51 protein-coding genes, 1 tRNA gene and 1 other RNA gene (1 of these 53 only partly in view) are annotated in these 57,671 nt (G+C 44.8%); 30 read left to right on the top strand and 23 right to left on the bottom strand.

Going from position 1 to position 57,671, the window contains the following annotated elements:
* The 8 genes from PPO43_RS05800 to porN (PPO43_RS05765) form a co-directional block, all read left to right on the top strand.
* Positions 1–495 carry the 3' portion of a hypothetical protein gene (locus PPO43_RS05800; protein ID WP_272620869.1) on the top strand. The gene continues 78 nt to the left of window position 1, outside the view, so only the last 495 of its 573 coding nucleotides appear in the window; its start codon lies beyond the left edge, outside the window; the stop codon is at positions 493–495.
* 172 nt (positions 496–667) lie between these two features.
* The gene (locus PPO43_RS05795; RefSeq protein ID WP_272620868.1) at positions 668–1,714 is read left to right on the top strand and encodes a protein kinase domain-containing protein; all 1,047 of its coding nucleotides are present in this window, start codon (positions 668–670) and stop codon (positions 1,712–1,714) included.
* A gap of 274 nt (positions 1,715–1,988) precedes the next feature.
* Positions 1,989–2,984, top strand: a complete 996-nt coding sequence (locus PPO43_RS05790) for a PorP/SprF family type IX secretion system membrane protein (protein ID WP_272620867.1) — start codon at positions 1,989–1,991, stop codon at positions 2,982–2,984.
* A gap of 446 nt (positions 2,985–3,430) precedes the next feature.
* Positions 3,431–4,696, top strand: a complete 1,266-nt coding sequence (gene porK, locus PPO43_RS05785; protein WP_272620866.1) for a type IX secretion system lipoprotein PorK/GldK — start codon at positions 3,431–3,433, stop codon at positions 4,694–4,696.
* A 585-nt stretch (positions 4,697–5,281) separates the two neighbouring features.
* Complete coding sequence (porL, locus tag PPO43_RS05780) at positions 5,282–5,911, top strand: type IX secretion system motor protein PorL/GldL (RefSeq protein ID WP_272620865.1); 630 nt, start codon at positions 5,282–5,284, stop codon at positions 5,909–5,911.
* Positions 5,912–5,966: 55 nt separating this feature from the next.
* Positions 5,967–7,643: a type IX secretion system motor protein PorM/GldM gene (gene porM / locus PPO43_RS05775; protein ID WP_272620864.1), complete on the top strand. Its 1,677-nt coding sequence runs from the start codon at positions 5,967–5,969 to the stop codon at positions 7,641–7,643.
* 222 nt (positions 7,644–7,865) lie between these two features.
* Positions 7,866–8,765: a type IX secretion system ring protein PorN/GldN gene (porN, locus tag PPO43_RS05770; RefSeq protein WP_272620863.1), complete on the top strand. Its 900-nt coding sequence runs from the start codon at positions 7,866–7,868 to the stop codon at positions 8,763–8,765.
* 375 nt (positions 8,766–9,140) lie between these two features.
* Positions 9,141–9,959: a type IX secretion system ring protein PorN/GldN gene (gene porN / locus PPO43_RS05765; RefSeq protein ID WP_272620862.1), complete on the top strand. Its 819-nt coding sequence runs from the start codon at positions 9,141–9,143 to the stop codon at positions 9,957–9,959.
* A 39-nt stretch (positions 9,960–9,998) separates the two neighbouring features.
* Here the strand turns inward: porN (PPO43_RS05765) and PPO43_RS05760 are convergent, their stop codons facing one another.
* From PPO43_RS05760 to PPO43_RS05730, 7 genes are all read right to left on the bottom strand, one after another.
* Positions 9,999–10,439, bottom strand: coding sequence for a hypothetical protein (locus PPO43_RS05760; protein ID WP_272620861.1), 441 nt, complete (start codon positions 10,437–10,439; stop codon positions 9,999–10,001).
* 95 nt (positions 10,440–10,534) lie between these two features.
* Positions 10,535–11,056 (bottom strand): hypothetical protein, encoded by a 522-nt coding sequence (locus PPO43_RS05755; protein WP_272620860.1) that lies wholly within the window; start codon positions 11,054–11,056, stop codon positions 10,535–10,537.
* A gap of 183 nt (positions 11,057–11,239) precedes the next feature.
* Positions 11,240–12,688 (bottom strand): WG repeat-containing protein, encoded by a 1,449-nt coding sequence (locus PPO43_RS05750; RefSeq protein ID WP_272620859.1) that lies wholly within the window; start codon positions 12,686–12,688, stop codon positions 11,240–11,242.
* A 197-nt stretch (positions 12,689–12,885) separates the two neighbouring features.
* Positions 12,886–13,566 carry a formyltransferase family protein gene (locus PPO43_RS05745; protein ID WP_272620858.1) on the bottom strand — a complete coding sequence of 227 codons (681 nt, stop codon included), beginning with the start codon at positions 13,564–13,566 and terminating at the stop codon, positions 12,886–12,888.
* A complete protein-coding gene (locus PPO43_RS05740; protein ID WP_272620857.1) occupies positions 13,556–14,500 on the bottom strand; it encodes a glycosyltransferase family 2 protein in 945 nt (314 codons plus the stop codon). Before PPO43_RS05740 ends, PPO43_RS05745 begins: the two co-directional genes overlap by 11 nt.
* Positions 14,501–14,672: 172 nt before the next feature.
* Entirely contained in the window at positions 14,673–15,362 is a 690-nt protein-coding gene (locus tag PPO43_RS05735) for a WbqC family protein (protein WP_272620856.1), read from the bottom strand.
* Between the two features lie 2 nt (positions 15,363–15,364).
* Positions 15,365–15,661 (bottom strand): putative quinol monooxygenase, encoded by a 297-nt coding sequence (locus PPO43_RS05730; protein ID WP_272620855.1) that lies wholly within the window; start codon positions 15,659–15,661, stop codon positions 15,365–15,367.
* Positions 15,662–15,837: 176 nt separating this feature from the next.
* Between PPO43_RS05730 and recQ the strand changes: the two genes are divergently transcribed.
* Positions 15,838–18,051, top strand: coding sequence for a DNA helicase RecQ (gene recQ / locus PPO43_RS05725; protein ID WP_272620854.1), 2,214 nt, complete (start codon positions 15,838–15,840; stop codon positions 18,049–18,051).
* A gap of 473 nt (positions 18,052–18,524) precedes the next feature.
* Here recQ and PPO43_RS05720 read toward each other — a convergent pair whose 3' ends face one another.
* The 5 genes from PPO43_RS05720 to PPO43_RS05700 form a co-directional block, all read right to left on the bottom strand.
* On the bottom strand, positions 18,525–18,767 hold the full coding sequence (locus PPO43_RS05720; RefSeq protein WP_272620853.1) for a cytochrome b5 domain-containing protein: 243 nt from the start codon (positions 18,765–18,767) through the stop codon (positions 18,525–18,527).
* Complete coding sequence (locus PPO43_RS05715) at positions 18,767–19,966, bottom strand: THUMP domain-containing class I SAM-dependent RNA methyltransferase (protein ID WP_272620851.1); 1,200 nt, start codon at positions 19,964–19,966, stop codon at positions 18,767–18,769. Before PPO43_RS05715 ends, PPO43_RS05720 begins: the two co-directional genes overlap by 1 nt.
* A gap of 90 nt (positions 19,967–20,056) precedes the next feature.
* Entirely contained in the window at positions 20,057–20,308 is a 252-nt protein-coding gene (gene rpsT / locus PPO43_RS05710; RefSeq protein ID WP_272620850.1) for a 30S ribosomal protein S20, read from the bottom strand.
* Positions 20,309–20,436: 128 nt separating this feature from the next.
* Positions 20,437–20,813, bottom strand: an RNA gene (rnpB, locus tag PPO43_RS05705) — RNase P RNA component class A.
* 184 nt (positions 20,814–20,997) lie between these two features.
* The gene (locus PPO43_RS05700) at positions 20,998–21,498 is read right to left on the bottom strand and encodes a hypothetical protein (protein WP_272620849.1); all 501 of its coding nucleotides are present in this window, start codon (positions 21,496–21,498) and stop codon (positions 20,998–21,000) included.
* Between the two features lie 184 nt (positions 21,499–21,682).
* Between PPO43_RS05700 and PPO43_RS05695 the strand changes: the two genes are divergently transcribed.
* The 5 genes from PPO43_RS05695 (at position 21,683) to PPO43_RS05675 (ending at position 27,591) form a co-directional block, all read left to right on the top strand.
* Positions 21,683–22,627: a YeiH family protein gene (locus tag PPO43_RS05695; protein WP_442985441.1), complete on the top strand. Its 945-nt coding sequence runs from the start codon at positions 21,683–21,685 to the stop codon at positions 22,625–22,627.
* A gap of 367 nt (positions 22,628–22,994) precedes the next feature.
* Positions 22,995–23,981, top strand: coding sequence for a M23 family metallopeptidase (locus PPO43_RS05690; protein ID WP_272620847.1), 987 nt, complete (start codon positions 22,995–22,997; stop codon positions 23,979–23,981).
* 87 nt (positions 23,982–24,068) lie between these two features.
* Positions 24,069–25,403, top strand: a complete 1,335-nt coding sequence (locus PPO43_RS05685) for an APC family permease (RefSeq protein WP_272620846.1) — start codon at positions 24,069–24,071, stop codon at positions 25,401–25,403.
* 279 nt (positions 25,404–25,682) lie between these two features.
* On the top strand, positions 25,683–26,888 hold the full coding sequence (locus PPO43_RS05680) for a hypothetical protein (protein WP_272620845.1): 1,206 nt from the start codon (positions 25,683–25,685) through the stop codon (positions 26,886–26,888).
* 4 nt (positions 26,889–26,892) lie between these two features.
* A complete protein-coding gene (locus PPO43_RS05675) occupies positions 26,893–27,591 on the top strand; it encodes an SDR family oxidoreductase (RefSeq protein WP_272620844.1) in 699 nt (232 codons plus the stop codon).
* A 54-nt stretch (positions 27,592–27,645) separates the two neighbouring features.
* Here PPO43_RS05675 and PPO43_RS05670 read toward each other — a convergent pair whose 3' ends face one another.
* From PPO43_RS05670 to PPO43_RS05640, 7 genes are all read right to left on the bottom strand, one after another.
* A complete protein-coding gene (locus tag PPO43_RS05670; RefSeq protein WP_272620843.1) occupies positions 27,646–28,368 on the bottom strand; it encodes a thioredoxin family protein in 723 nt (240 codons plus the stop codon).
* A gap of 427 nt (positions 28,369–28,795) precedes the next feature.
* Positions 28,796–30,478: a gamma-glutamyltransferase gene (gene ggt, locus PPO43_RS05665; protein WP_272620842.1), complete on the bottom strand. Its 1,683-nt coding sequence runs from the start codon at positions 30,476–30,478 to the stop codon at positions 28,796–28,798.
* 5 nt (positions 30,479–30,483) lie between these two features.
* Positions 30,484–31,308: an SH3 domain-containing protein gene (locus PPO43_RS05660; protein WP_272620841.1), complete on the bottom strand. Its 825-nt coding sequence runs from the start codon at positions 31,306–31,308 to the stop codon at positions 30,484–30,486.
* A 490-nt stretch (positions 31,309–31,798) separates the two neighbouring features.
* Complete coding sequence (locus PPO43_RS05655; RefSeq protein WP_272620840.1) at positions 31,799–32,362, bottom strand: group 1 truncated hemoglobin; 564 nt, start codon at positions 32,360–32,362, stop codon at positions 31,799–31,801.
* A 213-nt stretch (positions 32,363–32,575) separates the two neighbouring features.
* Positions 32,576–33,010, bottom strand: coding sequence for a hypothetical protein (locus tag PPO43_RS05650; RefSeq protein WP_272620838.1), 435 nt, complete (start codon positions 33,008–33,010; stop codon positions 32,576–32,578).
* A gap of 158 nt (positions 33,011–33,168) precedes the next feature.
* A complete protein-coding gene (aat, locus tag PPO43_RS05645) occupies positions 33,169–33,876 on the bottom strand; it encodes a leucyl/phenylalanyl-tRNA--protein transferase (RefSeq protein WP_272620837.1) in 708 nt (235 codons plus the stop codon).
* A 91-nt stretch (positions 33,877–33,967) separates the two neighbouring features.
* Complete coding sequence (locus tag PPO43_RS05640; RefSeq protein ID WP_272620836.1) at positions 33,968–34,273, bottom strand: ATP-dependent Clp protease adaptor ClpS; 306 nt, start codon at positions 34,271–34,273, stop codon at positions 33,968–33,970.
* Positions 34,274–34,404: 131 nt separating this feature from the next.
* On the opposite strand from PPO43_RS05640, the gene PPO43_RS05635 reads away from it, so the two are divergent.
* The 13 genes from PPO43_RS05635 to PPO43_RS05575 all read left to right on the top strand — a co-directional run bounded on the left by PPO43_RS05635 (position 34,405) and on the right by PPO43_RS05575 (position 50,387).
* Complete coding sequence (locus tag PPO43_RS05635) at positions 34,405–35,049, top strand: O-methyltransferase (protein ID WP_272620835.1); 645 nt, start codon at positions 34,405–34,407, stop codon at positions 35,047–35,049.
* Positions 35,050–35,159: 110 nt separating this feature from the next.
* Positions 35,160–36,623 carry a lipopolysaccharide biosynthesis protein gene (locus PPO43_RS05630; protein WP_272620834.1) on the top strand — a complete coding sequence of 488 codons (1,464 nt, stop codon included), beginning with the start codon at positions 35,160–35,162 and terminating at the stop codon, positions 36,621–36,623.
* Between the two features lie 1,102 nt (positions 36,624–37,725).
* Positions 37,726–38,883 carry a DUF3419 family protein gene (locus tag PPO43_RS05625; RefSeq protein ID WP_272620833.1) on the top strand — a complete coding sequence of 386 codons (1,158 nt, stop codon included), beginning with the start codon at positions 37,726–37,728 and terminating at the stop codon, positions 38,881–38,883.
* A gap of 26 nt (positions 38,884–38,909) precedes the next feature.
* Positions 38,910–39,551, top strand: a complete 642-nt coding sequence (locus PPO43_RS05620) for a class I SAM-dependent methyltransferase (RefSeq protein ID WP_272620832.1) — start codon at positions 38,910–38,912, stop codon at positions 39,549–39,551.
* Positions 39,552–39,567: 16 nt separating this feature from the next.
* Entirely contained in the window at positions 39,568–40,413 is an 846-nt protein-coding gene (locus PPO43_RS05615; RefSeq protein ID WP_272620831.1) for a UDP-2,3-diacylglucosamine diphosphatase, read from the top strand.
* Between the two features lie 162 nt (positions 40,414–40,575).
* A complete protein-coding gene (locus PPO43_RS05610) occupies positions 40,576–41,523 on the top strand; it encodes a hypothetical protein (RefSeq protein WP_272620830.1) in 948 nt (315 codons plus the stop codon).
* A gap of 123 nt (positions 41,524–41,646) precedes the next feature.
* Entirely contained in the window at positions 41,647–42,609 is a 963-nt protein-coding gene (locus tag PPO43_RS05605) for a ribose-phosphate pyrophosphokinase (protein ID WP_272620829.1), read from the top strand.
* Positions 42,610–43,067: 458 nt separating this feature from the next.
* Complete coding sequence (locus PPO43_RS05600; RefSeq protein ID WP_272620828.1) at positions 43,068–44,606, top strand: sensor histidine kinase; 1,539 nt, start codon at positions 43,068–43,070, stop codon at positions 44,604–44,606.
* Between the two features lie 85 nt (positions 44,607–44,691).
* Entirely contained in the window at positions 44,692–45,417 is a 726-nt protein-coding gene (locus PPO43_RS05595; RefSeq protein ID WP_336298918.1) for a response regulator transcription factor, read from the top strand.
* Between the two features lie 161 nt (positions 45,418–45,578).
* Entirely contained in the window at positions 45,579–45,791 is a 213-nt protein-coding gene (locus PPO43_RS05590; RefSeq protein ID WP_272620826.1) for a hypothetical protein, read from the top strand.
* A gap of 834 nt (positions 45,792–46,625) precedes the next feature.
* Positions 46,626–48,695 (top strand): thioredoxin domain-containing protein, encoded by a 2,070-nt coding sequence (locus tag PPO43_RS05585; RefSeq protein WP_272620825.1) that lies wholly within the window; start codon positions 46,626–46,628, stop codon positions 48,693–48,695.
* 271 nt (positions 48,696–48,966) lie between these two features.
* The gene (locus PPO43_RS05580) at positions 48,967–49,821 is read left to right on the top strand and encodes a hypothetical protein (protein WP_272620824.1); all 855 of its coding nucleotides are present in this window, start codon (positions 48,967–48,969) and stop codon (positions 49,819–49,821) included.
* Positions 49,822–49,895: 74 nt separating this feature from the next.
* The gene (locus PPO43_RS05575; RefSeq protein ID WP_272620823.1) at positions 49,896–50,387 is read left to right on the top strand and encodes a hypothetical protein; all 492 of its coding nucleotides are present in this window, start codon (positions 49,896–49,898) and stop codon (positions 50,385–50,387) included.
* A 94-nt stretch (positions 50,388–50,481) separates the two neighbouring features.
* On the opposite strand, the gene PPO43_RS05570 is transcribed toward PPO43_RS05575, so the two are convergent.
* Entirely contained in the window at positions 50,482–50,787 is a 306-nt protein-coding gene (locus PPO43_RS05570) for a transposase (RefSeq protein ID WP_272620822.1), read from the bottom strand.
* Positions 50,788–51,107: 320 nt separating this feature from the next.
* Here PPO43_RS05570 and PPO43_RS05565 point away from each other — a divergent pair, with 320 nt between their 5' ends.
* Entirely contained in the window at positions 51,108–51,596 is a 489-nt protein-coding gene (locus PPO43_RS05565; protein WP_272620821.1) for a hypothetical protein, read from the top strand.
* A gap of 119 nt (positions 51,597–51,715) precedes the next feature.
* On the opposite strand, the gene PPO43_RS05560 is transcribed toward PPO43_RS05565, so the two are convergent.
* Positions 51,716–51,790: transfer RNA gene (locus PPO43_RS05560), tRNA-Val, on the bottom strand.
* Positions 51,791–51,880: 90 nt separating this feature from the next.
* Positions 51,881–53,731 (bottom strand): DNA topoisomerase IV subunit B, encoded by a 1,851-nt coding sequence (locus PPO43_RS05555; RefSeq protein WP_272620820.1) that lies wholly within the window; start codon positions 53,729–53,731, stop codon positions 51,881–51,883.
* A 659-nt stretch (positions 53,732–54,390) separates the two neighbouring features.
* Between PPO43_RS05555 and PPO43_RS05550 the strand changes: the two genes are divergently transcribed.
* Both PPO43_RS05550 and PPO43_RS05545 read left to right on the top strand, forming a co-directional pair.
* Entirely contained in the window at positions 54,391–55,182 is a 792-nt protein-coding gene (locus tag PPO43_RS05550; RefSeq protein ID WP_272620819.1) for a class I SAM-dependent methyltransferase, read from the top strand.
* Positions 55,155–55,895, top strand: coding sequence for a dolichyl-phosphate beta-glucosyltransferase (locus tag PPO43_RS05545; RefSeq protein ID WP_272620818.1), 741 nt, complete (start codon positions 55,155–55,157; stop codon positions 55,893–55,895). Before PPO43_RS05550 ends, PPO43_RS05545 begins: the two co-directional genes overlap by 28 nt.
* A 45-nt stretch (positions 55,896–55,940) precedes the next feature.
* Here the strand turns inward: PPO43_RS05545 and tsaD are convergent, their stop codons facing one another.
* On the bottom strand, positions 55,941–56,945 hold the full coding sequence (tsaD, locus tag PPO43_RS05540) for a tRNA (adenosine(37)-N6)-threonylcarbamoyltransferase complex transferase subunit TsaD (protein ID WP_272620817.1): 1,005 nt from the start codon (positions 56,943–56,945) through the stop codon (positions 55,941–55,943).
* Positions 56,946–57,671 lie beyond the last annotated feature (726 nt).

Raw genomic sequence — 57,671 nt, 5'->3', positions numbered from 1 at the left:
GCCAGTCCAAAAGCAAGTTTTGTCCCTAAGCAAAAAGGGACGGTCTGGACCTATCGCTATACCTTTCACAATCAAGAAAAAGAACCGATAGAACAAAAACTTGAGTTGCTCCAAACTGAACAAAAAGCCGATGGACTTTATTTAGACCTTAACCAGGCCAAATGGTTGCTCCGAAACGATACGCTTTTTGTCCGCTGCCAAGGCCGTGGGGGAGGGGAGTTTCAGGCGCCACTCTATTTGCCCACCGCCGATTCTTCTACCTACAATACCTGTAAGGGCGATGTTTTTATGCAGGTTTCGGCTAAGCGCCTACCTCCAAAAGAGATTTTGGGCAAGCGCTATGAAGATCGCTTTAGTTACCAAATTGGCCCTTATGAACGAGTAGAGTACGCTCTTGGCCTTGGTGTGACTTTACATCAATATTTTGGGATTGGCCAAAAGCTAGAAACCCAAATGGAATTGATCGATTTTCAGTTGGGAGTAGGGGAGGACTAGGGGCCTCCGCTGCGGCTTCGCCTTGCGGCGCTATGTTGCGGGGCTCGCAAGGCTGCTCGGCCCTGCGGCGGCTGCGCCGCCTGGGTCTGGCCCTTCGGGCCACCCCTCCACAGCGCTAGGCCCAGCGGGCTGCGCCCGCTGCTAGACGCGGGATCAAAATTGTTAAAGAAAGATGGAAAATATCGCTGAATTTAGCCAGCAGTACGAAATTGATTATGGCCAGCCTTTGCCAGCCAAAGGCTTGGGCTCTGTTTATCGGGCCAAGGACCAAAACGAGAAAATTTGGGCCTTAAAGGTTTTAGAGCTGCACCCCAATTTTGATAATGGGCTTTTTGGCCGTTTGTATGAGCGGGCCAAAAAACTAGAACATCCGAATTTATTGCCTTATGAGGCCATTCATGTTTTTCGGGAAGAGGATGTAGTGCAGTACTATATATTAATGGAGTATTGTATGGGGGGCGATTGGGCCAGCCGTAGCCAGCAGTTGAGCGAAGAGGAAAAACGTCAATTATTGCAAGAACTGCTTAAACTGCTGATTTACTTAGAAAAAGAAGGACATTGCCTACAAAACTTAAAGTTAGAACATCTGTTATTTAAGGAGGAAGAATCTTTAGATTGGCAATTGATAAATTATGGGGCCAAGGAGAGTCTACCGAATTACTTTCATTTGGATTATGCCTATTTGGCTCCAGAGCAATTGCAGGGGCAGGCTATGGGCTCCGCAGTTGATATTTGGGCTTTTGGAGTTTTGCTTACCGCTTTTTGGACGGGCCAATTGCCTTTTGGCCAAAAATCGCCACAGCAAACCAACGCAAAAATTAAAAATCGCATTTTGAAAGGGGAGTTGCCTAGGGAGTTGCTTAGACGTTTACCCCTTGATCTGCGTTATTTAGTAGAAGGCTGTCTGCAAAAAGAGTCTGCTCAGCGTTGGGCATCTTTTGAGGCTTTGGCAGCAGCTTGGGAACTTGGTCCCGCTGAAGATTATGCCCAAACTTGGCAGGCAGCGCCAGCCGCTGAAGTCTCTGTTTTGGAGACCTTAGCCTATATGGGCCAAGAAGCAGAAAAAGGGTCGAAAGAGGAAGAAGAGCAGTCAGAGAAGACGCCCTTTTTGCAAAGAAAATTTAAAAGGAAGAAAAGCAAGCCCATCACGATTTGGGAAGTACTGCTTTGGTTAGGAGGGGCTTTGGTCCTTGGGTATTGTATATCTAGCTGGACTTAGTGCGCATGAAATTTGAGGAGAGAAAGTTGCCTTGGCCTAGCGATGTGCAGCAGTGGCCCGAAGGGCCAGACCAAGGCGGCGCAGCCGCCGCAGGGCCGAGCGAATAGCGAGCTGCGGAACGTAGCGCCGCAAGGCGAAGCCGCAGCGGAGGCCCCAAAACAATAGCGAGCTGCGGAACGACAACAAGGTCTTTAGACCGCAGTTCGATGACCAAAGGGAATAACCGCCGCAAGGCGAAGCCGCAGCGGAGGCCCCAAACAAAAAAAGAAAAGCGATGAAAAAACAGTTACTCCTATTTTTTGCCCTCCTTTTGTTGGGGAATGCCTATGGGCAGCAGGCCGTGCAATATAGTTTGCAGCCTTGGAATCCTTATTATTATAATACGGCCTATGCGGGTTTGGATGAATCCTTGAGTTTGACGGGCCAATTTCGTAAGCAGTGGACCGGTTTTGCGGGTAGTCCTTTGAGTTTTAATTTTTCGGCGCATTTACCGATCAACTATATTAATAGTGGGGTAGGATTTATGGTCGAGCAAGATTATCGGGGCTTAAATGGGAATGCCTATACGAATACTAATTTTCGTTTTTCCTACAATTATTTTGTAGATGTGGCTGGGGGCAAGTTGTCAATAGGGGCAGCATTTCGTTATTTGCAGAAGCGAGTAGATGGGGGAGCATTTCGGGCGCCCGATGGGTCTTATAATACAGATAGTGGAATTTTTGATCACAATGATGGCGTAATTCCCGTTGGGGTAAGTCAGGCGCAGTCGGCTACGGCGGATTTTGGGGTATATTATAAAAACGAGCGTTTGCAATTGGGTTTATCGTCAAATTATTTGACCGAGCCTATATTGGCTTTGAATGATCAGGCGGTGGACCATGAACTGCGTAGTCGGAACTATTTTTTATCGGGTTCTTATACTTTTGATTTGGATGAGCGGGGCGATTGGAAATTGCAGCCGACAGTATTATTAAAAACGGATTTGACCAAATTTCAGCCAGAATTGGGTGTTTTGGCGCATTATCGGGACCAATTTTATGGTGGGCTTAATTTGCGGGGATATGATAGCAAAAGCTTGGATGCCGTTGTATTGGTTATGGGGTGGCGGTTGAATAAGCACTTAAAAATGGCCTATGCTTATGATTTGAGCATATCGGGTTTGCGCAACTTCAATGGGGGGGCGCATGAAATTATGCTAAATTATAATTTGCAGGAACCGATTGGTAGAGAATTACCGGCCAAGGTCATTTACAATCCCCGATTTTTATAAGGAGAAAGAGAAGAAAATAAAAAACAAAAGTAGCTCTGGACAAAGGAGCTACTTTTTTTATTCTATGGAGATAGTTTTTATCTTTGTGGGTCTTCGGCCCCAATGCCCTAAAAAATAGAAGGGAAAGGGGGCGAAACGAAGCCCTCTAAAAGAAAGTTGGCAAAAAAGCAATTTTTAATAAAATAATTGCTTTTGGTCCTCCGTTTCTATGATGACTTTGCAGCAACTAGCTCAAAAAAGCGGTAATTCTTGGAATAATTTTTTGTATTAGCTGCTAACTTTGGCTTAGTCTTGAGATGAACAATTAAGAAAAAAGAAAAAAAGGCCTACTTGCCAAAAGGGCCTATTGCCTTTATATACGGATCATACGCAACTCTAATCTTTAAGCCTTTAGGATTGAGGGGCATTATTAACGAAAAACAACGAAATTAAACTCGGGTGCGAACATGAAAAAACAGCAAATTCTAGCCGTCATTGCCAGCACGTTGCTCCTGTTCTCTTGCGCTCCGCGCGATAATGGACAACTTATAGGTGTTATGGACCGTCCCTCTTGGTCGCCTATCAATCCTTACGGAATGCAGTACGTGCCTTCGGGTGCCCTACATATCGGTCCCAGCGATCAGGATGTCAACCACTCTTTGGTAGCTCGACCTAAGCAGGTCTCGATCCAAGGATTTTTTATGGATGATACAGAAATTACCAACAATGAATACCGCCAGTTTGTACACTGGGTGCGCGACTCTATCGCTCACGTACAAATGGGGCACACTGTAGACCATCCCAATGGCGTTCAAGGCGTAGATTGGGAAGCTGAGCTCGACTGGGAGCCCGGTGGAGCACTAGACGGAATGTTCTATTCTGGTGCCGAACAATTGGGAGACCGTCGAAATATCGACATCCGTCAATTGGTCTATGATTATCAATGGTATGACTGGAAAAAGGCCGCTCAGGACTTTGACTGGAAAACAGACTTTAACCGCTTCTCTAAAGAGAAACACAATCGCGCCGATTATATCCGTAAAGATGCTATCCGCATTTACCCTGATACACTCTGCTGGATCCGTGACTTCACTTACTCTTATAATGAGCCCATGACACGGAACTACTTCTGGCACCCTGCCTTTGACGACTATCCCGTTGTTGGTGTGGCTTGGAAGCAAGCTATGGCGTTCTGTTACTGGAGAACTAACCTTTGGAATGCTTTCGAAGAAGTAAATACAGAGGATTTCCGCCTTCCTACAGAACACGAATGGGAATATGCTGCTCGTGGTGGCCGCGAATTGGCTCCTTACCCTTGGGGAGGATACTATGTGCGCAATGCCAAAGGCTGTTTGTTGGCTAACTTTAAGCCTGGCCGTGGTGATTATCCCGCAGATGGTGGTTTATACACGGTAAAAGGCGATGCTTATTTCCCCAATGATTACGGTCTTTACTGTATGGCTGGAAATGCTTCTGAATGGACCTCTTCTGCTTTCTACGAAAATGCATACGCATTTATCCATGATTTGCAGCCCGATATCCGCTTTGATGCTGAAGAAGATGATCCCAATACTTGGAAGCGTAAGGTAATCCGCGGTGGCTCTTGGAAAGATATCATGTACTATATCCAAACAGGAACTCGTCACTGGGAGTATCAAGATACAACTAAGTCTTACATCGGTTTCCGTTGTGTATTGACTTTCCTCGGTCGTTCAATCAATGACTTTAACTAAGCGCATCCTTAGTTCAATATATCAAAGGCTCTACATCTGTAGGGCCTTTTTTATTATTTTTTTGGGCCTGCCGCTTTCAGCGGCCGGGCCCTTACAGGGCTCGCAGGTCTGCTCGGCCCTGCGCGGGCTTCGCCCGCTAGGTCTGCGGCTTCGCCGCCCCCTTACAGGCCCCTAGGCCTGCGGGCGCTTCGCGCCCTGCAAAACCGCTAAAACTGCCTGAATTAGCGACTCAGGAAAAAAAAGTAAATTTTTTAAAAGAAGAACTGTAACTAATGTTGGGCAGCTGTATTAAGAGAGTAAAATAAGCACCCAAAAGGCAAAAATAGTAGCTAAAAAGCTCTTGGAAAAAGAAAAACATCCAAATAAAATTTGGACAAAATAGATAAAGAAAAACTGAAAAAGCCCATTAGAAGGGGCATTCAAAAAAAATGTTATAAAAAGTGTAACGATTTTAAGAAATTGTCTTATACTTACGAACCCTTAGCCTCAAGGAGGCCCTCGAGCTAGGGGCACACTATTATTACTTTCTTTATTATTGATTGAGAAAACCCTTTTCATTCACTAACCATTTAAAACTTTAGCGTCATGAGTTTTATTCATTCTAGTGGCTTCGCTTACATCAAAAACTTGATTATCGGTGTGGGTGCATCTGTTGTACTTGTAGGAGCCCTCTTTAAAATCCAATCTTGGCCTTACGCATCTGAAATGTTGACTGCTGGTCTTTTGACTGAGGCAGGCCTATTTATCATGATGGGTGTTCTTCCTCCCCACAAAGAGTACTACTGGGAAAAACTATACCCCGGACTAGATTCTCACGGTGGATCAATTGAACTAGGACAAGGTGGTGGATCTAGCTTTGACGGCGATGCACTTAACGTAACTATCGAGAAGTTGGGTAGCCAGATGGGTAACATCAAATTGGATACTACTGGAATCGAGAATCAGCAAAAAGCGATGATCGGTGAACTACAAACTATGGCTAAGAGCATGACTTCTTTGAAAGCCCTTCAAGAAGCTGACTTTGGCGAAATCAAAAAAGTAACTCAGGGTGCTGGTAAATTTGCCGCTGCTTTGGGTCAGGCCGTAGAAAGCATTAGCGAATCTCTAGAAGATACTCGCGTATACAAAGAGCAATTGACTCAATTGAACAAGAACCTCAAGTCAATGAACTCTGTCTACGGTAATGTTCTTTCTGCTATGGGCCAAAAAGCCTAATTTTAGCATAAAGTACAGAAACTGAATTTTGAATTCCAAAAAATCATTATAAGCTATGGCAATTCCAAAGGAGCCACGGGCGCTGATGATTAACCTGATGTACCTCGTACTGACGGCTATGTTGGCCTTGAACGTCTCGGCCGAAATCATCAATGCCTTTTTTATGCTCGATAAGGGTATTAAACACACAAATGAAATCGTTGGTGAAGGTATTAAGGAGTCTATTGAAGCTATGCAAAATACAGCTAAAGATAAGTCTCACTTACAACCTATCGCTGATGCTGCCAAAACAGTTCCAGCTCAAATTGAAGAGCTAATGGGCTACATCGATACACTTCGTGTAAATATTACTAACGGATCTGGTGGACTATACTCTACTGAAGACCACAAAGCAAAGTGGGAAGGCAAAGGGTTTCAGATCGGTAAAATCGTTACAGGCGAAGAAGAAAAACTCGATGGCAAGCCTAAGGGTAAGAAAAATAAAGATATTACCCAACGTCTTTTGGTAGATGAAGGTCAGGGAGCTAAATTAAAAGAGCTTCTAGACAAAACTCATGACAAGTTAATCAAAGTAGTAGATGATTTGGTTGCACAGGTAGAAAAGAACCCTATTGACGGGGTGAAGTTTGATCCTAACCAAATCAAAAAACTAAAGGAAAACCTTGTACTCGAGAAAACAGATGACAAAGTTTGGCAGGATGCTGGTAAGCCCTCTTGGGAGGCTCACGTATTCGGTTATATGCCTGTAGCTGCTTGTTATCCTCTTTTCCGTAAGTATCAGAATGATGCAAAGAATGCAGCTTCTCAGGTAATTAACTTCCTATCTGCAAACATGGGTACCAAGTCATTGGTTTATGATCAGTTTGCAGTATTTTCTTCTTCTAAAAAGCCTTATATCCTTTTGGGAGAGACTTATGAAGCAGAGATCGCATTGGGCGCTTACTCTAGCCAAGCAGAATTTTCTGTAAGCGTAAGTGGTCGTTCTCTTCCTGTAGAGAATGCGAAAGCGAAGTTTACTGCTAAGCCTTCTTCTGTGGGTACACAAAAGTACACAGCTACTATTACTGTAAAGAACCCCGCTACTGGTAAAACTGAAACCGTAACTGAGGAATTTGCTTATGAAGTAGGTGTACCTTCAGTAACTGTTGCTGCTGACAAGATGAACGTATTCTACATTGGTGTAGATAACCCCATCTCTGTTGCTGCTGCGGGTGTTTCTTCAAATGATATTGCTGTATCTGTTTCAGGTGCTGGTGGAGCTAAACTCAAGCCTGCTGGTAGAGGCAAGTACATTGTGAACGCTACTAAGATGACAAAAGCAAATGAGTTCTGTAACATCGTTGTAACCAACAAGAAAACAGGCAAAGCTTTGGGGTCTTATCCCTTCCGTGTGAAGCGTATTCCTGATCCTGTTGCTATGTTGACTAATATGAAAACAGACGGAACTTTGAGATCTGGAGAAATGAGTGTACAAAGAGGTCTTATTGCGGTTTTGCAAAACTTTGACTTTGATGCAAAGTGTAAAATCCAAAGCTTTACTATGTATTACACTCCTCCTCGTCAGGATCCTGTTCCTGCTAAGAACAATGGTGGTACATTCTCAGGTACAGTATTGAACTCTGTTAGAGCAGCTAAACCTGGTGGATCTTTCCAATTCGTTGATGTGAAAGGTCGTTGCCCTGGTGATGCTGTCGGTCGTAAACTAAACGGCTTGGCTTTCCAAATTCGCTAGAAGTTTTTGGTAGCTGAATAAAATAGAAGTTGGTTGTCTTTCGTTAATACAGGGAAGCAACCAACTTTCTTTATTAGTGATAGAGGCTCTACAACCAAAATCACTTCCTTCGCATTCGGTGAGTCTTTCACAAGCGAGAGAAAGATTACGCTTTTTTTCTTTCTTAACATTTAACTCACTCTGGGGCCCTAGCTAAGCCCCTCACTTAAATTGTTAAATTCAATGAATGCTACTGCCTTATTTCAGTCTGCCTTGGTATTTATGTTTCTGTTGGCTGCTAACCTAACAGTTTCGGCACAAAGGATGCCTATTGGCACTACCGAATCAAACAATCCAATTCAGGAAACACCTCGTGACGATATTTATGAGCGTCATATCAACTCTAAAAAGTTAGTAATTCCTTATGACTTCTTACATGAAAAAGATGTCTTTTGGGAGAAACGAGTTTGGCGTCTTATTGATGTACGTGAGAAGCAAAATCACCACTTTGCAGCTGTAGCTACTACTGGCCGTAAACCTTTTATCATGATTCTATTGGATCATGCCCGTAAAGATGATATTGCTGCATATTCTGTACAAGGTCTAGAAGGTGCAGATGGGGATAACTTTAGTAACCCTATTCCTAAAGAGGAAATGCAAACTCTAGGAACCAAAATTGACACAGTTGTTACTTTTGATCCTGAGACACTTGAAGAAATCATCGAGCCTGTTGTAAATCAATTTAACCCTGAAGATGTGCGTCAGTTTCGTCTTAAAGAGGTGTGGTTTTTTGATGAAGAAACTTCAGCTATGGATGTGCGTATACTTGGTATAGCGCCTATCCAAGATCGTTATGATGATAACGGGAACTTCATTAACTCAGGCCCCATGTTTTGGGTATATTATCCTGACATTCGTCCTGTTTTAGCTCAGCATGCTTGTTATAACCCTACCAATGACTTGAATACAATGAGCTGGGAGGATGTTTTTGAAGCAAGACATTTTTCTTCTTACATTATTAAAGAATCTAATGTGCACGATCGCCGTATTCAGGATTACAAGTCTGGTGTAGATGCATTGTTAGAAGCGGATAAGATTAAGGAGCAGGTTCGTGACTATGAGCATGACCTTTGGACATATTAGACAGCTGTCTATAAGAATTCATTTTTAATGGGTTTTATTTTTAAGAGACGTTCTATACGAATAGAACGTCTCTTTTCGTTTTTAGATTGGTAGAAGGTTCATAATGGTCCTATTTCTGCCTGTTGCAGGGCCCAGTATGGGCCCGCAGGCTGAGGGATGGAAAGTGGTGCGGCGAAGCCGCAGACCTAGCGGGCGAAGCCCGCGCAGGGCCGAGCAGTCTTGCGAGCCACGACACAGCCCGGCCCGCCCATAGGGCGGGGCAGCCCCAAAATCATTGAATAACAAAAAAAGTTGCTATAGAGATAAGCTTTACTCCTAACAAGTTCAAAGAAAAGGCATACAGATATACCTGTCGAACTCACTAAAAACGATACTATGGCTTATCCAAAATTGATTATTTTGGCCTTATTTATTATTGGGCCCCAGTTACTTTTTGCACAATATACATTTGAAGCCCCAGCTGAGGAGGAGCAAGAAGCGAGTAGCCAGGCTGCCCCACCACTTTTACAATATTCACATTTAGAAGAGCGGGATGTGTTTTGGGAAACTCGAATTTGGAGAGATATTATTGTAGCAGAAAAAGCCAATCAACATTTTTCTGCAGTAGATCAAGAATTGATTTCTGCTTTGATGAAGGCGGCAAATCATGGAGAAATTACGCTATATCATCCTATTGATGATCGCTTTAGCCAGCCATTATGTCCTGCTGAACGGAAAGCAATAATGGGGGAAACAGATACAACTACTGTTGTTGATCCAGAGACTTTAGAGGAGGAGCATATTGCGATTTATACGCCATTGAATCCTCAAAATATTGTGGCTTATCGCCTCAAAGAGGTTTGGTATTTTGATTTACAAAGAGGACAACTGGATGTGCGTATTTTGGGAGTGGCTCCAATTGTGGAGGAATATGGGGAGGATGGCGAGTTTTTGGCTCGTCGGCCACTTTTTTGGGCTTATTATCCAGATGCTCGACAAGCATTGGCGAAAAGCCGAAGTTATACGCCCTATAATACGCCTATGAGTTGGGCTGATGCACTTGATGCTCGTTTTTTTAGTTCCTTGATCATTAAACAATCCAATTTGCAAGATCGTCGAATAGAGGATTATGCTCAAGGAATGCAAGCCTTGTTAGAAGCGGAGAAGATCCAAGAGAAAATTCGGAATTTTGAACATGACCTTTGGACCTATTAAAAAGAAAAGGGCAGCCAATACTTGGCTGCCCTTTTGGCCTCACTCACTATGGAGCGTGAGCTGTTGGATTTTAGCTTTGAATAAGCTATCTAACTTAGGATAATCGCAATTTTGCCGCATCAGACTAAAGTGTAGTTGATTGATTTTTAAGTCAATCTCGAGCTCACTCCTTAGATAAAAATACTCTCGTATATTGTCTCGAATGCGATCATTATAGGTAAACTCTGTGCAATAAAGCTCATCATTTTCTCCCTTAGCCAAACATTCACAGGTCTTTACGGATACTGCTTCTAAGCGCAATTGACTAAAAATACCTAACTGATGAAGCTGAAGGTCCAAAACCTCTGATTGTAAGATGTATTCTGGCTTGGTATTTTTTCGAAAATCAACTTCTTGAAGGACATAGATTGTCCCCAAAATGCCAAAAGCTAAGGCAAAAAGGACAACAAATACGGACAAAAAGGGAGGCTTTTTTTCCATGAGCTTAATTATTTTTTCTACCGCTACTTTTTTAAAAGTGTATATACTATAGGAAAGTACTCCTAGAGCCAATGTATACTCATCAGCGCAAAATTTTATTTCTTAACAGAACTTTGCTGTTCTTCTCGCTCTATTGTCCCTACCAAATTTGAAATTTGCGCCCGCCGAACGCTATTGGTATAGGTCATGATTCTGAAGTATTTAGGGTCCTTATAATCCACTTCCCATTGCCCATATGCCTCTTCCGTTTCTTCTAGCGTCTCAAGCATACTCTTATTGTTTTGGACCAAGGGCAACTGAATGATTAAAGGCATTCGGTCATCAATTTTGCGCTGTAATTCAAAAAGCAAAGAAAAGTCTTTAACAGTTCCCTCTTTAGCGCGCTTAACATATTTGAAAACGAGGTCCATTTCCATAATCGTCTTACGCAAACTTTCGGCTAAACTTTCTTTATCATCGAGCCATTTTTTAGCCATTTCTAGGCTCTGTTCGTGGGCATTGGTCTCTACTTTTGGAGGAGTAGTTTTGAGCCTGCTGACGATTATCGCTTCTCTGACGACAAATACGCCAAATACAAGGCCTAGAACTATGGCAAAAGTTTTTATCGATTTTTTCATTTCTGTTTGTTTTTTGGGGCCCGCGGCCGCCCCTTTGCGTGGGGCGGCCGCCGCTATGCTCTGCGGCTCGCAGGTCTGCTCGGCCCAGCGGCGCATAGCGCCACTGGTCTGGCCTTCGGCCACCGCTACGCAGCGCTGGGCCAATTGCCTCCCTGCGGTCGGCTATTTATGGCCCAACCCAATTTAAAGTTTATACTTAAAGCTTTTATTCCCCTTGATGAGTTCTATTTCTGGGCTATCTCTGGTATAGCGGTAGGTTTCCCACTTTATGGGCTCAATAACTCGGCCACCAACAGCTACTACCCCCCATTTTCCACCTTTCTGGACCAGAAAACGGCCTTTGGGCAAAATGACGACATCCTCATATTTTGGTGCCAATAAAATCCCTTTTTTCAAAGAAACGACTCCCCATTTCTCCCCATCAGCAGCAAAGAAGTACCCCTCTTTTCTAAAATCAAAGTTGGTGAAAGCAGGCGCAATGAGCTCTCGGTTTTGTGCATCAACTACCCCCCATTTTCCACCTTTTTGGACCATAAAAGTATTGCGATCAATAATATGGAGCTTGCTGTACTTTTTTGGGGGAATCAAAATCTCTTTTTCTACATTTGCTATCCCGGCCTTTCCATTTAGCTCAATAATAAAGAGCTGATGACGCAAAAAGTACTTGATTCCATCATAGGCAAAGTTAAAATACCCTTCCCCTTCATACATATAATCCTCTTTGCCCTTATAGCGGGCCATAAGCTTATAGTTATCAGGGTCAATGCCTATATCATCATAAATAGGGGCCAAAATAGTGTCTAATTTCCCTACAGAATCTAGACGCAAAAGCCCATATTTATCATTTTCCAAAACCTTTAGCCAACGCAAGGGCAAGAATGAAAAAGGCTCTAATTCCTTATACTTGCGCTCAATGACCAATTGGCCCTTATCATCAGCTACACCCCAAAGCCCATCTTTATAGACCGTAAAAAACTCATTGAAGTACTCAATGCGCTCAAAGCTGAGTCCTGGCTGCAATTGACAAGGTTCTCCATTTTGGGCCAACCAATTATACACCGACCAAAGCTGCTTATCTTCTTGGCGAACCAAAGAATATTTAGGTTCTAAATTATCATAGATATGCGCAAAACAAATTGGAATATACTCTTCTCCATGAATAGTTAAAATGCCCCATTTTTCTCCTTTGAGGACCTTAAAATAGTTGCCGTCAAACATGATTTCATCATAAATAGGGGCCAACCACTCACTACCATCCTCATTGAAGATGCCATATTTGCCCCCAACTTCGACAAATATGCGGGCGGGATCTAGTTTGTAGCGATAATTAACTTTATCATATTTAGGGGGAATCCAAGGGCTGAGGTCCTTATTCAATAGTCCCCATTTTCCATTTTTCTGGATTTCATAATAGCGCAAATCTTGTTCTAGGCGAAACTGATATTTAATGCTATCATAGGCGGCGGGACTAAGGATTTCGCCTGTTTCTCGCTCATAAAAGCCCCAAAGGGTTTTTTCACCTAATTTGACTTTGTAAATATTGTCCATCAAAAAGCTGCTGTCTGGCCGCTGAGCTGCTAAAGGCCCAAAAAATAAAAGGCCAAGACAACAGATAAAAAAGAATCGAATCATAAGAAAGTATTTAAGTAGCTAGACTGAAGTTCAGGATGAAGGCCAAGCCCTATTGGCCCAGCGCTGCGGAGGGGTGGCCAAAGGCCAGACCAAGGCGGCAAAGCCGCCGAAGGGCCGAGCGAACAGCGAGCCCCGCAGCATAGCGGCGGCCGACCGAGGCGAAGCCGAGCCGGCCGCGGGCCCCAAAAAAGAAAAAACTAGATGCTTTGCCAAAATGCTTCTTGGCGCAATTGTTCTGGAATTTTAGGCGCAGGATGCAAGCGAATAGACTGCCCATTTTCCCAATAAACATCTTCTGCCGCTTCCATCAAGTTTTGCCCCTCCAATTGGGCCAAGGCTGCCCAAAGGGCCAAGGCGCCCGCTCGAAAAGTTTGCTCAATATGGGCTTTTTCACTCTTTTTTTCCCAATCTGTAGCAAAAATGCCTTGGGCCAAAATGGGGCCTGCATCAACTTGGGCTTCGACCAAATGCGCACTAGCTCCAAAAAAAGGCAAGTTTTGCTTTTTTGCCGCTTTTAAAGGAGCCAAACCAATTAGTCCAGCAAAAGCAGGCAAAAGCGAATAATGCAAATTGACCCAATGCGCCTGCGCAAATTGGGCCAGGGTTTGGGCATCAATAATTTTGTGAATATTGGTAATAATCAGATCAGCTTGCAATTGGGCCAAATGCCACCGCAAATCCTCTGCTTGGCTTTGCCGATAGCTAATTTGTTGGGCAAAAATGCCTTTTTGTTGGGCCCAACTCAGGGCGGGACAAGCCCGATCGGCTAAGACGCCAACTAGCTCGCCCTCTAAAAGCCCCAGCGCTAAAAGCTGAGCCAAGACGCGAAGGTTTCCTCCTCCGCCCGAAACCAAAAAAACATAGCGCCTAGTCTTCATTTTGCGTATCATTTTCTGGCGCACGCAGCCAAAAATTGGGCCTTCGACTACTGCGCTGGTTAATTCTGTGAATGTATTCGCCCAAAATTCCAATGCCCAAAAGAACCAAACTCAGCCCAAACCCCAACATAATGACCAAACTGCTGTAGCCTGGAATAATATCATTGAGGATCAGTTTTCGGAGCAAAATATAGAGCGAATAAACCGAAGAGAGTATAAATATAATGATCGAAATGCCCGAAAGTAAGCGGACGGGCAGGTCCGAAAAAGTAATTAAAATATTGATACTATGATTGAGCAATTTGCGCAAAGTATAGCCACTTTCTCCCGCCTGCCGTGCCTGATGACGCACCCGCACACTGCCCACCTGCTGGGTAATCCAGCTCAGATAACCATCCAAAAAAGTATAAGAATTGTTCATCTGTAAACAAGCTTTGGCCATCTCGCTGCGAACCAATCGGAAAGGGCTATAATGCGGATGTAATTCGGGAATAGCCAAGCTCAAACTGCGTTGCATCAACCAAGAGGTCAGATTCCGAAAACCATTGTGCTGCCGCTCCTCAAAATAACCATAAACTAAATCGAAATTGCCCTTTTTTTGCTCGGCAATAAGCAGCGAAATATCGGCTGGCCGCTGCTGCAAATCCTCATCCATCGTAATGATCCAAGGCGCCCGAACTTGGGCAAAACCACAGATAATCGCATTGTGCTGGCCAAAATTTCGGCTCAACTGAAAGGGCCGAACACGAGCATCCTGAGCCGCCAATTCTTGCATGACCGCCCATGAATTATCGGGCCCATAATCATGGACCAAAATGAGCTCAAAACTCAAGCCCGCTCCCTCAAAAAAAGCCTTAATTTCTCCATAAAGCAGGGGCAAACTCTCTTCGCCTCGATAAACGGGCACAACAACAGCATAGGCTAAAGATGACATGGGCAGGTGATTAAGTTAGGATATTTTGGGGCTGCCCCTCGCTTCGCTCGGGTCGGGCTGTCTCGCAGCTCGCTGATCGCTCGGCCCTTCAGCGCTAAAGCGCTTCGGTCTGGCCTTCGGCCACTGCTGCCCATCCCTCAGCCTGCGGGCGCTTCGCGCCCTGTAGGGCGTGTTAAATGGACCGAAAAAAATGTTTGGCAGCTGGCCCCAAATGAAAAAAAAGATCTAGAATACTGACGGCATCAGTAAAGGGAGGATAGAGTTGCTCGTAAGTAGGGTAGGGGCCATAATTCAAATACTCCAACTGAATATTAGCCGCCTGAAAAGCAGCTTCATTGATATAAGCTTTGGCTGCTGGACCAGACAAATAATGTTGGGCCTCAATTTTCTGCAAAAGCTCAATCAATCGCAAACTAGGGTCCTGCTCTTGCAAATCAAAATCAACACTTTCTAAAACCGTTGTCTGAATATCCAGCTCCTGCAGTACCCAAAGAATAAACCGCTTATTGATTTGAGAAAGGAAGTTGCTTTCCTCTTCCAAATAAAGCGCCTTAATTTTTGGGGCATAGATTTTGAAAAAGGGAGCCTTCGCATAATGGGTCTGCCAGCTATTCCAATGCTTTTTGGCCCAATTGGCCTGAGCAATTTCCGTATCGGCAATGCGCTGTTGCAAACTCTTTTGGCGAACGGGGATGCTTAACCACTGCAATCCTTGGGCTGTTTTTATACGATTTCGATTGCGCCAATCGTTTTTGGTGTATTGGACACAATCATAAAGTACAAAAACATCGGCCTGGGCAATGGCCTCAAAGTATCCCTTCCAGGGAATATAATTGGATTGACAAATAAAAGCCTTGCGCATGCCTAATCAATTTCTGCCAAAAGGTCCAAGGTCCAAGCCTCTGGCTTAGCCGCAAAACGCTTTTTGGTTTCTGGCCAAACCTGTCCAAAAAGCGCCGATTTTCTGTAACGATCAAGATCTTCAGGCCCATTCCAATAACTATAAGAGAAAATAATATTTGGCTGATCTTTTCCTCTAAGGATCTGCAATTTTTGACAGCCTTTAAAATGGCGAATTTGCTCTTTAAAGGGCTGGAAAAAAGCCAAAAAATTAGCGGTTTCCTCTGGCTGGAAAGTCATTTTGACAATGCGAATGATCATATTTTATAATTTTAATACAATGGCTAAAAGTATAGTTTTTAAGGGCTTTTTAGGAGATTTTTAGTTGAGGAATCGCCAAAATAGTCGTACTTTTAAAAAGTTCCCATTCCCAGCGTTTTTATGTAGTTCCCCCACAAATAGTGAACATAGCAACTAGACACTGAATATTAGATATTATGACGGTTAAAGATAGGAGTTTAACAACGGCCTTGAAAAAATATTTTGGATTTGAACAATTCAAAGGCCAGCAAGAGGAGATTATTCAAAGTATTCTCAGTGGACAAGATACTTTTGTGATTATGCCTACAGGCGGAGGAAAGTCACTTTGTTACCAATTACCCGCCCTACTTTCTGAAGGGACCGCAATTGTTGTCTCTCCACTCATTGCCCTAATGAAAAACCAAGTGGATGCCGTCCGTTCTTATGCAGAATCGGACCAAGTCGCCCACTTCCTCAACTCTTCATTGAGTAGAGCTAAGGTAAAAGAAGTGAAGCAAGATATCATTTCTGGCGCTACCAAATTGCTCTATATCGCCCCAGAAACGCTAACCAAAGACGAAACACTTAAGTTTTTATCTCAGATTCAAGTCTCTTTTGTAGCTGTAGATGAGGCACACTGTATCTCGGAATGGGGACATGATTTCCGCCCAGAATACCGCCGAATCCGCTCTATGATTGAAAACTTGGAACAAGATATCCCAATTATTGCCCTAACAGCTACCGCAACCCCAAAGGTGCGAATGGATATCGTTAAAACCCTACGCCTAGAGGAACCCAAAGAATTTATGGCTTCCTTCAACCGGGATAACCTCTTTTATGAGGTGCAACCCAAGGGCAAAAAAGAAGATGTCCTCCGCCGAATTGTACAGTTTATTAAAGATAAAGCTCCTAATGAATCAGGCATTATCTACGTGCAAAACCGCAAAACAACCGAGGAGGTGGCCAAGGTGCTTTCTGTCAATGATATTAAAGCGGCTCCTTATCATGCTGGACTAGAAGCAAAACTCCGAAGCGATACTCAAGATGCTTTCTTGATGGAAAAAGTAGATGTGATTGTTGCTACTATTGCCTTTGGGATGGGGATCGATAAACCCGATGTACGCTTTGTTATCCATTTCGATATTCCCAAAAGTATCGAAAATTATTACCAAGAGACAGGCCGTGCGGGCCGCGATGGCCAACACGCTCATTGCCTCACTTTCTACTCTCATAAGGATATACTTCGCCTAGAGAAGTTTTTGCGCGATAAACCCGTGGCCGAAAGAGAAATGGGCGCGCAGCTACTGGCCGAAATGATCGCTTATGCAGAAACTACAGCTTGCCGCCGCCGTTTCTTACTCCATTATTTTGGCGAAAAGTATAAAGATGAAGTCTGCCGAAGAGATGAAATGTGTGATAATTGCAAAAGACAACATCCTACCGAAAATGCTAAAGATGCATTGTTGCTCATGCTACAAGTAGTTAAAGATCTACATGAACAGCTGCAAGCTAAAGAGCTGCTAGATTTTCTGCTAGGTGAACAAACACAATCTATTCTCGACTTTAAATACGAACAACACGAACTCTTTGGCAAAGGAAAAAATAAGGACCGCCATTACTGGAATTCTGTCCTTCGCCAAGGCTTACTCAATGATTATCTCAAAAAAGATATTGAGGATTACGGTATTCTAAGAGTTGCAGAAGCTGGACATGATTTCTTGGCCAAACCCGGCCTATTCGAAATTAGCCTCAACCATAATTTTGCCCAAGAAATGCAAGATATGGAGGAGGAAAGAGAACAAAATGCAAGCTCTACCCTAGATCCTCAACTACTCAAGATTCTCCTAGACTTACGCAAACAGGTGGCCCGCAAGAAAAATGTGCCGCCCTTTGTCGTTTTCCAAAAAGCCTCGCTAGAAGAAATGGCTACTCAATACCCCTTCACTATCGAAGAAATGAAAAATATTTCTGGGGTTTCTGAGGGCAAAGCCCGCCGCTATGGCCGTAGCTTTTTGACCACCATCAAGGATTATGTAGAAGAAAATGGCATCATTCGCCCTGTCGATTTTATTATCAAATCCGTGGCCCGAAAGTCTAAATCTAAGGTGACAATTATCCAAAGTATTGACCGAAAAATGCCCTTTGAAGATATTGCCGATAGCCTGGCCCTTCGAATGGATGAACTGCTGCAAGAACTTTACATGATTATCAATGCCGGCACCAAACTCAATATCGATTACTATATCGAGGATATCCTCGATGAAGGAGTCCAAGACGATATTGAAGATTATTTCATGCAGGCCGAAACCGATGACCTAGATACCGCCTTCGCAGAACTCAAAGAAGACGATATCTCTCTAGAAGAAATTGAGCTTTATCGCCTCAAGTTCCTCTCTGATAATGCGAACTAAATTTTTGCCCCGAGCTTTTGCTTGGGGCTTTTTTTCGTTTTGGGGCCTCCTGCCTACGGCAGGCGGTTACTCCCTTCGGTCATCGAACTGCGGCCTAAAGGCCTTGTTGTCGTTTTGGGGCTCGCTCTTCGCTCGGCCCTTCAGCCCTGCAGGCTTCGGTCTGGCCTGCGGCCACCCCTGCAGATCGCTAGGCCACTCAATCAACAGTTTTGCTTTAGTCTTTCTGCTCTGGCCCTATTTTGTTTATGGACCAAAAGAAAAGGCCACTAACTGGAAAAAGTTAGTGGCCTTTTGGCATCATATAATGGCTCTTTTTCTGCGCAGAGCAGGGCGCGAAGCGCCCGCAGGCCTAGCGATGTGAAGCAGTGGCCCGAAGGGCCAGACCTAGCCAGCTTGCTGGCGCAGGGCCGAGCAGACCTGCGAGCTGCGGAACGTAGCGCCTGCCGCAGGCAGGAGGCTCAAAAAACACTAAGTTATTGGACTAATCGGCCAACCAATTTGAATCTTTGGAGGTGTGTGGCTGAATGAGGGGCTTTTTGATCTAATTCTTGGGTTAGATCTTGTCCGGCCCATTGGCCATAATGTTGGCCAGTTCGCCAGAGGCGGCTACCGTTGAGCTCGTAGATGAGTCCTTGGTAGGCCACCCAAATTTCGTCTCGGTCTTGGCCGTTGCGTAGGGCCAATTGGCTGCGGCTAAAAAGGGGGAGATCTTGCATTAAGACTCTTCTTTTTTGGGGGCTTCATTTTCTTTTTCGGCCTGTCGTTTTTTCTCTAAGTATTTGCTGCCATCATAGAGATCATATTGCAAGAGGCGGCATTCGAGGGGGCCGTTATATAGGGGAATTCGATTTTTTGGGCGGAGTCCTACCTCCTTGGTGGCCTCTCGGTTAGAAGAGAGGATCCAGGCAGAATAGCCCGAAAAATGTTTCTTGAGGGCATCGCCAATTTGGGCATAGAGTCGGCCAATTTGGCTAGGTTTGAGGCGTTCGCCATAGGGTGGGTTGATAATCACGGCACCAGCTTCGCCTTCTTCGGGGCGTTTCAGCTTTCTGAAATCGAGATTTTCCAGTTGCATGAGGTCGGCTACGCCGGCAGCATGCGCATTTTTGAAGGCCTCAGAAATGGCAGAGCGTTTAAAGTCTGAGCCATAAATGCGGTGTTCAAAGGTTTTTTCCTCACTCATCAGCTCCATACGGGCTTGGCTCCAGAGCTCCTTATCGAAGTTTTTCCAGTGCTTGAGGCTAAAATTGGGGCGGAGCAAGTTGGGGGCTTTATTGGTAGCTAGCAGGGCGCCTTCGGTTAGAATTGTACCTGAACCGCACATAAAATCGACCAAATTACCTTGGCCGCGCCAGTCAGAAAGGAGGAGCATCCCTGCGGCAAGGACCTCATTCATGGGAGCGGCATGTCCCCCTCGGCGATAGCCGCGGCGGTGGAGTGAAGAGCCACTACTATCAATAGAGATACTACAGCGATCTTTAAAAATATGCAGGTGAATTTCGATATCTGGATTATCGCGATCAATATTGGGGCGGCTGCCCGTAAAGTCTCTAAATTGATCGGCGATAGCATCCTTGAGTTTAAGAGCGGCAAAAAGCGGGCTTTTAAACTCTGGAGCTTGGCTCACTCTTGCGCGGATGGCATAAGTGGCTTCATTATTAAACCAGCGCATCCAGTTGATTGCTTTACCTAGGGCATAGAGTTGGTCAGCATTGCGGACCTTTTCTTCGGCTAGGGGGTGCAAAATGTGCAAGGCAGTGCGCAGGCCCATATTGGCCTTATAAAGTTGGAGTGGGTTGGCTTCGAAGCGAACCGCTCTTTTTAGGGGCTGAATATTTTGGGCGCCAAGTTGGCTGAGTTCTTTGGCGAGGACATTTTCGAGGCCAAAAAAGGTAGTGGCGATATAGGCTTGCATAGGAGCAGAAGGTTTAAAACGGGCACAAAAAGACAGACCTAATGGAACCGAGCCAGTAGGTCTGCCAAATATTTGTCAAGGACCAAGATCCTAGAGATTGTTGACGTAAGAAGTCAATTTGCTCTTCAAGTTGGCCGCTTTATTTTTGTGTACTTGGTTCTTTTTAGCCAAGCGGTCGATCATAGAGACTACTTTGGGCAAGAACTTTTCAGCATCTGCTTTTTCAGTGATGCTGCGTAGACGTTTGATAGCAGAACGAGTTGTTTTCTTGTAGAAGCGGTTGTGCACGCGGCGCTTAGCTGTTTGGCGAATGCGCTTTTTTGCTGATTTGTGATTGGCCATTTTTATTGAATAATTTACGATTTGGCAATAAAAAGAGGCTGAGGGGCAATGGCCCACAGCTCAACGGATGGCAAAGGTACAATTTTTTTCAAAAAAATCTAAACCTCAGTCCTTTTTAAGAAAAAAAGAAAAAACACAGGCCGATAAGCCGAATTCTGTCGCTTTTGGCCTAAGCCTCAAGGCTTCATCATTTATCTGGGCGTTTACTCACATAAACGCTCTATCTGCCTACCCTCCAGCATTGGGCCTGCAACCCTCAAGCGCTGGTATACATGGCATTTCAACTCGCGGGGTTTATCCCAGGCTGCTGTTGCCAGTAGCCTGCCTGCGCTCTTACCTGCAGGTTTTCACCCTTACCCAAAATGGGCGGTTATTTTCTGCGACACTTTCCGTCAAAGAGCAAAGCTCTTTGCCCAGCCGTTAGCTGGCGCGATGCAGTACGTTGTTCGGACTTTCCTCAAGAAGTAGCTAAAAGCTAGGTTCTCGCGATGAAGTAGCCTGTGTTGAGCTCAAAATTAGTTAAAAAAAAATACTTTTTGATTCAATTTGGCCTAACCTTTTATAGATCGGGGCATAAAAAAACGTCAAGCATCTCGCCCTAGCTAGAACGGATGACTTGACGCTTAGTCTTTCAGTGACTTTTAGGTTGTGGAGCCTTTTAGAGTCTATGCCCGAGCATAGGCTCTTTTTTAATTTTGAGCGGTGTCGCTATCAGGGCTAGCCAAATCGGCCTGAAAAAGAATGCCCATAAGCTCTATTCGCTCGCGACTGTGCAGTTTGAAATCAACGGCAGACCATTTTTCATCGCTCTGCATGCGCAACTCAATTTTGTCATTTTCCTTGTTATAGCGCCATTCACCCTCATAACCGCCATAATTATCTCCGCCTTCCATAAAACCGCCTGGATCTAAGATTAAGAAGTTGCCTTCTTCGTCATTGCCTAGCCATTTGATGGGGTTGCCCTCTTGATCTACCATATAGGCCTTAAATTGCTGAATGTAGAGCGGTTCTTCCTTAACTTCAACAACTACTTCATCTCTAAAACTGCCCGATCGTTTGGCCGGCTGCTGAAGTAATTCTTGGCTACTCATTTTGGGGATCTCGGGCTTTGCTGTTGATTGGCAGGCCCAAAGAAGGGTCAAAAAGGCCAAAACAGCTAAAATCTGGGGGAATTTTGGTGTTGAGATCATATTACTATATGTCTTTTGTTAAACTTAATTAATTGCAAAGCTCAACAAAATTTTGACCAAAAAGCCAGTTATTTTTATAAAAAAGGATTTTTGTCTTGCTTTTGTCGCTAGTTTGGGCCCCCTGTGATGGCTATTGCAAATAAGCTCCAAATAGCCGCTTTTATTTGTACGAAAAACATTGATGATGTCAAAACAACAAGCGCTAGCCAATCGCTGGCCTATACGCATACTATTTGTTCTCTGCCTAATCTGGGCACTTAGCCCTTGGGCCAATAGCGCCGCAGCTTTGGTGGTTGGCCTTCTTTTTCGCCATTTTTTAGGCCACCCATTTTTGAGCTATAGCCAAAAGGCGGTCAAAAACTTACTCAAATTGGCAGTAGTGGGCCTCGGTTTTGGCATTTCAGCCCAAGAGGCCCTGCAAGTTGGCCAAGAGGGTTTGCTGCTTACCGTTTTTTCAATTAGTCTTACGCTTAGCCTAGCCTTTATTATTGGCCGCTTGCTCCAAATGCCTAAAGCCGAAAGCCATCTGATTGGCTCAGGCACCGCTATCTGTGGCGGAAGCGCTATCGCCGCCGTCGCCCCCGTCATTAACGCTTCTGAACAAAATATCTCGACAGCCCTTGGGGTGGTCTTTATTCTCAACTCTATTGCCTTGGTCCTTTTTCCCTTTATCGGCCAGGCACTAGAACTAAGCCAAACAGATTTTGGCCTTTGGGCCGCTATCGCCATCCATGATACGAGCTCAGTGGTCGGAGCCGCCCACAGCTATGGCGAAGAAGCCCTAAATGTCGCTACTACGGTCAAATTGGCCCGCGCACTCTGGATTATCCCCATCGCATTACTCTCCGCCTACTGGTTCAAAGGCGAACAGAAAAGTATCAAGATTCCCTATTTCATTGGCGGCTTCCTAATCGCCATTCTCATCAATAGCTACACGCCTTTTCCCGAAGCCCTTTCTAGCGGAATCAAACAAGCCGCCAAGGCCCTTTTGGTCCTCACGCTTTTTCTTATCGGCAGCAATCTCTCTCTAGAACAAATGAAAAAGGCCGGACTCAAAGCACTTAGCCTAGGTGTCGCTCTTTGGCTCATCATTTCGGTCAGTAGCCTAATTTGGATTCTTTATTTATAAGCTAATGTTTTGGGGCCTCCGCAGCGGCCTGCGGCCTTGCGGCGCTACGTTTCAGGGCTCGCTATTCGCTCGGCCCTGCGGCGCCAAAGCGCCTTGGTCTGGCCCTTTGGGCCACCCTTGCACATCGCTAGGCCTGCGGGCGCTTCGCGCCCTGCTAAGCCCAAGCCACTTTAATGCTAAAACAAACAAAAATCCCTTTAGCAAGGAACTTTCCCGAATGGCAAATCTTAAAGGCCCAAAAAGTTCCGCTAATTATTTGGTTTTTTGAAAATTAGCTGCTTATCTTTGTCTGTCTTTAAAAAGACCTCACTCAAAAGAGTGCTTTGGGCCTAACTCCCTAAGCTTTAGTTCACTAGAACGACTACTTATGAAAAAACGAGTACTTTATCGTTATAACAGGCATACGCTTTCCTACGAACAGATCAAGAAAAACTGGCTTCAACAACTGGGGCAGATGACTATGATCCTTAGTGCAACGGCCATCTACGGCTGGGGATTATGGAGCTTTGCCGCCCCTCAAACTCTACGTGATTATGTTGCAGAAAAGCAACTAATCACAGCCAAAATTGAAGAAACTAACCAGAAATTGGACCTTATGGGAGCTGCTTTAGTAGATCTCAAAGAACGGGACCAAAACTTATATAGCCCCACTCTAGACCTCAATCAAATTGATGATAGTGAATGGGAATATGGAGTAGGGGGGAGCATTAAGCAGCCCGAACTTCAACAACTCCAAGATGGAGCGGCCCTAGTAGAAATGGCCGAGAAAATGCAGAAAATCCGTCACCAAATGTCTATGGTGGCCGCCTCTCAAGATAAATTATTGACCAAAACCAGCAAGGCCGAAAAGCGCATGCGCGCTATTCCCGCAATCCGGCCGCTTTTGCGCCTAGAGCGCCCACTTCACCTCTCTTCAGGTTTTGGTATGCGTAGAAATCCTTTTAACAAGTCCGTTTGGCAAATGCACCCTGGTATTGACTTAGGAGCCCCTATGGGAGCGCCTATCTTTGCTACTGGCGATGGTACCGTGGTTCGTGTAGAACATAAACGCAGCGGATACGGCTTTAATGTGGTTATCGATCACGGCTATGGCTATAAAACGCTTTATGGTCATATGTGCTTGATTGATGCCAAGGTAGGCGAAAAAGTACAACGTGGAGAAATTATTGGCTATGTGGGAAGCACAGGCTATTCTACTTCTCCTCACGTTCACTATGAGGTATTTATCAATAATAAGCGAGTAGATCCCAAACCCTACATCGCAGATATGACCACGGAGCAAATCAAAACGATTGCAAAGTCTGTAGATCCTGAGGTCAGCTTTTCTTATAAGCGCCGCCGTTCGCGCCGCTAAACAGAAAGCACAATAAGCTAAGATTATCAAATAGAGCGATATGTGGTCCTTTTGGGGTGCTGCATATCGCTTTTTTATAGGAAAATTGTGGAAGAGGAAGGAGCAAAAAATAAATTGGGTTTAGCAGCGGCTGTAGCCGTTATTGCTGCCTGTATGATTGGCACTGGGGTCTTTACGAGCTTGGGCTATCAAGTGATTGGGATCAAATCTACCTTTGCGGTGGTGGTCCTTTGGTTGGTGGGCGGCCTAGTGGCGCTTTGTGGTGCCTTGGTGTATGGAGAACTAGCAGTTCGCTTACCAGGTTCTGGTGGAGAATACAACTACTTGAGCAAGATTTATCATCCTGGCTTGGGCTTTTTGTCGGGTTGGACCTCGGCGACAATTGGCTTTGCGGCTCCGATTGCTGCTTCTTCTATGGCCTTTAGCAAATACTTTTCTTGGGCTCTGCCTAGCTATTTTGAAGGCATGAGCGAAGAGGAGTTGGAAACGGCACAAGTGGTAGTGGCCATGGTTTTGGTCCTTTTGGCGGCCTTGGTCAACTTTATGAAATTATCTTGGTCCTCTTTGATACAGAGTGGAACCACCTATCTCAATCTCTTCCTCATTGTGGTCTTGATTGTCTGCGGCTTTTTTATAGCTGGAGATACGAGCCATTTTTCCTTTAGTATGGAGGCGGTAGATTTTGAGGCGATTGCTAGCCATAGTTTTGCCGTTTCCCTAATCTATGTCTCTTATGCCTTTTCGGGTTGGAATGCTGTAACTTATGTGGCAGGAGAAGTAAAATCGGCCAATAAAAATGTGCCTCGATCTTTGATTTTATCCGTCGTTTTGGTGGCCACGCTTTATGTTTTGCTCAATTTTGTATTTTTGTACCGAGTGCCAATGGCGGAGCTAGAAGGGCAGAATGAAGTGGGGGCAATTGCCGCCCAAGCCATCTTTGGCGATTTGGGTGGGCAGTTGATTTCGGCCATGATTTGTTTGGGCCTTTTAGCCTCTGTTTTGGGGATGACCTTAGCGGGCCCCAGAGTGAGCCAGCAAATGGGCCAAGATCTAAAAGGCTTGCGTTTTTGGGCCATTAGCAATAAAGCGGGAGCGCCTTATATGGCCGTAATTATTCAGTCTGTAATTGCCCTAGCTCTTATTTATACGGCTAGCTTTGATGCGGTGATTCGTTATGTGGGCTTTACCTTGGCCCTCTTTACCTGTTTAACTGTTTTGGGCCTTTTTGTGCTTAGAGTTCGGCAGCCAGAGAGTAAGGGGTATCGCTTGCCGCTTTATCCTTTGCCTGCAATAATTTTCATTTTGCTAGAGCTTTGGATGCTCGTTTATACGATGATCGATCATCCTAAAGAGTCTTTTGCGGGTTTGGGGACGCTAGCTGTTGGTCTAGTTGTTTATTTTGTGGCCAAGGGTCGAAAATAAGGCGGCTTGGCCGCCCTGGCCCGAAGGGGCAGAAATGGCCTAGCGATGTGGAGCAGTGCAGCGAAGCTGCAGACCAAAGCGCTTTAGCGCTGCAGGGCCGAGCGAATAGCGAGCTGCGAAACGTAGCGCCTGCCGTAGGCAGGAGGCCCCAAAACAGCAGCGAGCTGCGGAACGACAACAAGGCCTTTAGGCCGCAGTTCGACGACCAAAGGGAGTAACCGCCTGCCGTAGGCAGGAGGCCCAAAAAAACAATCCATTTACAATCAAGTAATAAAATCCATGATGAAGAAGTCGATTTGGACATTAGGTAGCCTCGTTTTGGCTGGGGCGCTTAACTTAGCGAGTTGTGCAGAGGCGGGCTCGAATGCGGGCACTGCAGAAGTAGTGAAAAATGCCGTGGATACGGTCAAGCAAGATAGTGTGGCGGCTGTGGCAGAGCCTGAGGTGGAAGCTGTAGAGGAAAAAGTAGCGGTGGACCGAAAATATGATGATGTTGCCCGAATTTTGGCGGGAATGAGCATTGATGAGGCCTCTGAATTTTATGCAGTTACGCAGGGAGAGGCCTGGAAAGCCTACGCTAAAAAGGCGGATCAAGGTTGGGCTTCGGCCGATGCTAAGCGTTTTGATGAGTTGCGGACTTGGGCTGGAACGGAGTTGGCGGGCTTGAATGAAATGAAAGGGGATTTATTCTACCCTTTTTCTGGGCCAGATATTTATTATGGCTATCAGTTTTTCCCTTCAGCTAAAAATTATCATCTTTTTGCTTTGGAGCCAGCGGGGAATTTGACCTTTATGAAATCGGATGATGTGAACTGGATGAACTACTGTAATTCGGTGCAAAATACGATTGCGGACTTTATTCGCGGTGGGTTTTTCCATACCAAGCACATGAAAGTAGATATGGCCAGAACAGGCGTGTTGCCTACACTTTTGGTCTTTTTGGTTCGTTCGGGCAACAAGATTGTCAATGTGCGCCCCGTGGCCATTCAGGCAGATGGTAGCGTAGCTGTTTTGGAGGGGAGTAATGACTTTTCTTCGGTGCGGGTAGACTTTTTAGATGCCAAAACCCAAGAACAAAAGACCCTCTTTTATCATTCTTCTGATGTATCGGATGCGGGCTTGGAAAAACGTCCAGAATTGTACAAGCATTTGGAAACTGTAGCGGCCAACCGCACATTTACTAAATCGGCTAGTTACTTGATGCATCGCCCAACCTTTACCAAAGTTAGAGAATTGATTTTGGCTAAGGCCAAGGCTGTTTTTCAGGATGACACGGCCATTCCCTACCACTATTATAATAGCAGCGAATGGGATTTTACTTTTTATGGTCAGTATACCAGTCCAATTCCACTATTTAAAGTGCGTTATCAGTCGGAGCTTAGAGAGGTGTATAAGACCCAAAAAATTAAGGATTTGCCTTTCTCTTTGGGGTATCACTCTACTCGAGAGCACGATAATATGATGATTGCCAAACGAAAAAACTAGAAAGATGTCAGTTGCAGTAATTACGGGCGCTACCAAGGGAATTGGGCGCGCTTTGGCCCTTCAGGGGGCCAAAAAAGGCTTTGATTTGGCCCTTTGCTCTAGAACTTTGGCTGATTTAGAAGCCTTTAAAGCGGAGCTTTTGGCGATCAATGCCGAAATTAAGGTCTTTATTCAGGCCGTTGATATGTCTAAAAAGGAAGAGGTAAAAGCTTTTGGGGCAGCAATTCTCCAAGAGTTTGAGCAACTCGATCTTTTGGTCAATAATGCGGGTGTATTTATTCCTTGTCCCTTGACGGAGGCTGGACATGAGCAGAGTTTTGAGCTTATGATGGATACCAATCTCTATAGCGCGTATTATTTGACACAGGCGTTATTGCCCAAGATGCAAGCCCAGAAATCGGGACATATCTTTAATATTTGTTCAATAGCTAGCTTTATGCCTTATGGTGCTTATGCCGTTTCTAAGCATGCTATGTTGGGCTTTTCTAGAGTCTTGCGCGAAGAGGTGAAAGCGCAAGGGATTCGCGTAACGGCTGTAATGCCTGGGGCAACTTATACCGCTTCATGGGATGGCACAGCGTTACCCAAAGAACGCTTTATGAAGGCCGAAGATATTGCCCAATCTGTTTGGGATTGCTATGGCTTGAGTCCACAAACTGTGGTGGAAGAAATTATTCTAAGACCGCAGCTAGGAGATATTTAAAGAGAAAAGCGCTTGCAGTAAAACTGCAAGCGCTTTCTTTTTTAGCGGTTTCGCTTAGTTGTTTCGGAGTCTTCGCAAAAGGTCCATGGTTTCTTCGGCTTCTGCCAATTCGCCAGCATCTTGAGCGGCTAAAATAGCATCAACGGCTAGTTCTAAGGCTTCTTTATCGCGGCCCAGTTTGGCCAGTAAATGCGCTTTAGTATCCAAATTATACCAATTTCGATTGATATTGATTGAGGCTTCGGCCCAATTTAGCGCTTTGTTAAGATCTGAGCGGCTAGACTTGGTCTCGTAGTATTCCCAAGCTTTTGAGTTTAGGTCTTCCCAGTTATCATTCACTACGGTTTGCCCCTGATTACGCGTGTTATTGGTTTGTACATAAGGCTTGGCCAAATCAATAAGTCCTTCTGCATCGCGAGCGCCTTCTACCTTTTTGAGCAGTTGGCCCTCAGGCGAAAAAATGAGCAAGGTGGGGTAGGCTCGAATGCTTTGCTGGCTAGCAAAAGTAGGGCCTTCGCCTTTTTCCATATCAAATTTGTAATTGATAAAGGCCGCATTGTAAAGCTCTCCCACTGAGGCATCGGTAAAACTATTGGCCGACATCCATTTGCAGGGCCCACACCAAACGGCATAAGCATCCACAAAAATGGGCTTGTTTTGGGCTTTGGCCTTGGCTTTGACATCGGCCCATTTTCCAGATTCAAACTGAATGCCTTGGGCAAAAAGGCTGCTCACTGTCAATAGACAGAAGCTAAGACTGAAAATAAATTGTTTCATAGCGGTTGTGGTTTGATGCGTAATCCTTAATACCGTCTTTTATTCAAGGTTAGGGCCAAAAGGAAGTGGTTTTATTGTTTTTCGGGGCCTCCGCAGCAAAGCTGCGGCGCTGCGTTTCAGGGCTCGCAGGTCTGCTCGGCCCTTCGCCAGCAAGCTGGCTCGGTCTGGCCTAGCGGCCACCCTTTCACATCGCTAGGCCGCTCAACGGTCTTTTTTCTTTTGATGTTCTTCTTCGGCAGTGAATTTTATGAGGAGGGTTACCGTAAAAAGGCCCGAAGGGCCGCCGGCTGAGCTGCCCGGCGGGTGGCGCGTAGCGCCAGACCAAAGCCGCCCTAGGCGGCTGCAGGGCCGAGCAGAACTGCGAGCCGCGGAGGGAGCGACCCGCCCGCAGGGCGGGGCAGCCCCAAAAAGAAAAAATAATCATTATTTAGTAGCCTGCAGCGCTATCGTTGCCCCTTTGGTCGGCTGCGCCCTGCCATGTTCCATTGGGTAAGCGAATAATGGCATCCACTCGGCCAATAGGCTCCCGCAACTTAAATTGGTGGCCCATCTTTTTGAGTTGTTCTTGCTCGCTTTCTGGAATAGCTCCCTCTTCAATATAAATTTGATCGGGCAGCCACTGATGATGAAAACGGGGGGATTGAACGGCGGTCTGCAAATCTTGATCAAACTCAATGACATTGAGCAGGACCTGAAAAACAGAGGTGATAATGGTGGAGCCGCCAGGGCTGCCCAAAACCATAAATAACGCTCCATTTTTATCGACAATAGTTGGTGTCATCGAGCTCAACATCCGTTTTTTGGGGGCAATGGCATTGGCCTGGCTACCCAAAAGGCCAAACATATTGGGGTGGCCTGGCTTGGCGCTAAAGTCATCCATTTCATTGTTTAGGAAAAATCCAGCTCCTTGGACCATTAGTTTGCTGCCATAATTGCCATTGATGGTGGTGGTAATTGCAACCGCATTGCCCGCCTCATCCACAATAGAATAATGGGTGGTTTCCTCTGCGATCTTTTTGGGCACTCCAGCCTGAATTTTCTCGCTTGGACTGGCTTTTTGGTAGGAAAATGATTGCATTCTATTTTTGGCATAAGCCTTATCGGTCAAGGCCTCAATAGGGACGGGATAAAAGTCGGAATCGCCCAAATGTTTGGCTCTATCGCTATACACTCGGCGTTCGGCCTCCACCATTAAATGAACAGCTCTAGTTGATTGAAAGCCCATTTGCTTTAGGGGATAATCCTCTACCATCTGGAGCAGCTGGGCTAAGGCGATGCCACCACTAGAAGGGGGGGGCATACTATAAACCGTATAGTTATTTTTATACTTAAATTGGATGGGCGTTCGCCATTTGGGTTGGTAGTTTTCTAGGTCTTGGGCCTGAATCAAGCCCCCAGCAGCCTGCATTTCGGCCAAGAAAAGGGCTGCTGTTTCTCCCTTATAAAAGCCATCTCGTCCTTCTTTTTGGATGCGTTTTAGCGTTTGGGCCAATTCTTTTTGAATAATGCGATCGCCTGCTGACCAAAGTTCTTTTTTCATAAAAGGCGTTTGGAAGCGATTAACTTTTTTCATTTCGGGCAGTTTCTCATTGAGGCGGGCTGCCGCGGAACTAGATAAGGTATAGCCTTTTTCTGCTACTTCAATTGCTGGGGTAATGAGTTTTGCCCAAGGAAGTTGTCCATATTTTTGATGAGCCTCAAAGAGTCCCGCAACCGAGCCTGGGACCCCCACTGCCCAGGCGCCCAAGCGGCTGAGGCTGTCATTGGCTTGGCCCAAGCTATCTAAATACATATCTTGATGGGCTAGGGCAGGGGCTGTTTCTCTAAAATCTAGGCTTTGGGCAGGGCCTTGAGCTGGGCGAAAAATCATAAATCCACCACCACCAATATTGCCTGCCTCGGGATAAACCACAGCCAGCATAAAATGAACGGCCACAGCGGCATCTATTGCATTTCCTCCTGATTTTAGGACTTTTTTGCCCGCCAGAGAAGCTAGCGGGTGGGCTGAAACAAGCATAGCCTTTTCGCCATCTAGACTTTTATATTCTTGATAGTTGTTTTGACAAGACAAGAGGAGCCAGCAGCAAAAAAAGAAAGAAAGGTAGCGCATTGGATTTAAGGTTTTAGGGGCAAAAGAACGCGGCCATTCCATAAATAGTCAGTACTGCTTTGCTCATCGTATTGCGGTTGTCCTGAGGCATCATCATATTCCCCTGACTCATTCTTAAAAATGAGGAGGTTGGCGCTTTTTTGATGCGCTTTAGGATAAACAAAATACTGATGCTGAAAAACGGGTAAGTCAGAACCACTATAAAGAGGGGGCAAGGCATAAAGTCGCTGCTTTTGAAGGAAAACGGTTTGGATTCCATTAGTCCCACCACAATAGCCATCGCTAAAAGAAAGCTCAATGATTTGCTCTAGTTGCTCTACTCCTCGGTTATCGTCTAAGCGAAGCGCTAAGCCTGTTTGTAGGTTCCCCATGGCTTTTACGGCCAAATGTTGTATTTCTTTATTGTTTTGGACCAACCGAAGTCCTAGCCAAAATTGACGGTTTTCTATTTGTCCTTGCTTAACCACTTCCAAGCGCTCATAACCATAAAGTAATTGGCTGCCATCATTGAGTTGTTCTTGCCCCAAAGCTAGTAAGCCTCCCCAAACAAAGGCTTTTTGCCCTTTATAAAGGACAAAATACCAAGGGGCTGCAATCCCTTTAAGGCTAAGCGTTTTTTCTGATTTACTAATAATTTGGACGGAGCTACCAATAGGCGCTTTTTGCAAAACTTTAGCCTGCAAACTGGGTTTTTGGCGCAGATTGACCTTGTCGGCCATCAGTATATAGCTTTGGCCAGGCAAAAAATTATAATAAATAGAGGGCGTATTTTGGGCCGACAAAGGAGAAAGTAAACCCAAAATAAATAGGAGTGAGAGTAAGCGTATCATCGGCTGTAAGTTTGTTTAAAACAAGATACGCTTTTTTCTAAGCTTCATAAATGCCGTTTGCTTAGCTAGAGACACAAAAAAGGGCAGATAACCTATAGAAGATTATTGCCGTTTTTTGATTGGAGTAGAGAATGGGGATTTCTCAAGCAAAAAAAAGGGGAAGGGAGGGATTACAGAGCGTTGATAAAGATCGTATCAAAAAATGTCAAAGGGAAGGGAGTTTGTTTATTGTTGTAATAATAGTGGTTCCAGAGGAGGCATTAAGGTGTGTACGGATCTTTATCTAGGTAAAAATTGTTTGGTTTATACGACCTTAATGTAGTTTTAAGCCAAATTGTGAACTTCAAAAAGAAAAAAAATTTAATTTTTTTCAAAAACTTGACTTTTGCTCATGAAAAGGAGGCTTAGTAAGGTTTCTATAACAAAATTTTAGCCAAAAAAAGCCCCAACAGGGATGTTGAGGCTTTTAACAATCAATAGAAGGGCAATTTTATCGCTGAACGATATCTGCACGTAAAGTTTCTAGTAAAGCAACCAAATCGTTAATGAGCTCGGTATCAGTTACTCCATTCTGCCCAAGCGCCGTTCCCACATCTGCAATAAAAGCATCATAGGCAGCATTATCTGCCGCCATGCCCATGCGGTTATACTGGGCTGGATCATGCGCTGTAACCATGTCCCGACCACTATAAGTAAAGTTTTCGGCTCCTGTAGCGACCGCCATGAAATTGGTCAAACTAGCACTAAGTGCTGTTACTCCAGATAGATCTCCATTGCCCACTTCAGCAAGCAATACTTGAAAATAAGGAGCCATTAAGGTGTCTGCCGCAATAACAAAAATCGCCGAATCAACCACCGAGCGAAGGGTCAAATAACCCTGCTCAATCATCTGATTGGAGTTGTTGGGGTCACTAACCATCGTAATTCCACCAACACGCTCATATAGCGTGGGCTCATCATTATTGTTGTCGTCGGTATCATCTTTTTTACATGCGCCTAGCAATAAGCCTAAGGCAAGTACACTAAAGAAAAAACCATTCAAATACTTTGTCATAACTTAAGGATTAAACAGTGAAAAATAACTTGCCATTAGGGGACTGACAATTGTAGTTTAGTTGTAATTTTTTGGGGCCCGCGGCCAGCTAGGCTTCGCCTAGGTCGGCCGCCGCTATGCTTCGCGGCTCGCTGTTCTGCTCGGCCCTGCGCGGGCTTTGCCCGCTGGGTCTGGCCTGCGGCCACCGCTGCGCAGCGCTGGGCCAAGGACCTTCTAGAAGAAAGACTGGATAAACGCCCCCAAACGATAACTCAATGAGCTTTTATCCAATACCGGACAACCACTGGCCAATTGCTCCTGATTCACCACATACATTTTTGGCCGATTGGGCAAATCTTCAATTTTGGCAAATACAGCCTTGGGATTTACTTCTCCCGGACGATAGCCATAGACTAGGCTGCCATGCGCTTTGTTCAAGAAGGTATGCCGAACAGCTTCCGTTTTTCGGACGATTCCTTCCGCTAACTGAAGCAAACTATCATTTCGAGGACCTTCAAAATCAATTCTAGATAGCTGCATCGGGTTGCTATTGTGATACTTCATATTTGATGGCCCCATCACCATATAGATGTGAATAACCAAAACAACAAAAAGAAGCAAAAAGACCGCTAGACTACTCCAGCCAATTCTAATTATCCATTTTATCATAAAGTGGGCGTTTTGTTTTGATTACGGCCCTAAACCGATTCTGGATTTTTAGTTTTTTTATTTTAAGCCAAAAAAAAGTCGCTATAACAATTTGTGTTATAGCGACTTAATTAGATTGTTTTTTGCCATCTACTCCTTTGCAGAGGTCCAAAAACACTCTAAAGCAAATGTGTCCAAGATCCCTGTATGCCTACTTCTTGCTCGTTCTCCTTGAGAAAATCAAGATACATTTGGCGGGGGTAGAGGCGAGCACCTAGGCTCGACAAATGCTCGGTGTACATCTGGCAATCAATCCATTGGAAGCCGAGTTGGCCTAGCAGCGGGACCAAGGTCAAGTAGGCCGCTTTAGAGGCATTAGAGACCTTGGCAAACATAGATTCACCAGAAAAATTCCAGCCGACGGCCACACCATAGAGTCCACCCACCAGCTGGCCATCTTGCCAAGCTTCAACCGAGTGGGCATGTCCTGCTTTATGCAGGTTAATATAAGCTTCCTGCATTTCTTCGGTTAGCCAAGCGCCAGATTCTTCTCCTTCTAGAGGTTCTTGCCCAGGACGTGGAATAGAGGCGCAATTTCTAATAACCTCCTCAAAAGCCGTATCTAAAGTGATCTTAAACTCTGCTCGGGCCAAGATTTTTCGCATAGATTTACTAATCTTAACCTCTTCAGGCCGCATGAGCATTCTGGGGTCTGGCGACCACCACATAAGGGGTTGATTAGCGCTACTCCAAGGAAAAATACCCTGGCGATAGGCAGAAAGCAGGCGGGCTGTTGTGAGCTGGCCACCCAAGGCAACAATTCCATCCCAAGCTTCTTCAATAGGGGGAAATTGGTCAATATCATTATTTGCAATAAAGTTGAACATAGGCGTTCTGTTCAGATAAGATCATAAAAAAAGGGGCAAAGCCCCTCGTTCATTGGATGTCTGTCCAACTTAGGTTAGTAGGTTGTCTGTTTTAGCCTTCTAGAACAGCAGAGAGACCGCGCTCTAATAGGGCTTCTTTCATGGGCTTGAGTTTGGCCTTTGTACCTGTTTTTACAACAGCCTTGCCTGTAAAATGAATCATATAGCTCAATTGTTCGGCCTGAATGCTAGTATGGCCGCAAACTTTAATGAAAGACTCAATTACCCAATCAAAGGTGTTGTGGTCATCATTGTAGACCAAGAGCTTCATTTCATCTTTTAGCGGGTCCATTAAAAGGACCTCATCTTCTTCGTATTGTTCTTTTCTTTGCGAAAAAACAGCTGGCTCCTTCCACATAGCGTAGTATATTTTTAAATTTGGCTAAATTTTGACCTAAGTCAAATATACGTATATTAAACTAATATGTCTAATTTTTTCACCATTAAAAATGGGTGGAAAAAAATTAAAGCACTACAAAACAGCGAATTATGTTGGATTTCCCACCCAAGAACATACAAACTTACTGCGAGCAGCATTCCGAGGCTTTCCCTGCTGAGATCCTCAAAGAGATTGAGCGTTATACGCATTTGCATGTTTTGATGCCTCAGATGATTTCGGGCCAGGTGCAGGGACATTTTTTGGCCCTATTGAGTAAATTATTGGCGCCAAAAAAGATTTTGGAAGTAGGGACCTTCACTGGCTATTCAGCAATTTGTTTGGCCCAAGGCCTACAGCCTGGCGGTCGCTTACTGACCTTAGACATTAATGAGGAGTTGGAGGATGCCGTGAACGGTTTTTTTAAGAAGGCCGGCTTGGAGCAAAAGATCGAATTGCGCATTGGTGCGGCCCTCGATATTATTCCTGAGCTTAGCGAAGATTGGGATTTGGCCTTTATTGATGCCGATAAAATGAATTACGATAATTACTATGAGCTCATTTTGCCCAAAATGCGCCCAGGTGGTTGCATATTAATTGATAATGTGCTTTGGAGTGGTAAGGTGGCTGAGCCTGAACTCAAGGGCAAGAAAACTATCGCTATTGATGCGTTGAATAAAAAAATCATGCAAGACCCTCGGGTAGAGCGAGTGCTTTTGCCTTTTCGCGATGGTATGCTGATGATTCGGAAAAAATAGAGGGTGAGTTGAGGCCTCGACAGGGAGTTGCTAGACGAGTATTCCTAGATAGCAACTCCCTGTTTTTATTCGGGCTGTTCTTCTTCTAGTCATTAATTTAATTCTCATATATGCTGGCCCAACTTTTAGAGCGATTGCGCTCTTTTTCTTTTTTTGAGGTGTTTAAACACAGTAGTATCTACTTTATAGGCACTTTATTAACTCAAGGATTAGGAGTCCTTTCTTTGCCTGTATTCACCTATTTTATGAATGAGGCAGAATATGGGGTAGCAAGTGTTTTTATCTCTTATGTGAGTATTATTTCTGTTGTTCTCTCTTTCAATTTGCACATTTCAATTAGCCGAAGTTTTTATGAGAAAGATATAGAAATTAAACGCTTTGTTAGCACTGTATTTAATGTAACGGCGCTGATCAATTTTCTTTTAGGGGGATTGGTTTATATCTTTCGAGAACCTATTGCGACTTATATTAACCTACCTGCGGAAACAATTATTTATTTATTGCTAACGGGCTACTTTGCGGTTTTGTACCACATCTTTTTCCAATTAAAAAGAGAGGAACAAAAAAGCATTGAAATTAGTATTGTAAATGTGGCTTGGCAATATAGTAAGTTTGGTCTTGCTTGCTTGGGCTTGTACGCTTTGCGAAACACGGGCGAGGTCTATATGGGCAAAATTATAGGGGAAATGCTGGCCGGAGCCTTCTTTGCCTTTATCTTCATTTGGCGCATTTGGCCCTTCATTAAAGAACTGAGAATTGATTTTTCCGATCTGCGCTATGCCTTAATTTACGGCTTGCCACTGATCCCTTATTCTATTGGTGGCTTTTTGCTCAATTCATTCGATCAATGGCTTATTAATAGCCAGTTGGGCAATGCCGATGCAGGTCTGTATAGTTTTGCCTACAAAATCGGAATGCTCTTGCTGGGCCTCATTACCGCCCTGCAAAATGCCGCTAATCCCGCTTATCATAAAATAATGAATGAGCAGCAATATGAGCAATTGGGCCCACAGGTTTACAGTATTCATAAATTGAGTTTGTTGGGGGGCGTATTCCTCTTACTCTTTGCCGTCGATTTGGCTAGTTTGCTCCTCAGCTTTAGCAAAAATAATTTTCAGCAGTCCCTCTATATTGTGCCTATTATCGTTTTGGGCTATATCTTTTACAGTATGTCGCTGCTCTACAACCGCTATATTCAATACCAAAAGGTTAATATTTATTTGACGGTTATTCTACTAGCTTCTGCTTTGGTCAACTTGGTCCTCAATCTCTATTTTATCCCCAGACAAGGTTATCAAGCTGCAGCCTATACCACCCTAGGCTCTTATGTGATTATGTTTTTGTTGAGCTGGCTGGTCTGCGACTACTGGCTGAAAGCACCCCGCCTCCCCCTAGCCAAAATGCTGTTGAGCTTGCTGCCCGTTTTGGGCATTACAGTTTTGTATTATAGCTTGGGCTGGGACCAAAAAGCCCTAGAGTTAGGGACCATTTTTCCCAAATTACTTTGCTTCGCCCTTTTTGGCGCTCTGCTTTTTGGAAAATCTATTCAACGAATGCTACAGAAAGGAAGCTAATGGATGCTGCTGTTTTGGGGCCTCCGCCTCGCTTCGCTCGTCGGCGCTACGCTTTGGGGCTCGCAGGTCTGCTCGGCCCTTCGGCGGCTTTGCCGCCTTGGTCTGGCCCTGCGGGCCACCCCGCCGCATCGCTAGGCCGTTTACTGTAGGTTGAAACCTACAGCAAGGATGGTATTGCTTCGCAATGTTTTTATAGAATGCGGGTTAAAACCCGCATGGATTGAAATCTTTTGGCCTTTTATCTTTCTCACTTAGTTAATCAATCCTCTTCTCGCTATGGGCTGAAGGTTTTAACCTTCAGCCCATTTTATTGGGTCTAGTATGGCCTCCCTTCTTGCTGTGGGTTGAAACCCAGAGAGCTATATAATAGCGTGATTTCGGAGCCCAACCCCAAACAATTCAAAGGGAAAGCTATTCGGGATTTGTAAAATAGCATTTGTAAAGTTGAGAAAGGACTGTTGGGACTGTTCAGGATTTTATGTATCTGAATAAAATTTGGGTCTTTTAATTTTATGAGGGTTTTAATCCTCATTCATACATTATTGCGCAGCAATACCTTATTATAAAAGGCCAATAATCCCCTAGGGGCAGGAAAGGGCAGACACAAAATTTTAAATAGTCCCTACAGGCCCATATAGCAGGCGGCGAAGCCGCCATGGCCGAAGGCCAAACGGCAAAGGCTAAATAGAAGTCCTGCCACTTCTATCCTTTGATTTAATTTTTTGCTATTCATCCTTATTTTTCTCAGCCATAGCTACAGCTATGCCTTTAAAAAATGCCTCGACTAGCCTAAAATTTTTATCAAAGTATGGCCAAAGCGCAGAACTCCTATTTGGCCTAGCGATGTGCAGCAGTGGCCCAAAGGGCCAGACCAAGGCGGCAAAGCCGCCGCAGGGCCGAGCGAATAGCGAGCTGCGCAACGTAGCGCCTGCCGCAGGCAGGAGGCCCCAAAACAAAAGCAAGCAGCAAGGGAGGGAAAGCCCATATTGCATAAAATCTAGTTTAGTCAGTCTGCAAAAAATGTTTATTTTTGCCCAAACTAGTTGGGTCTGAAAGCAAAGGCCCTCAGCCGCCCTTAGTCAGGGCTAACAAACTAAACTTTATGATTAACCATTTAAGAGATTGGGTATTTAAGAATGTGCATGGGGGGAGCCTTGTGTATAACATTTGTTGGGAAGATCCCCGCTGCGACCGTGAATTGATGCAAATTGAGCCAGATAGCGAGATTGTGATGATTACGAGTGCTGGTTGCAATGCCCTAGATTATCTGTTGGATGACCCCAAGGCCATTCATTGTATTGATTTAAATTCTCGGCAGAATGCCTTATTAGAATTTAAGAAGAGCTTATTTAAGCATAGTTCTTATGATGAGCTTTACGATTATTTTGGGGATGGGAAGCACTCTCGGGCCCAGGAAGTGTACAAGCAGCAATTGCGTCAGCATTTGCCGACTTATGCGCAGGAGTTTTGGGATCAGAAGATGAGTTATTTTGAGGGCAAGGGGCCTAAGAAGAGCTTTTATTATAGAGGGTCTTCGGGGACATTAGCTTGGTTATTTGTGCGATATATGCAGATGCGTCCGAGTTTGCACTCCAAGGTATTGAAGTTGATGAAGGCGGATAGTTTGGAAGAGCAGGAGCAATACTTTGATCAGGTAGAGCGCAAGTTATTTAACAAGGCGGTACGCTGGACCATTAGCCGACATTTTTCATTGGCTTTGGCGGGGGTACCTAGAGCGCAGCGTCGATTGATTACTGAAGAATATCCTGGTGGGGTGAGTAGTTTTGTGGTAGATGCGGTACGGCATGTATTTACGGAATTGGACATCAAGGAAAACTACTTTTGGCAGGTCTATGTAAATGGACATTATACCAAAGATTGTTGTCCTAGTTATTTGCGAGAGGAGAACTATTTGTCATTGCGAGAGCGGGCGGATCAGATCCACACGCATACGACTAGTTTTGCGCAGTTTCTCAAGGACAATCCGGGCAAGTACAGTCATTATGTATTATTGGATCATCAGGATTGGTTGGCGGCGCATGATGTGCCAGCCTTAGAGGAAGAGTGGCAGTGTATTTTGGCGAATAGTCGTCCGGGCACTAAAATTTTGATGCGTTCTGCGGCCATGCGCATTGATTTCTTTCCTGATTTTGTGAAGGAGAAAGTTAGTTGGGTCTCATCGGAGGATGAGCTCAAGGAAAGTCATTTTCAGGATCGGGTAGGGACTTATGGCAGTGTTTATTTAGGGACAGTGAAATAAGTTTGGACCGCATTAAAAATCAGAGCATGGGAACAGCACATAAAGACTCGAGAGAGCAGGCGAGTAGTATGGATCAGTACTACAAATTTCAGTCAAAGATTTATGATCTAACGCGTTGGAGTTTTCTCTTTGGGCGGGTAGAGGTCATCAAAGACATTCCTTTGGAGCGCAATGCGCCGATAAAGATCTTAGAAGTAGGATGTGGGACGGGTTTCAATACGAAGATATTGGCCGAGACCTTTCCTGCGGCGGAGATCAAGGCCTATGAGGTATCTACGGATATGGTAGATATTGCCAGTAAGAAAGTGGCGCCATTTGGTCAGCGGGTGCAGGTAGTGCATGAGCCTTATGGTCAGGATGCGGAGGGGCAAAATGGGCAGTATGATGCTATTTTGTTTTCTTATTCTTTGACGATGATCAACCCACAGTGGGAAGATTTATTGAAGCAGGCCAAGAAAGACCTCAAAGTAGGGGGATATATTGCTGTAGTTGATTTTCACGACAGCAAGCAAGGCTGGTTCAAGAGTCATATGGGAAATCACCATGTGCGGATGGACGGGCATTTGCGTCCTTTTTTGCGAGATAATTTTGAGCCTATAGTGAATAAAGTGCGTTCGGCTTACATGGGGGTATGGGAGTACATTAGTTTTGTAGGCAAGAAGCAGTAATCTCCAATTTTCCCCTATGGCAGAGAAAAGAGAAATAGACATCTTGGTCCTTTCGGATGTGCATTTGGGTACGCAGGGCTCAGAGGCTAAGGCCTTATTGCAGTATTTGCAGAGTTTGGTGCCTAAAATGCTCATCTTGAATGGGGACATTATAGATATTTGGCAATTTAGGAAGGGATTTTTTCCGCAGGCGCATTGGGCGGTATTGCGGCATTTCATGAATTTGGCGGAGGCTGGGGTGCCAGTCTATTATTTGACGGGCAACCATGATGACAGTTTGCGTCGGTTAACGCCTTTTCGGTTAGGGAATATCTATTTACAGGATAAGTTACTTTTGGAGTTAGATGGAAAAAGGGCTTGGTTCTTTCATGGAGATGCTTATGATCCATCTGTTCATAAGGGGCGCTTTTGGGCCAAAATAGGGGGACAGTTTTATGATTGGAGTATTATGTTGAATCGGGGGCTCAACCGTTTGTTAAAGCCATTTGGGATACCCCCTAGTCAGTTTTCTAAGCGATTAAAGGCTTCGGTTAAGGCTGCCGTTCAGAAAATGAATGATTTTGAGCAGAAGGCAATAGAGCTGGGGATAGAAAAGGGGTATGACTATGTAGTTTGTGGGCATGTACATCGGCCGCAGCATCGGGAGATTGTGACAGCTGCAGGGCAGATTACTTACTTAAACTCAGGAGATTGGATGGAACATCGTTCAGCGCTGGAGTATGTCGATAAAGCTTGGCAATTATATCATTATAATGCAGAGGAATATGAGGAGCCAGCTTGTTTGGAGGGGGTAGAAAATCGCTTAGAAGATCTACTTCGGAACATTCAGGATGGAACTAGTGACAGCTTTTATCGACTTTAGCTAAAAGGTTTTGGGGGCTTTTGGTATATTAGTTGAAACTATGGCTACTGAACTCCTACTTATTAAATGAATTCATTTAAAAAATGGCTATTTTTGGGCGTTGTTTTAGATGAGTTTGATGACTTTTTCACTGAAGTGACAGAATTTAATGAATAAGCCAATATGAAACAACTACTTATTTTTTGTTTGACAATATTATTTGTCCCGCAGCTACTTTCTGCTCAGATTCCTGAGGTGGCCAAAAAGAAATTTACCTATGTCGAGGATCGGGATTACCTATATGATCATGATTTGCGGGGGAATACGATTATTCCCTATCGGGCAAAGTTGCGGGGTGCGCATTATGATAGCCCATTAGATCATGGTCAGGCTGTTTTTGAGATAACAGGGACCAAGGTAACGATTAGTGAGAAGCTACGATTTTCTACAGCGGGTATTGATGCCGCACCCAATAAAGAGCCAGTGACTATGCATATTCACAAGACAGAGTCGAAGGCCTTTGGTTTTGTGATGACCTTGATTGATTTGCGTAATCCAGAGATACAGGGGTTTATACAGTTTCATTGTGATCGAGGGCGCTTGGTAAAGTTACATTATCAGGAAGAGCCAACTAGTTCGGAGCATATTTATTACATTGCGCCTACGCCTGATTATCAGCTGGAGCGGGACCGCTTGTATTTCTCTCAGTTGGGCGACATTAGTTTGGTCGATGAGGAGCAGTTGTATAAGCAGAAGGTCGTTCCCTTTTCTACTCTGGAGTTGAAGTACGACCATTTAGCGTTTAAACGAATTTATGCTAAAGACTTGGTGAGTATAGAGTTTGAGGAGGTTATTATTCCAAAGGGGAAGCGCCGAAAGAAGCGGGAGTTGTATATTAAAATCAACGATAGCCGCAACAGAGAAAACCCCAAGCAAGTTTTTGTGATTAAGAAGAATAAGCGATCTCGTTTTTTTGATCCAATTAAGGGGAAGGAAGTGCCTGCTCATGTGCTTCGAGTAGAAAATGATTTGACCTCAAAGGAATCTGAAATATTCTTGGTAGAGGGGTCGAACCAAACCTTGAAATATATTGTAATTGGTAATGTGCGCTATTTATTGCGCTCTAAATAAGTAAATTATGCCTTTGGCCTTTGGCTGAAGGCTTTTTTTATGGTTGGTGGTAAACATATTAAAACAACCTAGATTGCATTCATTGAAATCTGTTATGGATTTCATTTAAAACTTCCTCCTATTATGGAACTCGTTAGTGATGTAAAACTTTTTTCTGGGCAAAATTCTCGTTATCTAGCAGAGCGGATTGTGGACTACTATGGTCAGCCTTTGGGAGATATGAGTATTGAGCGATTTTCGGATGGAGAATTTCAGGCCAACATCAAGGAATCGGTTCGTGGTGCTTATGTCTTCTTTATTCAGTCTACTTTTGCGCCTACTGAAAACCTGATGGAGCTGCTTCTGATGATTGATGCCGCCAAGCGAGCTTCGGCCGGTTATATTACAGCAGTGATTCCTTATTTTGGCTTTGCTCGTCAAGATCGAAAAGATAAGCCGAGGGTGGCGATTGGGGCAAAGTTAGTGGCTAACTTACTGATGGCAGCTGGGGCAAATCGAATCATGACCATGGATTTGCATGCAGATCAAATACAGGGATTTTTTGATATTCCTGTAGATCACTTGAAGAGTGAAGGCATTTTCTTTGAGTATTTAGAGGATTTGGATACATCTAATCTTATTTTCGCTTCTCCAGATGTGGGGAGCACAAAACGGGCGAGGGTATATGCGCAGCATTTTGATTGCGGCTTAGTGATTTGTGATAAATACCGTAAAAAGGCTAATGAAATTGCGGAGATGACGGTGATTGGAGATGTAGAGGGAAAGGATGTCATCTTAGTCGATGATATTATCGATACCGCAGGCACCCTCTGCACGGCAGCGCAGGCCTTGGTTGATAAGGGGGCGCGATCGGTGCGGGCCGTTTGTACGCATGCGGTACTTTCAGGTCCAGCTTATGAGCGGGTAGAGAAGTCTGTTTTGACCGAGTTGGTCGTTTCTGATACGATTCCTTTGAAAGAGAAGAGCGAGAAGATTAAGGTCGTCTCTACGGCCAAGTTATTTTCTAGGGCAATAAGAAACACCCATGAGCATCGGTCGATCTCGGCACTTTTTGTAGAGAAGCGAAAATCTAGTTATAGTAAATAAGTGAAAGGGCCTCTGAGAAGGGGCCCTTTTTTTGGGGCCCGCGGCCGAAATGGCCGCCGCTATGTTGCGGGGCTCGCAGTTCTGCTCGGCCCTGCAGGCAGGCAAAGCCTGCCTTTGGTCTGGCCCTTCGGGCCACCCGCTCCGCAGCGCTGGGCCTGCGGCGGCTTCGCCGCCTGTAGGACGCAAAAATGGTATTCGTCGCTGCGCTCCTCATCTATTGATATTTCCCCGCCCACCCACCCCTCTACGGGATTCCTTAAGGAATCCCTCGGGGAGTTTGGGCCAATAAAAAAGGCTCTTGATCTCCACCTAACGAGCGCTACAACAACAACAAGCTCTCCTAACCACTGGATTTTTACTAGCTAGGTCAGAGCATTAAAAAAAACAAAAAAGCGGATAGAACCTTCTGAAGGTCAGGGATTCTTTTTTTATTGGGAGGCAGTAAATGAATTAATGGAATGAATCGATCGTCTATTATTGGTATCGTTGGGGTAATGAGTATTGCCTTGTTAGGGATTTTTGGGGTACAAGTGTATTCCATTCAGCGAGCCATTATGCTCAATGCCGAGCTTTTTGACAATAATATACATGCTGCCTTAGAGCATGTCGTCTCCAAGTTGGAGCAGGCGGATATTAAGCGGATGGCCGAGATGTATGACCTCCCTAAGTTGTCGGAAGGGCAAGATTTGGGAAGGGACCTGCGTACCTTGGCAGAGGTGGAGGCAATTCATACTTCTTTATTGTATCAGGACACCAGTAATCAGGCCGTATCCGTGGATACCTTTGAAGTAGAGGGGGTAGGGCGATTACAGACGGTTTTTTTTAGCCGGGAGAAGAAGAGTCGGACCTGGAAAAAAGGGGGGGGGCAAGCATTTATGACACAGTTTAAGACTTACTTTACGCATCATAGTTTGGTCCGGAACATTCCTATAGCGGATCGTCTAGATTGGTCCAAGTTAAATCGTTTGATAGAGATCGAGTTGAGTAAGAAGGGCGTCGAGGGGCCTTATGCCTATGGAGTATATGATGTGCGGGCAGATAGTTTTTTACGATTGAATCCTATTTGTAAGAAGGCCGAGCAAAAAGCTTATTTGAAGAAAGAGGATTTTAAGTATATGGCGAGTTTGTATCCTTCATTGGAGGAGGAGACCGCCCGGATTTATATAGATTTTCCGTATAAGCAGTACCACATCTGGCAGAGTTTATTGGCAAATATCATATTGACAATATTCTTTACAGGAATCGTGAGTTTTATTTTTTACTATACGATACATATTATTCTCAAGCAGAAGAAGTTATCGGAGATGAAGAGCGACTTTTTGAGTAATATGACGCATGAGTTTAAGACGCCTATAGCGACGATATCTTTGGCGACTGATGCAGTGCGGAATTTTGTGAAGATGGGTAAGGTAGAGAAGGCCGAACGGTTTATACATATTATCAAGGAGGAAAATGAGCGAATGAACTCTCAGGTGGGAAAGGTATTGCAGATGGCAAGGATAGACAAGAAGGAGTTTTCGTTGAATATGGAGATCATTGATGCGCATCAGATCATGCGAGATGCAGCCGAAAAGATCATGTTGCAATTGGCGCAGAAGGATGGGATCGTGGAGCTAGATTTGCAGGCTAGTCAATCAGAACTAGAGGCGGATGAGACACATTTTACAAATGTTATACACAACTTATTGGATAATGCCAACAAGTATTCTCCAGAGAAACCGCATATTATTCTGCATAGTCGGGATGCTTCTGGAGGGATAAAGGTTACGGTAGAGGATCATGGTTTAGGTATTTCCAAGGAGGCACGTCGACATATTTTTGATAAGTTTTATCGGGTGCCCACAGGGGATATCCATGACATAAAGGGCTTTGGTTTGGGGCTTAGTTATGTTAAGGCTATTGTGACAGCGCATGCTGGGCATATTGAGGTAAAAAGTGAAGAAGGTAAGGGGAGTAGATTTACGCTTTTTTTCCCTTATAAACATCAGGAAGATTAAAGCGGCCAAATGTTAAAATTTGGTACATTTTATGCAAACGTTCAAGCAATCTGTGGAGAACCATAACCCTAAAAAAAGAGACTTTATGAGTGAAAATAATAAAATATTACTAGTAGAGGATGACCGCAATTTTGGCGATGTACTATCTTCTTATCTAGAGATGAATGATTTTGATGTAGTATTGGCTACAGATGGCGAGCAAGGGCTGGAGCAGTTTAAGGCTGGGCAGTATGACCTTTGTATTTTTGATGTCATGATGCCTAAAAAAGATGGGCTTTCTTTGGCAAAGGATGTTCGTCAGTTGGATCAAGAAATTCCGATTATCTTTTTGACGGCCAAGACTATGAAAGAGGATGTCATTAAGGGATTTAAGGCTGGGGCTGATGATTATATTTCTAAACCATTTACTTCAGAGGAGTTATTGTATCGGATTCAGGCCGTGCTCAAGCGGAGTCAGCGGACGGATCAGAAGGATCGTTCGGCTAAGGAGTTTGAGTTTGGTCGCTTTCATTTTGATTATCCTTTGCGTATTTTGACTTTTACGGCAGAGGATGGCAGTAGTTCGGAGGACAAATTGTCACCTAAAGAGGCGGAGCTATTGAAAATGTTTTGTGTGTATGTAAATGATGTTTTGCCTCGTTCTGTAGCCCTTAAAGAGATTTGGGGAGAAGACAATTACTTTACAGCTCGTTCTATGGATGTATTTGTGACTAAGTTGCGTAAATATTTGAAGCCAGATGAGAACATTGAGATTGTAAATATTCATGGTAATGGATTTCAGTTGCGTGTACAGGCGCAAGAAAAAGCCTAGTATTAGGTTGTTATAATGAACGTATAGAAAAGCCCTGCTCCCCCAGCAGGGCTTTTTTGATTGTATATTTTTAGATGAAAAGTATGTAAAGCCAGCATTTGTGACTTCTGTTTCGTTTCTTTATTAGGCCCATATTTTTTTAGACCTAATTGATGTTTATTATGAAAACGAAATCCATTATTGCGTTAAGTTGTTTGCTTGTCTTTTTGTTGGCCTCTTGTAGTAGTCCTTATAAAAAGCGTCGTCGTTGTAGAGGGAATGGAAGTTGGTATGGCAAGCGAAATTTGTCTATGACTCCAGAGAAAGAGGAGAGTAAGAGTTTAAAGTTGAGTGATTATCAGCTAGTGCTGGTAGAAGATGAAATAGGGGAGTAAAAGAGAGATTATTAAGAAAAACAGCTATTCAGTAATTAGTACTGAACAGAAATAAAGTATTGTTTTTATACAGCCCTAACTGAATCTAGTTAGGGCTGTTTTTTTGGGGGCCTGTCGCCTTCAGCTGCCGGGTCCTTTCGGGGCTCGCTGTTACTTGCTTCGCTGTGTCGGCTCCCGTTGGTCGGGTCGCTTGGTCCTGAGCGGGCTTTGCCCGAGAGGTCTGGTCTTCGGCCACCTCTACAGGCCCCTAGGCCAGCTTCGCTGGCAGCTCAGCTACAAGCCGCTAAAGCGGCTTCAAGCTTCGCCGGCTCGCGCCAAGCGCGCCCGGCCGGCTCTGGCCCCGCTTGATCACTAATGTTCCCTTTTGAGATTTTGCAGAAGCTTTCTGTTTCCTCCGCTTTGTGCTGCTCTGGAAGGCGGGGCTTCGCCTGGGGGCTGGGCTCCTTTGGCCCTGGAGGCCAAAGCGCCCAGCATTTCGTTCGTCGCTCTGCTCCTCACCCTCATCATATCAGCCTGCGGCTGATCAATTGGCCCAAACTCCCCAAGGGATTCCTTAAGGAATCCCGCAGAGGGGAGGGTGGGCGGGGACATATTAGCAAATGAGGAGCGCAGCGACGAATACCACTTTCACAGCAGAAATTAAAGAGCATCGGAGCGAGAAAGTCCCAAATAGCCCTTATTTTAGGCCAAAAGCTATCTGGCCTAGCGCTGTGGAGGGGTGGCCCGAAGGGCCAGACCAAAGGCAGGCTTTGCCTGCCTGCAGGGCCGAGCAGAACTGCGAGCCCCGCAACATAGCGCCGCAGCTTTGCTGCGGAGGCCCCAAAAAACAACAAAATGAAATACAGCAACCGACTCCAACAAGAAAGCAGCCCCTATTTGCAGCAACACGCCCACAATCCCGTAGACTGGTATCCCTGGGGCAAAGAAGCCCTAGCCAAAGCCAAGGCCGAAAACAAAATGATCCTAGTCAGCATCGGCTATTCTACCTGTCATTGGTGTCATGTAATGGAAAGAGAATCTTTTGAAGACCCTAGGGTAGGGGAGTTCATGAACCAGCATTTTGTCAATATCAAAGTGGACCGAGAAGAGCGGCCCGATTTGGACCATATATACATGGAAGCCGTTCAATTAGTGACCGGCGGACAAGGCGGCTGGCCCCTCAACTGCTTTTTGCTGCCCAATGGCCGCCCCTTCTTTGGCGGCACCTACTTTCCCCCTCGCCGAATGCAAAACCGAAACTCTTGGATGGAAGTGCTCAGCAACCTGAGTAAGGTTTGGAAAGAACAACCACAAAGCATCATCGAACAGGCCGATAAACTCTACAACTTCTTAGAAAAAGGAGAGCAAAAAATGACTGAAGGCATTGATTTTGGCCAAAATGGCGAATCGCCTTTTAAGCCCGAAGACTGGGCCCATTGTTTGGAGCAGCTAGCCGATAATTTTGATGAGCAAGCAGGTGGTTTTGGGCATTCGCCCAAGTTCCCCTCTGTAATGTCGCTGCGCTACCTCTTAAATAGCTATCATTATGAAAAGGACCAAAAATCAATGCAGCATCTACAGTTTTCTTTGGATGCTATGATTTATGGAGGAATTTATGACCAACTGGGAGCTGGTTTCGCTCGCTATACCGTAGATCGCTATTGGAAAATTCCGCATTTTGAAAAAATGCTCTATGATAATGCCTTGCTCATTGGCTTATTGGCAGATACTTATAAACTGACCAAAAAGCCGCTTTATGCAGAGACTATAGCTGAAAGCTGGAACTGGTTGCAAAGAGAAATGCAAAGCCCTGAAGGGACCTATTACTCGGCCCTAGATGCCGATTCGGAAGGAGTGGAAGGAAAGTTTTATGTTTGGGAATGGGAAGAGCTAAAAAGCAGCCTAGCCAATTGGCCACAGCCTTGGAAGCAAATCTTTTTGGACTTTTATGATGCTTCCCCCGCAGGAAACTGGGAGGGCAAAAACATTTTGCGCCGTCCACAAAGTTTGGCTGGTTTTGCCCAAAGTAGAGGGCTCGATCCCGAAGAATTGAGTCTAGAATTAAGCAAAATTAAGGAACATCTATTGGCCCTTAGGGCAAAGCGCATTCGTCCTGGCCGTGATGAAAAGATTATCCTCTCTTGGAATGCCCTTTTGGCCACAGCCTTACTAAAAGCCTTTCAGGCTATTCGATTAGCAGAATATAAAAAGGCTGCTTTTTGCATTTTGGAGCAAATAGAAAAGCGCCTGCAAAATGAAAAAGGGCAATTATTACATAGTTACGCAGGAGACCGCATTGCTCCTCAGCTAGCCTTTTCCGATGACTATGCCTTTTTGATAGAGGCCCATCTTTTGGCCTATGAAGTCAGTTTTGATGAGGGCCATTTAGAGCGGGCTGATCAATTGATGCAAGCCTGTATAGCAGACTATTCAGCAGAGGCGGGACTCTTTTACTACAGTTCTGCCCAACAGACTGACATTTTGTACCGCAAAAAAGATCTCTATGATAGCGCCACACCTTCAGGGAATTCTAGCCTAATGCATAATTTAGAACAACTCGGTATCTTACTCGATAAGGCAGAATATCGAGAACGAGCGGCTCAAATGGCCGCAAGTATGCGCAAAAGTATTCGGAAGTATCCACAGTCTTTTGGACGTTGGGCCAATTTTTTATTTAAGATTTTATACCCGACCAAAGAAGTTGCGATAGTTGGCCCAGAGTTTGCTAATTGGGCGGCGGAAATGCAAAGTCGCTTTGGCCCAGAATTGGTCTATGCCGCTACGCTAAAGCAATCTTCCCTACCTCTACTTTTGGGCAGAGAACAAACAAATGAAAACAGCAAAATATTCATCTGTGAAAACTACACCTGCCAATTACCAGTAGAAAGCTGGGAAGAAGCTTGGACTAAGATCAAAAATAAATAAACTAAAGACCTGTTTTTTACCCAAAAAATAGTGGTCTAACTAGTTAATAACTAGCGTTTTTTGAATGATTGTTAAAAAAATGTAAAAAAAACGGAAAAGACTTGCTTTTATGGGGTGAAGGCCCCTACATTTGCACTGTAATTCATGGCGCTCTTAAGAATTTTAAAAAGAGGAGGACGAGCCCTCTTTAAGAGCAATCCAGATATTTACTAATGCAGTTGGATATTTTCCCTAATATTCAATTGTTCATTTTTAAACCTTAATTTTCATTATGAAAAAACTGACGATTTTTTTGATGGCGGTTTTGTTCGCAGCTGTAGCTAACGCTCAGGTAGAACAAGTAACCAGCAAGAATGGTCTAGACGTAATGCCCGAAGCAGGCCAGTTTGCTATTGGCTTTGATGCTGCCCCCTTCTTGGGTTATGTCGGTGACTTCTTCAACAACACAAGCAACAACAACCTGTCTGCTACTTATGTAGACAACAACTCTGGCTTGCAGTTGTACGGTAAGTATTTCCTTTCGGAAAGCCAAGCTATCCGTGGTCGCCTTCGCCTAAACCAAAACACTGTTCAACAAGTAAACCGCGTAATGATGGACGGTCAAAATCAGACCAACATCGAGGTAGAAGATGAGCAGGTGTCTAACACTTTCACTGTAGAATTGGGTGGTGGTCTAGAATGGCGCCGCAGCAAAGGCCGTATCGTAGGTGTTTACGGTGCTGAAGCGAATATCGGTATGAGCACTTCTGGTTACACTCGTACTTATGGTAACGAAATCACTGTAGATAATCAAAACCCTACTACTACAACTAACTTTAACTCAGGTAATAGCAGCCGTGCGACTAGCCGTGAAGTTTCTGCAAGAGGTGCTAACAGCTTCTCTATTGGAGCTCGTGGTTTTGCTGGTGTTGAGTACTTCGTTGCTCCCCAAATCTCTTTGGGTGCTGAGTTTTACCTAGGTATTGCTTACACAGGCACTAACCGTTCACAGGTAGTTTCAGAAGAATTTAACCCTGCTACTCAGGAGGTTGTTGAAATTACTGATGTAAACGCTGGTACTTTGACTAACTTCGGTATCAACACTGCCAACTACGGAGGATCTATCAACTTGATGTTCCACTTCTAATCTGAACTTCTGTTCATTTTATATTTTCCCTTTTATATTCTTATTTTAATAATTACCACTTAATTATATAAGCTATGAAAAATCTAGCAGTTGTAACTTTCATCTTGGCTGTATTTGCCTTCTCTATCACTTCTTGTAAAAAAGTTGATGATCCTCAAGCAGTAACTGTAATGGAAAATGCAGGTGAGGCTACTATTTCTGGTATCGTTTATGCTGATTTGAATGATACTCTTCCTAACTCAATTGAATATGCTCCTGCAGGAACACAGCTTCTTGTTCGCGTTGATCCCAATCAATTTCCTGAAGTTTCTGTTTTGAACAGCGCTTCTACTGACTACATGTATGTTCCAGCTGAAGTAGGAGCAAATGGTACTTACTCTGTGAAAGTAAAAGCACCTAAAAATGGTGGTACTGTACGCATTTATCCCCCAGAGTTCCGTGCTAACTACATCGACGGTGCTGGCGATACTGAAAGCGCTGAGTTCTACTATAACGGAACTTACCTAACTGTATCAGTTTTTGAAGGAGCTACTGTAATCCAAGACTTCAGCTACGATCGTCGCTAAGCCGACCTTCTTTCAAAAGAAGCGAATTAGCTAAAATATAAAGCCCGTTCAGTACACTGAGCGGGCTTTTTCTGTTTTAAATTGGCCAAAATAATTACTGCTCTTCCTCTCTAGGCAGCAAACGCGCCAACAAATCTCTACGCGCTTGCAATTGAGCACTAGCAATGGCCACCTTCTCTTTCAGCTCCCGATATTGCTGATGAAGGGCCTGATGCTGGGCCAATAAAGCATCATAATCCGCCTTGGGCACTCGCTCCAAATTCGCCATTCGCTCTTCTTCCTTCCATTTCAAAAAAGTCTTTCGACTAATCCGATACTTTTGGCAAATCTCATTCAAACTAAGACCAGCTTCCCGCTCAGCCAAAGCTTGCATTTTTTGTTCTCTAAAAAATTGGGTCATCTCATTGCTATTTTTCTGTCTGCAACAAAGCTAAGAACTTAGCAACAATTCTCTGTTTTTTTCTTTTTTGGGGCTGCCCCGCCCTGCGGGCGGGTCGGGCTGTGTCGGGGCTCGCAGGTCTGCTCGGCCCTGCGCAAAATTTCGCTATGCTCATTTTGCTGGGTCTGCGGCTTCGCCGCCCCCCTTTCCATCCCTCAGCCGAGTCGCTGCGCTCCTTTTTAACTGCTAGCTTAAATTGTATTGAGGCCAAAAACAACCTAGACGATTATAGATCGCGTAAATTTATTCTATTAAATAGCTTAAATCCCAAATTTGCCTAAATGAGACTACTTTTTACCTTATTACTACTGTTTATCAGTAGCCTAGCACCACTTTCTGCCCAAGATTGCTTTAGCCAAAGTAAAGCAGAAGAACTATTAGCCCTGCTAGAAGAATATCCACAGTTCCTCTGGCTCGAAGAAGCTGGATTTGTAGAGGTTTTTCTAGATGATGAAATCAATTATCAAATTGATGCGAGTTGTGGGTACATCTTTTATCTGCAAGGAACCACAATAAATGGAAAGCCTTTTAGGGCCAAACTTTCTGCCAAAAAAATGTACTTTGCTCAAAATGGAGAGGTTCTTTCCCTGTCTAAACTCCTCAGCCAAAAGGAAACTAGCGGCAATTACCTCATCTGTAATAGCAAAAGTGCTTATACTTACCATAAAGGATATTGTCGTGGTCTCAATCGCTGTACTCACGGCATCAGCCGAGTCTCAGAAGCTAGAGCCAGAGCCTTAGGGAGAAGAAGGTGTAAGTTCTGTTGGTAGGGGAGGGGTGATGTACAAGATAGACGTTTTATTTATAGATATAAACGAGCTAAATAACTCCCCCGCCCCACACACAAAAAAAAGCAGATGCTCTCGCATCTGCTTTTTTTCTTCCACCGTCGAGACGACTGGATTCGAACCAGTGACCCCTACCCTGTCAAGGTAGTGCTCTAAACCAACTGAGCTACGCCCCGATATATATTCGCTCTGTACTTTGAGCGGACACAAATGTAAAGCAGGTCCCGCTTTTTTCCAAAAGTTGAACCTGCTTTTTTTCTGTTTTTTTAGCTTTCCGCTAGGGCGTCTAGCTCCAACCGAAGGTTGTCAATGATAAAGCGCTGACGTTGAGGGCTGTTTTTCCCCATATAATAACCCAGCAAATCATCTAGGTCCGTAGAAGCAGATAAACGCACAGGCTCTAAGCGAATGTCATCCCCAATGAATTGCTTGAACTCATCCGGCGAGATTTCTCCCAATCCCTTAAATCGAGTGACCTCTACATCTCGGCCCAATTTCTTCATGGCCTCCTGCTTTTCTTCTTCCGAATAACAATAGAAGGTCTTTTTCTTGTTGCGGACCCGAAATAGGGGCGTCTCCAAGATGTAAAGGTGCCCATTAGAGACCAACTCCGGGAAAAACTGCAAGAAGAAGGTCAATAACAACAAACGAATGTGCATGCCATCCACATCGGCATCGGTGGCAATGATAACCTTGTTGTAGCGCAATTCATCCAAACCATCCTCAATGTTTAAGGCATGCTGCAATAAGTTGAACTCATCATTCTGATAGACCACCTTCTTGGTCAAGCGATAACAGTTCAATGGCTTTCCTCGCAAAGAGAAAACTGCCTGGGTCTGCACATCTCTAGATTTGGTAATGGACCCACTAGCCGAGTCCCCCTCGGTAATGAAGATCATGCTGTCTTGCGCCCGCTTGTGCTTGCTATTGTAATGCGCGCGACAATCCCGCAGCTTTTTGTTGTGTAAACTGGCCTTTTTCGCTTTGCTATTCGCCAATTTTCGAATGCCTGCAATCTCTTTGCGCTCCCGCTCCGATTGCATGATGCGCTTTTGCAAGGCTTTGGCCACCTCTGGATTCTTATGCAGATAGTTGTCTAACTCATGTCGCAAAAACTCTCCAACAAAGCTGTTCATAGATGGGCCATCTGGTCCCACATGCGTAGACCCCAATTTGGTCTTGGTCTGCGATTCAAAAACAGGCTCCATTACTCGGACCGATACGGCAGCCACAACAGCCGTCCGAATGTCCGTAGCATCATAGTTTTTGCCATAAAAATCACGAACCGTTTTGACTAGGGCCGTGCGAAAAGCATTCAAATGCGTTCCGCCCTGTGTAGTGTTTTGCCCATTCACAAAACTCACGTATTGCTCTCCATAGTTGTTTCCATGAGAAAAAGCAATCTCGATATCTTCCCCCATAAGATGTACAATAGGGTAACGCAGTTTCTCTACATCCACCCGATTACTCAAGAGGTCGAATAGACCATTTTTAGAATAATAGCGCTGCCCATTCAAGTAAATGCTCAAGCCGCGATTGAGATAAACATAATCCCAAATGCGGTCCTCAATATATTCTAAGTTGAACTTATACTGCTTGAAGATATTTCCATCAGGTACAAATTCCACATAAGTGCCATTGGGCTCTTCTGTGTTCTCTTCCCATTCTTTGGTCAGCTCTCCTGTGGCAAATTCCGCAATTTTGGTCCGACCTTCCCGAAAAGCTTGCACCTTAAAGTAAGAAGATAAGGCATTTACCGCCTTGGTCCCCACACCATTAAGACCTACAGATTTCTGGAAAACCCGAGAGTCATATTTTCCCCCCGTATTGATTTTCGAGACACAATCCACCACTTTGCCCAAGGGAATCCCCCGACCATAATCGCGAATAGAGACCCGACCGTCGCCCATGACTTTGACCTCAATCTTCTTTCCGGCCCCCATCATGAACTCATCCAAAGAGTTATCTAAAACCTCTTTGACCAATACATATATTCCATCGTCTGGGCTATTTCCATTGCCCAATTTACCGATATACATACCAGGCCGCATCCGAATGTGCTCCTTCCAATCTAAGGAGCGGATCGCCTGTTCATCATATTGTACTTGCTTTGCCATTTTCTGATAATTTCCACAAAATTAAAATTCTTCCCCGAGTTTTGCAGGCTTTTTTTGCTTTCCTCTTCAGGCTTGTTTGAAGGCCTTTCTTCCCTGGGGCTCAGTCAGATTGCTTCCCCTGCCCAAAGAGGCAGTTGGCGATCTGGTCTAGACAGTTGATTTTAGCCGCTCGGCATAGACAAAGAGGCTATTTGCTAGCATTCTTAACCGCCGGAGCATTTGCCCCCTGCTTTCTAGCCGCTCGCGAAGCGAGGCCCCTATTTTCAGTGGGGGAATCCCCAGTTTTTTTGGCTGAGGGATAGACAGCAGTGGCCCGAAGGGCCAGACCCAAGGCAGGCAAAGCCTGCCTGCAGGGCCGAGCGAATAGCGAGCTGCGACACAGCCCGACCCGCCCGCAGGGCGGGGCAGCCCCAAAAAATAAAAAAAATAATTGTAATTTTCAACTCCAAATTAAAACAAAAAGGTATAGCTTCGCTTAAAGCGGCAAAAAATAATTAGAGTTATATAAAGTTTCTTATCTTAGATTTAGAATTAGTAAAGAGTCCTGTTTTCCCCATTTTATGGAAGTCTTAAGGTTTTTTTTAGTCCCCATTAGTTAAGTCTCTGAAGGTCTTGCTAATTTACGTTATCATTTATCTTTATCTATAAAGTTTTCTTTCGTGGATTTAATCGAATCGAAATCAAAGAAGAGCGAACAGCGCCACCCTTGGGAGTTGGCCCGCTATGAGGTCATGCGTTCTTTGCTCAAAAAGACCTTTAAGGGAAAAATGCCCAAGCAAATTTGGGACGTAGGCTGCGGCGATACTTATTTTGTAGAGCGCTTGGCGGGAGAGTTGCCTCAATCAGAACTCAAAGCCATCGATATTGCCTTTACAGAGGAATTACTGGCCCATTATCGGGCAGAAATGTCGCAACCCAATGTAGAAATTTTTAAGGCCGTGGATGATATTCAGGGTGTGGAGCAGGTAGATTTGATTTACCTAATGGACGTGATTGAACATATTGAAGATGATCTGGGCTTTTTGGAATGGCTCCAAAGCTTTCCCGCTATCAATGAGAAGACCTATTTCTTTATTACGGTCCCCGCTTTCCAATCGCTCTTTTGCTCACACGACCGCTATTTGCTGCATTACAGAAGATACGATAACCAAAGTTTGCGCGAAACCGTGGAAAAAGTGGGCCTAGAGGTGCATGATATTGGCTACTTTTTTAGCTCGCTGCTCTTGCCCCGCCAATTGCAGGTTTGGAAGGAGAAAAAGCAAGAACAAAAAGGCGAATTGAAGGATACCACTGGCCTAGTCGAGTGGTCCGCAGGTAATTTTAAAACCCAACTGATTAAGAATGTTTTGTTGACCGATTATCGCTTTGGTCAGTTTTTCAAAAGTATGGGCCTTAAGTTACCTGGCCTCTCAAATTATGTGATATGCTCCCCAAAAGCTGCCTCATTGTAGTGCCTTGTTATAACGAGGCCGAACGTCTGGCCTTGGAAGAGTTTCGACAAAGTTTGATGAAATGGCCCAATCTGGAGTTTCTTTTTGTCAATGATGGCAGCCAAGATACTACCTGGTCGCTACTCTCGGCTTTTGCCGAGGAACAAGAGCGAGCTCTAGCTTTAGACTTGCCCAAAAATAGCGGTAAAGCCGAGGCCGTCCGCCAAGGGATGCTAGAGGCCCTAACGCTTTCTGAAGCTGAATATATTGGCTTTTTTGATGCCGATTTAGCCACACCCTTAGCCGAAATTGAATGCCTAGCCCTAGGGCTCGAAAGAGGCCCAAACCGTTGGATTGCCGCAGGCTCTAGGGTGCGCCGATTGGGTAGCACGATCGACCGAAAACCAATGCGCCACTATCTAGGCCGCATTTTCGCTACCGTGGTTTCTATCTTGCTCGGCATCTCGATCTATGATAGCCAATGCGGCGCTAAGTTGTTTCGCCGCCAAGCCGTAGAAACGCTTTTTGAAGACCTCTTTATTTCTGCCTGGTTCTTTGATGTAGAACTTTTTGCCCGCCTGATTAAACGCGGCCCCAATCTACCTATTGATGAACTCGCCTATGAATTGCCACTCAAAAGCTGGCGAGAGGTCGGAGGCTCTAAGATTAAAGCAACGACCTTTATTAAGGCTCCCTGGGAGCTCTTCCGAATTTACAGACATTACTTTAAATAGTAAAAGGCTGTTGGACTTGCTCCAACAGCCTTTTTTCTTTTGGCCCTAATAGCTCCAGCGAGCCAAAGGGACGGTATCCTGCTGTACAAAATCGCCCGCCAAATACTGATAATAGGCGGTAATCCCAATCATGCCCGCATTATCGGTGCAATACTGAAAATCGGGTATATAGGTGGCCCAACCCTTCTTTTTGCCGGTCTCGGCTAGGGCCTGACGCAAGGCCGAATTGGCCGATACGCCCCCCGCAATCGCTATTTCTTTGATGCCGGTTTGCTTGACCGCCTTTTTCAATTTATTCATCAAGATGCTGACAATCCGCTCTTGAACCGAAGCGACCAAATTCACTCGCTCTTCTTCCAAAAACTGCGGGTTTTCTCTCAACTGCTTCTGAATGAACTGCAAAACATTGGTCTTGAGCCCACTAAAGCTAAAGTTTAGGCCCTCTACCCGAGGCTCCGTAAACTGATAAATCGCCTGCCCCTCTTTGGCCAATTGATCTATTTTTGGCCCCGCAGGATAACCCAAACCCAAGATTTTCCCAATCTTATCAAAGGCTTCACCAGCCGCATCATCAATGCTTTCGCCCAAAATGTTCATCTCTAAGGGCGCTCGAACTTCTACAATCTGAGTATGCCCCCCCGATACGGTCAAACACAAAAAAGGAAATTTAGGCTGGGGCGCATCAATCAAATGGGCCATCACATGGGCCTGAACATGATTGACGGCAATCAACGGAATGTCTAGGGCCAAAGCCAAGCCCTTGGCAAAAGAAACCCCCACCAAAAGAGCCCCCATCAGGCCTGGCCCCCGAGTAAAGGCCACCGCCGCTAGCTGTTTCTGAACAATGCCCGCCTCTTTCAAAGCCGCCTGCACAACAGGAACAATATGCGCCTGATGCGCCCTAGAGGCTAATTCAGGCACCACGCCCCCATAAGCCTCATGCACCGTCTGGCTGGCTCTACAATTAGAAAGCACTTTGGGGCCCTGCAATACAGCCGCGGCCGTATCATCGCAAGATGATTCAATAGCTAAGATATATGGTAGTGACATGCGCGCCTATTTTTTATGATCTGCCGCAAAATTAAAAACTTTAAGGGATTCTGTTAGGCTTTCTTGCTTTTTTGGGGCCTCCGCCTCCCTTTGGTCGTCGGCGCTACGTTGCGCAGCTCGCTGATCGCTCGGCCCTGCGCAAAAAAACAAGTTTTTTGCTGGGTCTGGCCTTCGGCCACTGCTGCACATCGCTAGGCCTGCGGCCCTTCGGGCCTGTAGGATGGATATATAGACCTGCGGGTTGAAACCCGCAGCCAGACAACAAAAAATAGCCTAGATCCATAGCGTGGAGGGTTGAAACCCTCCACAGCTTTTAACGGCCCTCAGAATTGCTGCATTTATGATTGAGGTAACCTATAAGATATTTGTTTATGGAGGGTTTTAACCCTGCATACTATATTAAAATGCATTCGTTAATTGGCTGTAGGTTTCAACCTACAGCTATGGCCCTGCGGCCTTTAGGCTGCAGGATTCTTGGCCCAAGAATACAAGGGTTTTCAATATGTTGTTTTTAAGCGAGCCTAGCTAATCTCTCGTAGGGTCGGTCCAGAAAAAAAAGATAGGGCCTTATACAGCTATCCCACGTTAATCGGAAAAATCCAAATGCCATGGGGAATTTCCCCACGCTAATTTGCCACCTTCGATTGCCATGGGGAAATCCCCTGAGCTGGATGCTTGAGGATCTTCTGTATAGATCTGATGGATAGAGGGCTTTATTTATGGGGA

This window comes from Saprospira sp. CCB-QB6, from assembly GCF_028464065.1.
Classification (GTDB): Bacteria; Bacteroidota; Bacteroidia; order Chitinophagales; family Saprospiraceae; genus Saprospira.
This window is presented reverse-complemented; position numbering and strand designations above follow the sequence as displayed.

What these genes read in the sequence shown, in the direction of transcription:
- PPO43_RS05605 (WP_272620829.1), top strand. Translation starts at nt 41,647, where the DNA reads ATGGAACTCGTTAGTGATGTAAAACTTTTTTCTGGGCAAAATTCTCGT.
- porN (WP_272620862.1), top strand. Translation starts at nt 9,141, where the DNA reads ATGGCTTATCCAAAATTGATTATTTTGGCCTTATTTATTATTGGGCCC.
- PPO43_RS05720 (WP_272620853.1), bottom strand. Translation starts at nt 18,767, where the DNA reads ATGCAAGATCTCCCCCTTTTTAGCCGCAGCCAATTGGCCCTACGCAAC.
- PPO43_RS05735 (WP_272620856.1), bottom strand. Translation starts at nt 15,362, where the DNA reads ATGCGCAAGGCTTTTATTTGTCAATCCAATTATATTCCCTGGAAGGGA.
- PPO43_RS05610 (WP_272620830.1), top strand. Translation starts at nt 40,576, where the DNA reads ATGAAACAACTACTTATTTTTTGTTTGACAATATTATTTGTCCCGCAG.
- PPO43_RS05670 (WP_272620843.1), bottom strand. Translation starts at nt 28,368, where the DNA reads ATGAAACAATTTATTTTCAGTCTTAGCTTCTGTCTATTGACAGTGAGC.
- porL (WP_272620865.1), top strand. Translation starts at nt 5,282, where the DNA reads ATGAGTTTTATTCATTCTAGTGGCTTCGCTTACATCAAAAACTTGATT.
- PPO43_RS05600 (WP_272620828.1), top strand. Translation starts at nt 43,068, where the DNA reads ATGAATCGATCGTCTATTATTGGTATCGTTGGGGTAATGAGTATTGCC.
- PPO43_RS05660 (WP_272620841.1), bottom strand. Translation starts at nt 31,308, where the DNA reads ATGATACGCTTACTCTCACTCCTATTTATTTTGGGTTTACTTTCTCCT.
- PPO43_RS05620 (WP_272620832.1), top strand. Translation starts at nt 38,910, where the DNA reads ATGGGAACAGCACATAAAGACTCGAGAGAGCAGGCGAGTAGTATGGAT.
- PPO43_RS05585 (WP_272620825.1), top strand. Translation starts at nt 46,626, where the DNA reads ATGAAATACAGCAACCGACTCCAACAAGAAAGCAGCCCCTATTTGCAG.
- PPO43_RS05640 (WP_272620836.1), bottom strand. Translation starts at nt 34,273, where the DNA reads ATGTGGAAGGAGCCAGCTGTTTTTTCGCAAAGAAAAGAACAATACGAA.
- PPO43_RS05680 (WP_272620845.1), top strand. Translation starts at nt 25,683, where the DNA reads ATGATGAAGAAGTCGATTTGGACATTAGGTAGCCTCGTTTTGGCTGGG.
- PPO43_RS05590 (WP_272620826.1), top strand. Translation starts at nt 45,579, where the DNA reads ATGAAAACGAAATCCATTATTGCGTTAAGTTGTTTGCTTGTCTTTTTG.
- tsaD (WP_272620817.1), bottom strand. Translation starts at nt 56,945, where the DNA reads ATGTCACTACCATATATCTTAGCTATTGAATCATCTTGCGATGATACG.
- PPO43_RS05690 (WP_272620847.1), top strand. Translation starts at nt 22,995, where the DNA reads ATGAAAAAACGAGTACTTTATCGTTATAACAGGCATACGCTTTCCTAC.
- PPO43_RS05675 (WP_272620844.1), top strand. Translation starts at nt 26,893, where the DNA reads ATGTCAGTTGCAGTAATTACGGGCGCTACCAAGGGAATTGGGCGCGCT.
- PPO43_RS05555 (WP_272620820.1), bottom strand. Translation starts at nt 53,731, where the DNA reads ATGGCAAAGCAAGTACAATATGATGAACAGGCGATCCGCTCCTTAGAT.
- porM (WP_272620864.1), top strand. Translation starts at nt 5,967, where the DNA reads ATGGCAATTCCAAAGGAGCCACGGGCGCTGATGATTAACCTGATGTAC.
- ggt (WP_272620842.1), bottom strand. Translation starts at nt 30,478, where the DNA reads ATGCGCTACCTTTCTTTCTTTTTTTGCTGCTGGCTCCTCTTGTCTTGT.
- PPO43_RS05635 (WP_272620835.1), top strand. Translation starts at nt 34,405, where the DNA reads ATGTTGGATTTCCCACCCAAGAACATACAAACTTACTGCGAGCAGCAT.
- PPO43_RS05695 (WP_442985441.1), top strand. Translation starts at nt 21,683, where the DNA reads ATGTCAAAACAACAAGCGCTAGCCAATCGCTGGCCTATACGCATACTA.
- PPO43_RS05630 (WP_272620834.1), top strand. Translation starts at nt 35,160, where the DNA reads ATGCTGGCCCAACTTTTAGAGCGATTGCGCTCTTTTTCTTTTTTTGAG.
- PPO43_RS05750 (WP_272620859.1), bottom strand. Translation starts at nt 12,688, where the DNA reads ATGATTCGATTCTTTTTTATCTGTTGTCTTGGCCTTTTATTTTTTGGG.
- PPO43_RS05740 (WP_272620857.1), bottom strand. Translation starts at nt 14,500, where the DNA reads ATGTCATCTTTAGCCTATGCTGTTGTTGTGCCCGTTTATCGAGGCGAA.
- aat (WP_272620837.1), bottom strand. Translation starts at nt 33,876, where the DNA reads ATGTTCAACTTTATTGCAAATAATGATATTGACCAATTTCCCCCTATT.
- PPO43_RS05565 (WP_272620821.1), top strand. Translation starts at nt 51,108, where the DNA reads ATGAGACTACTTTTTACCTTATTACTACTGTTTATCAGTAGCCTAGCA.
- PPO43_RS05715 (WP_272620851.1), bottom strand. Translation starts at nt 19,966, where the DNA reads ATGCAAGCCTATATCGCCACTACCTTTTTTGGCCTCGAAAATGTCCTC.
- PPO43_RS05545 (WP_272620818.1), top strand. Translation starts at nt 55,155, where the DNA reads ATGCTCCCCAAAAGCTGCCTCATTGTAGTGCCTTGTTATAACGAGGCC.
- PPO43_RS05755 (WP_272620860.1), bottom strand. Translation starts at nt 11,056, where the DNA reads ATGAAAAAATCGATAAAAACTTTTGCCATAGTTCTAGGCCTTGTATTT.
- rpsT (WP_272620850.1), bottom strand. Translation starts at nt 20,308, where the DNA reads ATGGCCAATCACAAATCAGCAAAAAAGCGCATTCGCCAAACAGCTAAG.
- porK (WP_272620866.1), top strand. Translation starts at nt 3,431, where the DNA reads ATGAAAAAACAGCAAATTCTAGCCGTCATTGCCAGCACGTTGCTCCTG.
- PPO43_RS05570 (WP_272620822.1), bottom strand. Translation starts at nt 50,787, where the DNA reads ATGACCCAATTTTTTAGAGAACAAAAAATGCAAGCTTTGGCTGAGCGG.
- PPO43_RS05655 (WP_272620840.1), bottom strand. Translation starts at nt 32,362, where the DNA reads ATGACAAAGTATTTGAATGGTTTTTTCTTTAGTGTACTTGCCTTAGGC.
- PPO43_RS05730 (WP_272620855.1), bottom strand. Translation starts at nt 15,661, where the DNA reads ATGATCATTCGCATTGTCAAAATGACTTTCCAGCCAGAGGAAACCGCT.
- PPO43_RS05650 (WP_272620838.1), bottom strand. Translation starts at nt 33,010, where the DNA reads ATGATAAAATGGATAATTAGAATTGGCTGGAGTAGTCTAGCGGTCTTT.
- PPO43_RS05615 (WP_272620831.1), top strand. Translation starts at nt 39,568, where the DNA reads ATGGCAGAGAAAAGAGAAATAGACATCTTGGTCCTTTCGGATGTGCAT.
- recQ (WP_272620854.1), top strand. Translation starts at nt 15,838, where the DNA reads ATGACGGTTAAAGATAGGAGTTTAACAACGGCCTTGAAAAAATATTTT.
- PPO43_RS05575 (WP_272620823.1), top strand. Translation starts at nt 49,896, where the DNA reads ATGAAAAATCTAGCAGTTGTAACTTTCATCTTGGCTGTATTTGCCTTC.
- PPO43_RS05790 (WP_272620867.1), top strand. Translation starts at nt 1,989, where the DNA reads ATGAAAAAACAGTTACTCCTATTTTTTGCCCTCCTTTTGTTGGGGAAT.
- PPO43_RS05595 (WP_336298918.1), top strand. Translation starts at nt 44,692, where the DNA reads ATGAGTGAAAATAATAAAATATTACTAGTAGAGGATGACCGCAATTTT.
- PPO43_RS05625 (WP_272620833.1), top strand. Translation starts at nt 37,726, where the DNA reads ATGATTAACCATTTAAGAGATTGGGTATTTAAGAATGTGCATGGGGGG.
- PPO43_RS05760 (WP_272620861.1), bottom strand. Translation starts at nt 10,439, where the DNA reads ATGGAAAAAAAGCCTCCCTTTTTGTCCGTATTTGTTGTCCTTTTTGCC.
- PPO43_RS05580 (WP_272620824.1), top strand. Translation starts at nt 48,967, where the DNA reads ATGAAAAAACTGACGATTTTTTTGATGGCGGTTTTGTTCGCAGCTGTA.
- PPO43_RS05700 (WP_272620849.1), bottom strand. Translation starts at nt 21,498, where the DNA reads ATGATCTCAACACCAAAATTCCCCCAGATTTTAGCTGTTTTGGCCTTT.
- porN (WP_272620863.1), top strand. Translation starts at nt 7,866, where the DNA reads ATGAATGCTACTGCCTTATTTCAGTCTGCCTTGGTATTTATGTTTCTG.
- PPO43_RS05795 (WP_272620868.1), top strand. Translation starts at nt 668, where the DNA reads ATGGAAAATATCGCTGAATTTAGCCAGCAGTACGAAATTGATTATGGC.
- PPO43_RS05745 (WP_272620858.1), bottom strand. Translation starts at nt 13,566, where the DNA reads ATGAAGACTAGGCGCTATGTTTTTTTGGTTTCGGGCGGAGGAGGAAAC.